Raw genomic sequence first — 57,671 nt, 5'->3', positions numbered from 1 at the left:
CGACGTCGGGCACCTTCATCGTGCCGTTGGTGCCGGCAAGTCCCATGTTCAGCAGATGCACGTTGTCGAGCTCGTTGAGCGCGAGGGTGCCGCCGAGCGCATGGCACAGCGTGCGCTGCGGCTCGAACGCGTAGACGCGGCCGCCGCGCGGGCGCAATCGGTGGGCGATCGGCACGCACACGAGCCCGGCATTCGCGCCGCCGTCCACGGCGATCGCATCGTCCGGCAATTGATCGATCACGCTCAGGATCGCGTCGAGCTCGCCCTGGATGTGCGGCCGCCCGGTCTTGATCAGCGCCTCGGCCTGGAACGCGCAATGCCGGTTGATGACGAACGGGCCGTGAATCGAATCGATCACGACGAAATTGCGGACGGCCTGGTTCATGGCGCGGTAGTGTGGACGAATGAGGTCAGCCGAGCGCGCGGTCGGCGAACAACTGCCGGATCTGCGCGGAATACGCGTGGACGTTGTGGTCGGCGAGCGCGTCGACCTGGTGCAGGCAGCGGCGGGCCGCGGCCGCGTAGTCGTCGAGCCGCGCGTCGTGCGTCTGCGCGGCGGTCGCGATCGCACGCGCCGCGTCGAAGATCTCGAAGTCCGGGTAGTAGTAGCCGACGTCGCGCAGGAACGGCGAGTTGTGCACGAGCGGATAGTTGCCGTACAGCGCGTCGTACAGCAGGTAGTTCAGGCCGTTTTCCCAGTGATGGGACACGACGATGTCGGTGTGATGCGCGGCCCACGCGACGAACGGCGCGCGCACGTCGGCGGTCGCCTTGCCGTCGCGCACCATTTCGAGCCCGAGCGCGAGATGCTTGAAGGCGACGTTTTCCTTCTTGTCGAACGTGTTGGTCATGAACACGTGCTCGACGAGCTCCGGATGCTCGACGTAGCACGCGTTCGCGGCAAGCATCGGCACGATCGAACTCTTCACGACGTTCAGGTTCGGTTCGAAGAACGCGATGCGCTTCGCGGTGCCGTGGTTGCGGTAGCCGAAGCGTGCCTTTAGTTCAGGATCGGCGTCGAGGCTGCGTTCGATGAAATACGGCGACCAGATGTGCGGCAGCTCGATCACCGGCGCGCGATAGACGGCCTGGAAATACGCGGCGCACGTATGCATGTGCTGCGGGTTGGTCCAGATCTCGTCGAACTGCACGCGGTTCGGGTTCGGCCGCCACTGGTTCTTCTCGAAGTTGATCGTCTCGACCGCGATCACGTAGTCGTTGCCGAAGCGGTACGACACGCACTTGCCGCCGCGCCGGCGCACGGCGTCCGTGTGGGTCGAATCGATGAACGCGTTCATCTCGATCAGCAGGTCGGTCTGGTGGACGACGCTCGACAGCGGCCGCAGCGCGTCGCCGAACGCGTCCATCATCAGCGCTTGCGGATAGTCGGTGATGCCGTCGTCGTGCGCGAGCCAGACCTCGCCGATCAGCGGCGAGCGCTTCAGCAGCATGTACAGGTACACGCAGTGCTGGTTCGCGCCGTTGTACCAGATCGACTGGGTCGCGTCGCGCTGCACGTTCATCGTTATCGCGACATTGAGTTTCATCGGGGCGGCTCCGTGGGGCGCGCGGCTTATTGCGCGAAATTCTGCGATTGGCGCGGGACGTAGCCCGTCAGGTGCCAGCGGCCGTCGTCTTCGAGGCGGAAGCTCAGCTTCTCGAACACGGTCGCGCCGCTCGTGAGCGTCGTCGCAAAGTCGAGGTTCGCGTAGAGCCCGTCGGGCATCGCCGCGGCATTCGTGTAGCGAATGCGCGTGATCTGCGCCCAGCCGCGACGGCTGACCGCACCGAGCGACTGGCGGGCATGCTGCATGTCCGCCGCGAACTGGTCCTGCTTGATGCGCGCCTTCACGAACGCGGCGGCGTCGGTCCACACTGCGCCGTACTGACCGGCGTCGAGCTGCTTGAACACCGTATCCGAGTCGCGGAGCAGCGCGTCGGCCGATTCGCCCGACGATTGCGCATGCGCGCCGATCGCAATCGACGCGACGGCGCAGCCGATCAGCCATTTGGCGCGGGTGAGGGTCGTGCGTGTGCTCATGTCGGAGTCCGGAATGGGCGGCGCGTCACGCGTCGCGATAGAGGGTGGCGATCGCGTCCGTATAGGCGGCGACGTTCTCGGGGTTGTAGATGCTCACGGAACTGAGCACGTGCTTCGACTGCTCGCGGTACGCGTCGAGATTCGCATCGTGCTCGGCGAACGCCTTCAGCAGCGCGCGGCCGCCGGCCTGGCAGTCGAAGTCCGGATAGAAATACCCGGCCTTGCCGAGGAACGGCGAGTTGTGGATCAGCGGGTAGTCGCCGTACAGCAGCTCGTAATACAGGTAGTTCTGCGCGTTTTCCCACGTGTGCGATACCACCGCATCGCCGTACGCGGCCATGAACTCGTACACCGCGTAACGGCTTTCGAACGTCGTGATCCCGTGGTTCACGATGTCGAGGCTCTTCGCGAAGTGGACGAACGTCGCATGCTCCTTCAGGTGCAGCGTGTTGCACACGCGCACGAACTCGAGGAAATCGGGCTTCGCGCGATACGCTTCCTCGGCCACGAGCATCGGAATGACGCTCGTCTTCACCATGCAGATGTTCGGCTCGAACATCGTCACGCGCCAGCGCGGCTTGCCCGGCTGATAGCCGAACGACAGCCCGGCGCCGAGCGTCGCGCGCGCCTTGTCGAACAACATCGGGTGCCAGATGTGCGGGACGATCGTGACGGGTGCACGCAGGCCCGTCTGGTAATAGTGCAGGCACGAACGCTCGAATTCGGGAATCGTCCACACGGCGTCGTACGGCGCGCCCGAGAACAGAAAACCCGACGGCTTGTCGAACATCGCGCGTTCGATGTCGATCACGTAGTCGTTGCCCACGCGCATCGTGACGACCTTGCCGCCGCGCTCGCGGAACGCGCGCAGGTAGTCCGCGCCGAACTGCGCGCTCATTTCGATCAGCACGTCGCAGCGCTGCAGCGCTTCGTCCATCGACAGCAGCGGCACGTCCCATTCGCCGAGCATCATCTGCGGATCGGCGACCTGTTCGCCGCCGTTCACCATCACCGCTTCGGCGACGAGCGGCGACTGGCGCAACAGCAGGATCAGCAGCAGGCAGTTCTGGAAGATGCCGTTTTCCCACAGCGACTGGCCGGCGCCGCGCACGAACAGCGACACGCCGACGACGAGACGTTTGCCCTCGCCGGGCGCTTGACGGGCATTGGAGTCCGACATGCGTATTCTCCGGTTCAGGCGACCAGACGCGAGACGAACGCGTCGAGGTTCGCGGGGTTGTCGATCGAGACCGACTGCAGCAGCCGGCCGGCCTTCGTGCGGTAGTCGTCGAGGCGTTCGTCGTGATGCAGCCACGCGTCGAGCAGCGCGCGGCCGCCCGCGGCAGAATCGAAGTCCGGGTAGTAATAGCCGGCATCGCCGATCAGCGTCGAGTTGTGGATCAGCGGATAGCCGCCGTACAGCACGTCGTAATACAGGTAGTTCTGCCCGTTTTCCCAGTGGTGCGACACGACCGCATCCGCGTGGCGCGCCATGAAGCCCGGCAGGTCGAGGCGCGGCTCGAAGGTCGCCTTGTGCTGGCGCACGAGATCGAGGCTGTTCGCGAAGTGCACGAAGGTCGGGTGCGTCTTCATGTGCAACGAATTCACGACGAACATGTGTTGAACCGCGTCCGGACGCGCGCGATAGAACTCGTCGCACGCGAGCATCGGGTAATGGCAGGACTTGGCGACCGAGATGTTCGGCTCGAGCATCGCCAGTTGCCACGGGCGGCGGCCGGGCCGATAGCCGAACGTCGCGCCTTCGGCGGCGAGCGCGGCGATGCGACGCTCCAGGAAGTACGGCGACCAGATATGCGGCATCAGATGGACCGGCGCCCGCAGGATCGTCTGCAGCATCGGCGCGGCCGTCTTGTCGTATTGCGGCAGCAGCCACACTTCGTCGAACGGCGCGCCGTTGAAGACGTGGCCCGACGGCTTGCCGAAGATCGGGGTTTCGCACAGCCCCGCATAAACGTGCCCGCAGAAGAACGCGGCGATTTTCTTGCCGAGCGCCTTCATGTGCCGAAGCCATTCGACCGGCAACTGCGCGCCCATTTCGATCACGACGTCGAGTTCGTGCGTGACGTCGGAGGGCTTCACGAGCGGGATGTCGAGGCCGTCGAGTTCGAGGCCGGCCGGCAGCGCGCTGGCGTCGCCGCCGTTCAGGAAGTAGACGGGGCCGACGCGATCCGAGCGCTTGAGCATCATCGCGAGGAACGCGATGTTCTGGTGGATGCCGTTTTCCCAGATCGCCTGGCCGTCGCGCGCAAACAGCGAGATGCCGACGGCCGGCCGTTGCTTGCGGGTGCCGCCCGAGGCGGCTTCGTTGATGTCCGTCACCGGTTGGTTTCCTCTGCGGCGTCGTGCGTCAGGGCATCGCGTCGAGCGTCTGGCCTGGAAGCGGCGCGCCGTGGATTGTCATGGTTGCATGTGCACCGTGCGCCGCGCGGGCGAATCGGGCGACGTGGCTTGCCGGGCGGCAGCCGGATTCCGGCATGTCGACGGGCGCGCCTGGCACGGCGCGCGATTCGGGCTGATTCGGGCGGGCTGCCCCGGCGGCTGTCTGCGGCGATTGTGGCACGGAAACCGTCGTTTTTGGTGTCGCGTGACGAACTTTGACATACCCGCCGCCCAACGGAAACGGGCGCCGACGAAGCGGCGCCCGGCGTGTCCGGCGAAGGTCGGGGCCGGCCCGGCACGACGCTGGCGGCCTGCCGGGGCGGGGTGCCGCGCGCGGCGGCGGCCCGCTCAGTGCTGCAGGCGGATCTCGACGCGGCGGTTGCTGGCGCGGCCTTCCGGCGTCGCGTTGGACGCGACCGGATCGGCTTTGCCGCGGCCGGTGACCGTCAGCGCGTCGGTCTTCAGGCCGTGCGCCTTCAGGTAGGCCGCGACGGCTTCGGCGCGGCGCTTCGACAGCGCGAGATTGTAGTCGTCGCTGCCCACCGAATCCGTGAAGCCGGTGACGGTGACCTGCGAGTACGTGTGGTCTGCGCGCTCGTTCAGCAGCCGGTCGAGCGATTCGCGCGCGGTCGGGGCGAGCGTCGCGTGGTCGGTCGCGAACAGCGCGTCGCCCGACAGGTTCACCTGTTCGACGACGGCCGCCGCCGGCGCGGCGGCCGACGCCGCTTCGGCCGGCGCCGCGCCGCACTGGAACACGAGCGTCGCGGGATCGGATTTGTCGCGCAGCGCGCGGGCCGAGTCGACGGCGCGCACCGGCTCTTCGCCGCAAATCTTGCGGGCGGCCTTCATGCAGGTCTGCGGGCCCGACAGCAGGCCGTGGCAATCCACCTGGAAGGTCCGCACGCCGTCGCGCGGCTGCAGTTCGGAGGCGCTGAAGGTCGGGCCGGATGCGGTCGAGCACGCGGCGAGGGCCGTTGCGGAAAGTGCGAGCGCAAGAGCGAGTTTGTTCACGGTTACATCCTCAATGCTTGGGTTGACTGAAGCCCGCCACGGGGCGCGCGGCGGGCTCGTCCGGCCGTCGGGGCCGCCGCGGGCCGTCCGGCTGGCGAGCCGGACGGCCTGGCGGCGCGACGCGTTACTTCCACTGGTACAGCATGCCGGCGCCGATCACCTTCTGACCGCCGCTGAAGCCGCCGTTGACCGACGCCTTCAGGTTCTCCGTGATGCGCGCCTGCATGCTGACCGCCATCGCCTTCTGGCCGAGGAAGGTCGACGTGCCCACGCCCATCCCGAAGTTGGCGTCGCGATCGAGCTGCGGGATCGACGCCATCGCGCCGACGGCCGCGATACCCTGCTTCGCCATCTGGTCGGTCTGCTGCAGTTGCGAACCCAGCGAGTTGATCTGCGCCTGCTGGCCCGACAGTGCCGTCGACAGCGTCGTCTGCACCTGCGTCAACTGGTTCACGTTCACCGCGTCGGTGCCTTGCGTACCCGGCGCGACGTTGATGACCTGGCGCTGCTGCGTGTCGCTGCCGACCGATACGACGTTCTGGCGGTTGCTGTCGGTCGAATTCGCGCCGATCGCCACCGAGTTCGAGCCGGCAGTGACCTTCGGCGCATCGCTGCCCGTACCGTTCATGTCGGCCGCGATGCCGTTGTTGTTGGCGGCACGCGTCTGGTTGTTGTTGATCGTCGTCGACAGCTGGTTCAACGTGTTGTTGATGTTGTTCACGCCGGTCGACAGCGACGCCACGTTGCTGTTCGTCGTGCTCAGGCCGGTGGACAGCGAGCCGATGCCGGTCGAGGTCGACGTCGACAGCGAGTTGACGTTGCTGTTCGTCGTGCTCAGGCCCGTCGACAGCGAGTTGATCGCGGTCGAGGTCGATGTGGACAGCGACGCCACGTTGCTGTTCGTCGTGCTCAGGCCGGTGGACAGCGAGTTGATGCCCGTCGACAGCGACGCGACGTTCGACGCGGTCGACGTCGACAGCGCATTCACCGCGTTGTTCGTCGCGTTCAGCTGGCTGCCGTTGATCGCGTCCGTGCTCGTGTCGGAGATCCGGCCGGCGGCGACGTTCGTGATCTGGCGTTCCTGGCCCGGTGCGCCGACGCTCACCACGCCGACCGGCGAGTTGCCCGCGAAGAAGTACTGGACGCCGCCGATCGTGGCGCTCGACGTCGGGTTCGCGGTGCTCGTGACCGAGTTCGCGCCGAGTGCGATCGAGTTGGCGACGTTGGCCTGCGCGTTCGTGCCGAAGGCGAGTGCGTCGGCGGCCGTGGCCTTCGCGGCCGAGCCGTAGGCCTGCGCGCCGACGGCGCTGGCCGTGGCCTGGCTGCCGAGTGCGATCGTGTTGTCGGCGAGCGCCTGGTTCGAGCTGCCGAGGGCGAGCGCGCTCGCGCCGTTGGCCGTGTTCGCGTTGCCGAGCGCCACTGCGCCGTTGCCGGTCGCCGTGTCGTTCGCGCCCATCGCCACCGCGCCGGTACCCGTTGCGATGCTCGGGTCGCCGATCGCGACTGCGCCGTCGCCGCTTGCCGTGTTGCCGGAGCCGATCGACACCGCCTTGCCGCCCGATGCCGATGCGTTCTGGCCGATCGCGACCGCGCCTGCCGTCTGCGCGTTCGAACCGTCGCCGACTGCCACGCTGCTGTTGCCGGCCGCGCTGGCGTTCGTGCCGGCTGCCAGGGCGTTGACGCCCGTCGCGCCCGTGTTGTCGTAGTTGCCTTGCTGCGTGCCGTTGTCGTTGACGCTGTAGTAGTGCGTCTTCGCGGCATTGATCGCGGTCGAGGTCGAGGTCGACAGCGAAGCGACGTTGCTGTTCGTGGTGCTCAGGCCGGTGGACAGCGAGCCGATGCCGGTCGACGTCGACGTGGACAGCGACAGGATCGTGCTGTTCGTGTTGCTCAGGCCGGTGGACAGCGAGTTGATGCCGGTCGAGGTCGAGGTCGACAACGACGTGATCGAGCTGTTGGCCGACGACAGGCCGGTCGAGGTCGAGGTCGACAGCGAGCTGATCGAGCTGTTAGCCGACGACAGGCCGGTCGAGGTCGAGGTCGACAGCGAGCTGATCGAGCTGTTTGCCGACGAAAGACCGGTCGAAGTCGAGGTCGACAGCGAGCTGATCGAGCTGTTTGCCGACGAAAGACCGGTCGAGGTCGATGTGGACAGCGACGTGATCGAGCTATTAGCCGACGAGAGGCCGGTCGAAGTCGAGGTCGACAACGACGTGATCGAGCTGTTGGCCGACGAGAGGCCGGTCGAGGTCGAAGTCGACAGCGAATCGATCGAGCTGTTAGCCGAAGACAGACCGGTCGAAGTCGAGGTCGACAGCGACGTGATCGAGCTGTTGGCAGACGAAAGGCCGGTCGAAGTCGAAGTCGACAGCGAATCGATCGAGCTGTTAGCCGACGACAGGCCGGTCGACGTCGAGGTGGAAAGCGACGTGATCGAGCTGTTAGCCGACGAAAGACCCGTCGAGGTCGAGGTGGACAGCGACGTGATCGAGCTGTTAGCTGACGAAAGACCCGTCGAGGTCGAAGTCGACAACGACGTGATCGAGCTGTTGGCCGACGAGAGGCCGGTCGAAGTCGAGGTCGACAACGAAGTGATCGAGCTGTTAGCCGACGAAAGACCCGTCGAAGTCGACGTGGACAGCGACGTGATCGAACTGTTGGCAGACGAAAGACCCGTCGAGGTCGAGGTCGACAGCGACGTGATCGAGCTGTTGGCCGACGAGAGGCCGGTCGAGGTCGAGGTCGACAGCGAATCGATCGAGCTGTTAGCCGAAGACAGACCGGTCGAGGTCGAGGTCGACAGCGACGTGATGGAGCTATTGGCCGACGAGAGGCCAGTCGAGGTCGAGGTCGACAGCGAGGTGATGGAGCTGTTGGCCGACGACAGGCCGGTCGAGGTCGAGGTCGACAGCGACGTGATGGAGCTATTGGCCGACGAGAGGCCAGTCGAGGTCGAGGTCGACAGCGAGGTGATGGAGCTGTTGGCCGACGAAAGGCCGGTCGAGGTCGAAGTCGACAGCGAATCGATCGAGCTGTTAGCCGAAGACAGACCGGTCGAAGTCGAGGTCGACAGCGACGTGATCGAGCTGTTGGCCGACGAAAGGCCGGTCGAGGTCGAAGTCGACAGCGAATCGATCGAGCTGTTAGCCGACGAAAGACCCGTCGAGGTCGAGGTGGACAGCGACGTGATCGAGCTGTTGGCCGACGAAAGGCCGGTCGAAGTCGAAGTCGACAGCGAATCGATCGAGCTGTTAGCCGACGACAGGCCGGTCGACGTCGAGGTGGACAGCGACGTGATCGAGCTGTTGGCCGACGAAAGACCCGTGGAGGTCGAGGTCGACAGCGACGTGATCGAGCTGTTAGCCGAGGACAGACCGGTCGAAGTCGAGGTCGACAGCGATGTGATCGAGCTATTAGCCGACGAGAGGCCCGTCGAGGTCGAGGTCGACAGCGACGTGATCGAGCTGTTAGCCGACGACAGGCCCGTCGAGGTCGAAGTCGACAACGACGTGATCGAGCTGTTGGCCGACGAGAGGCCAGTCGAAGTCGACGTGGACAGAGAGTCGATCGAGCTGTTGGCCGACGACAGGCCCGTCGAGGTCGAAGTCGACAACGACGTGATCGAGCTGTTGGCCGACGAGAGGCCAGTCGAAGTCGACGTGGACAGAGAGTCGATCGAGCTGTTGGCCGACGAAAGACCCGTCGAGGTCGAAGTCGACAGCGAAGTGATCGAGCTGTTTGCCGACGAAAGACCCGTCGAGGTCGAGGTCGACAGCGACGTGATGGAGCTGTTTGCCGACGAAAGACCCGTCGAAGTCGACGTGGACAGAGAGTCAATCGAGCTGTTGGCCGACGAAAGACCCGTCGAGGTCGAAGTCGACAGAGACGTGATCGAGCTGTTTGCCGACGACAGACCGGTCGAGGTCGAGGTCGAGAGCGAAGTGATCGAGCTGTTAGCCGAGGACAGACCCGTCGAAGTCGAAGTCGACAACGAAGTGATCGAGCTGTTGGCCGACGACAGGCCGGTCGAGGTCGAAGTCGACAGCGAAGTGATCGAGCTGTTGGCCGACGAGAGGCCCGTCGAGGTCGAGGTCGACAGCGACGTGATCGAGCTGTTAGCCGACGAGAGGCCGGTCGAGGTCGAAGTCGAGAGCGACGTAATCGAGCTGTTGGCCGACGAAAGGCCCGTCGAAGTCGAAGTCGACAGCGACGTGATCGAGCTGTCAGCCGACGAGAGGCCGGTCGACGTCGAAGTCGACAGCGAGTCGATCGAGCTGTTAGCCGACGAGAGGCCCGTCGAAGTCGAAGTCGACAGCGAGGTGATGGAGCTGTTGGCCGACGACAGGCCGGTCGAGGTCGAAGTCGACAGCGAATCGATCGAGCTGTTGGCCGACGAGAGGCCGGTCGACGTCGAAGTCGACAGCGAGGTGATGGAGCTGTTTGCCGACGACAGGCCCGTCGACGTCGAGGTCGAGAGCGAAGTGATCGAGCTGTTAGCCGATGACAGACCCGTCGAGGTCGACGTGGACAGCGAAGTGATCGAGCTGTTAGCCGACGACAGACCGGTCGAAGTCGACGTGGACAGCGAGGTGATCGAGCTGTTAGCCGACGAGAGGCCCGTCGACGTCGAAGTCGACAGCGATGTGATCGAGCTATTGGCCGAAGAGAGGCCGGTCGAAGTCGAAGTCGACAGCGACGTGATCGAGCTGTTAGCCGACGACAGCCCCGTCGACGTCGACGTGGACAGCGACGAAATGGCGCTGGTCGCGGAACCAACTTGTTGGGCGACCGAGTAAAGCTGGCTGCCGTTGATCGCGTCGGTACTGGTCGGCGTTACCTGGCCGGCGGCGACATTGGTGATTTGTCGCTCCTTGCCCGCGCTGCCGACGCTGACGGTGCCGGCCGGCGTGGAGCCTTGGAATCCACCGAACGTAACGCCGTTTACAGTCGCGCTGCTCGTGCCGACGGCCGGGCCGGTCTTCGAATTGGCGCCGAGAGCCACGGAATTGCTGTCGCCGGCATTGGCGCCGTTGCCAATGGCAATCGAATCGTTGGCGCTGGCAACGGCGGCGGTGCCGATCGCGATGGCGTCGGTGCCGGACGCGGTGCTGTCGGCGCCGGTCGAGTTCGCGTGGAAATACTTGATGCCCTTGCTGTTGATGTTGTCGATCGCCGAGCCCACGCTGTTGGCCGTCGCCGTCGTGCCGTCGGCGTTGTACGTGGTGTACGCCGGCGCCGAGACTTTGCCGGTCGTCGGGTCGTACGTCGAGCCGCCGCCGAGTGCCGACGCCGTGCTGGTGCCGAGATTGTCCGCCTTGGTCGAAACCGTGCTCAAGCCGGTGGACAGCGAATTGATGCCGGTCGAAGTCGACGTGGACAACGAAGTGATCGAGCTGTTGGCCGACGACAGGCCGGTCGACGCGGACGTGGACAGCGAGTTAATGCCGGTCGAAGTCGACGTGGACAGCGAGGTGATCGAGCTGTTGGCCGACGACAGGCCCGTCGATGCGGACGTGGACAGCGAGTTGATACCGGTCGAAGTCGACGTGGACAACGAAGTGATCGAGCTGTTGGCCGACGACAGACCCGTCGATGCGGACGTGGACAGCGAGCTGATGCCGGTCGAAGTCGACGTGGACAGCGAAGTGATCGAGCTGTTGGCCGACGACAGGCCGGTCGATGCGGACGTGGACAGCGAGCTGATGCCGGTCGAAGCCGACGTGGACAGCGACGTAATCGAGCTGTTGGCCGACGACAGACCCGTCGATGCGGACGTGGACAGCGAGCTGATGCCGGTCGAAGTCGACGTGGACAGCGACGTGATCGAGCTATTGGCCGACGACAGGCCGGTCGACGCGGACGTGGACAGCGACGTAACCGAGCTCTTGGTCGAGCTGATACCGGTAGACAGCGAGTTGATGCCAGTCGAAGTCGACGTGGACAGCGACGTGATCGAGCTATTGGCCGACGACAGACCCGTCGATGCGGACGTAGACAGCGAATTGATGCCAGTCGAAGTCGAGGTGGACAGCGACGTGATCGAGCTGTTAGCCGACGACAGACCCGTCGACGCAGACGTGGACAGCGAGTTGATGCCAGTCGAAGTCGAGGTGGACAACGACGTGATCGAGCTATTGGCCGACGACAGCCCCGTCGATGCGGACGTAGACAGCGAATTGATGCCAGTCGAAGTCGAGGTGGACAACGACGTGATCGAGCTGTTGGCCGACGACAGACCCGTCGACGTGGACGTGGACAGCGAAGTAACCGAGCTGTTGACCGAGCTAATACCGGTAGACAGCGAATTGATGCCAGTCGAAGTCGAGGTGGACAACGACGTGATCGAGCTGTTGGCCGACGACAGACCCGTCGACGCCGATGTCGACAGGCTGGTGATGCTCGACGTCGTCGTGCTCGCCACCGCGTAGAGTTGGCTGCCGTTGATTGCGTCAGTGCTGGTACTGCTGACGAGCCCTGCCGCGACGTTCTGGATACGACGTTCCGAACCGACTTTGCCGACGCTGACAACACCGGCGGCCGATGACGATGCGGCAAAGGTGCCGAACGACTGACCGTTGATCGTGCTGCTGACGGTGCCGGTACCGCCGGTCGTACCGGATGCATTGCCACTTGCGGTGGACCCCGCGCCGATGGCGACCGAATTGGCGACGGTGGAGGTTGCGCCCGAACCCAGCGCAATCGAGCTGCCGCCCGAGGCAGTTGCGCCGTTGCCGAGCGCGATATCGTTCGCGGTGGTCAGCGAACCGCTGACCCCTGCGACGGCGTTCGTGCCTTGCGCGATGGAGTTGTTTCCGTAAGCCTTTGCGGTCGTGCCCAGCGCGACTGCGCTGTTCGCAGCCGACGTGGCGCCTGCGCCCAGCGCCATGCCGGCATCGATCACCGAGCTCGAATTGTCGACTGTTGCGCCTACGCCGAGTGCAACCCCACGCGTCGTGTTGTTCGACGTCTTTGCCGATGCGCCGACAGCGACACCGCTGTTTTGTTGCAAGTAGCCATTCTGGTCGGCCGTTGCGCCCGTACCCAGCGCGAAGCTTTGGCCGTAGCTTGTCGCACCGTTGCCGATCGCAATCGAGTTGATGTCCTGCGAACCGCCCGTGGTCTTCGCGCCCGTACCGATTGCGATCGAACCGTCCGCTGCCGTCGCGGCGTTGGCGCCCAGCGCCACGGAGCCGGTGCCGCCTGCCGATGCGTTGTAACCCAGTGCGGTACTCGATTGCCCCGAGGCCGTTGCCTGGAGGCCGTTGGCGGTTGCCTGCTGTGCGGCATAGGCGCCCATGCCGATAGCCACGGCCCCGTTGCCAGAGGCCGTTGTAAACGAGCCGAACAGGGTGACGCCGGTCAGGTTGTTGCCGTTCGCATTACAGCCGGCAACCGACGACCAGCCGCCGCTGCCGTCTTGAGGATTCGTGCCGGCAACGTACGTACGCACGCCGTCCGGTCCGGTAGCGGCGCTGAAGCCGCAATTGGCTCCGCCATTTCCCCCGCTGAACGAATAAGTACCTGCGTAGCTGGCCTGTGCAGCGCCCACCAGCAACAAGCTGACGAGCAACTTGACCGATGCCGAGCGTTTGCTCTTGCCCCGTGCAGAATCCAGTTCCGACGCGGCGACCCACGCGCCAAGGGCTTCGTTCCAGATCGAGCGGTATGTGCGGTTCATGTTCAGCTACCTCCAAATATGCACGCCACACACCGGTCTCTGTTGTTAGAGGAATACTCCGTGCGCTCGCGCAAATCTCAAAATTGATGGGCGGAGTTTATTGGAGGAGGATTTATAAGATTGCTAAAAAATGACAAATAGCGGGTTGGTAAAGTTAAAGGATGGTTAATAAGTCGTCTTTTGATGTATTGGGTTCGAATGTATTTGAAGGTTGTAAGAATGATAAATGAAGGATTCGAATCATCTGCTGCACCTCCAATGTTTCTCATAAAAATCAATGAGTTGCTGTCGATATGTGCGATGGATTACACATGGAAACGTCTCAAACGTAAGGCAAATGAAATAGCAAACGTTTGCGCGGCGATGGATCTTTTCATTGCTGTAATGTGTAGGGATGCGCTGCCCGCTAATTCAATTGTATTTTTATTAATTTGTTAATTTTATGTTTTTCGCGTAGTTTGATTTTGATTTATTTGATTAACTGCCAATCTCTTTAATTGGAAATCCCGACTGCCGGACTATGCTGATCTGCGCATCTCGTCCGCTGCGATGGTCCGCGCGGCGGGCGTTCCCGGCGGGTTGGCGCGTCGAAGTTGTAAAAAAGTGCTACGGCGTGATGAACTTGTTCACCATCATGCATTTTCGAATTTGTCTTATTGACTATTTCCGTCGTGGTGGTAATGCAGCGGTGTTCGCAGAGGGTACGAATCAATCAGGGAGGCGTGACCTGCTCCTGCTGCGGGCTTGCGGGGGAGGAGGTGTTAAAAACGCCGGCCGGGCGTCGGCGGCGACGTTCCCGAATCGTCAAATTTCGGGTGCGACAATGTGTCCGCGCGCCCCGAAACGTCGAAGAAAAAAGGGCGGGAATAAATGTGTCGGATGCGCGACATTCGGCAGCCGGATGCACGTCGGTGCGATCCTGCGCCGTGTCCGGTGGAGGCGCTTCGAGCGGGTGTCGGGCCCGCACAGCACAGGTAACGGGGTGCGCGCGATGCAAATACGACGAACGCGCACTACTGAAGTCCGAACCGAACGGGACACGCGGCGCGGGGCACGGAACAGACCGAATGCGTCGATCACTGCGTGTCGCGCCGCTGCACGCCCGGACGCGGGGCGATGCGATTGCCCGCGTCCGGATCGGGCCGGAATTCAGCCCGCCTCGCCGTTTCGATCGCCGATAACCTTGCCCGATCGCTCGACCTGACCACCGGCAACCGGGCAACCGGACGACCGCGGGCAACCGCGCGATTGCCCGCAGCGGCTGCGTTACTTCCTGAGAAACCGCAGCGCGAGCCGCGCCATCCGCGGCACGAACATCGGGCGCAGCAGGCGCTTGTCGTATCCGGCCATCCGCCGGTCGTTCTCCTCGAGACACAGCGCGATCAGTTCGCGCGGGTTCAGCGCGTCGCCGATGTCGGCGGTGCCGGTTGCCGGAAAATTCGCATCGCGCGCCGCGCCGTCGGCGTCGATGCCGCGCGCGATGCTCATGCGGTCGCGGATCAGGCACACCCATACGGCGGCGACGCGGGCGAAGAACCACGGCCGGCGCCACCACGGCATCGTGCGCCAGTACCACGCGTACCAGTTCACGAAGAACAGGATGTGGCGGCCTTCTTCCTGGATCACCGGTTCGAAGGTCTCGACGAGTTCGGGCGGGAAATAGCCGGAGCGCTGCGCGGAGCGGAACAGGCCGAATGCGAAGAAGCTGTCGATGCATTCGCTGAAGCCCGTCATCATCCACGACCATTCGGGATCGGTGGGCGCCGGGTAAGCCGGCTCGGGCGCGAGCCGGATACCGTACGCCTCGACGAGCTTCGACAGCACGACCTTGTGGCGCGCTTCCTCGTTGCCGTCCATCTCGAGCGCGCGGCGCAGCAGCGGATCGCCGATCGTGGCCGCATAGGTCGCCACGCGGATCGATGCGCGGCCTTCGGTCTGCACTGCGATGTCCCAGATCGGCAGCGACGTGAGCCGCCTGAGCTCGGCGGGCTTGAGCGCCGGCCAGTCGATCACCGCCGGCTTGTACGGGTTGTGTGTGTCGAGCAGCATGCGGCAGAACATCTGCTTGTGCGCATCGGAACCGATCCGGACCGGACCTTGCCTCTCGAAGGTCCAGTTGCGCATTGCGTGATCTGCGGCTGCGTGCTCTTCCTGCAGCGTGTCACTCATGGCTATTGTTATGCGATTACGGATCGAAAGATTCTTACATACCTTCCGTAAACGCGTATTTTCGAGCGGCGATGCGCAGGCCGGCCCCGCGTGCATCACGCGTGCGTGTCGACCCAGAGGCGACCCCAGCGGGACGCGTAGGCCAGCGCGTGTTCTTCCTCGAAGAAGAAATCGATTGCGTCGAACGACACGGAGCGCGGCGACGGGCCGCTGCTTGCCTTCTCAATCGTCAGGTTGGCGGCGAACAGCCCGTTCGGCAACCGGGCGGCAGCGGGGGCGACTTCATAACCCTTGTAGCGGATCGTACGGTTCATGGCGTGCGCGGAGAGAGTTCGGAGGTTCAGCGTACGAAAACCCGCCTGCGGCGTGAACCAATCTTTCGGCCAATGCAAATCACGCGGCGGGCCGAATCGTTATCGGCACGGGGTGCGGGAAAAGACGATCGAGGAGAAGCGTCGACGTGCGCGGCGCATGGCCGCTCGGATGTGCGCCGCCCGCGCCGGCGAAGCGGGTCGGCCGGGCGCGGGCGGTGGAAGGCGGGAGACTTACTGGTTGGCGATCTTCAGCACGGGCGCGAGCGCATCGACCGATGCCGCATGCGATGCCGCACGGTGCGACGCGAACGCGAGCGCGAACTCGGCCGCTTGCGAGCCGACCGTTTCGAGCTGGGCGACGACCTTCGGATCCGAGCAGCTGTCGGCGCCGTCGAAGCGCGTTTCGAGCGTGTTCACGGTTGCGCCGAACGGCGTCGGCCAGCCTCGCAGCGCGTGCACGATCGAACGCAGCGACGTCAGCACGGTGCCGGCCGCCTGCCAGCCGTAGGCGGTGACGATCAGGCCGACCGCGCGCCCGTCGAGGTACGGACGATCGTCCGCGCGCAGTTCTTCCAGCGTGTCGAGCGCGTTCTTCACGAGGCCGGAAACGCCGCCGTGATAGCCGGGCGTCGCGATGATGATCGCGTCGGCTTCGCGTACGGCGTCGATCAGTTCGCGCTGCGCGTCGGTCAGCGTTTTATGTTCGGGGGCGTAGTGCGGCAGCGTATGCAGGAACGGGCCGTCGAACAGGCGCGTACGTGCGCCGGCGGCCTGCGCGCCGCGCAATGCGAACGACAGCGCGCGTTCGGTGGACGACGCTGCCCGGGTGGTCCCGCCAATGCCGACGACGAACGGGCGGCGGTGCTGATCGAATGCAGTCAAGGGGCGCTCCTTGGGGATGGCTTGCCCGGCTAAGCACAGGCTTAAAACCAGATGGTAACGACCCCGACGCCACTCTGAAAACGACTTTTCGTTCTATCGATATGCCGCGCGGCAGGGGCAATCGTGTGCGCGCCCGCCCAGATCGATAGCAGAAATGCTTGGTTGGGACGGCGGGCCGCGGTCGATAAGATGGGCCCGTCTCCTCCATGATGTCTCTACTGACATGGGTTGGCCCCGCCGCGCGGATGCAGGCGGGGCTTTTTTTCGTCCCGTTCCGGAAAAGGGGGCGCGATGTACCGGGCCGTGGCCCGTTACGCGAACACCGGCCGGAAAAAGCTGCGCTCGTAGCTGACGATGCAGCGCGTTTCCTCCGCGTAGCGGAATGCCGCCTGACAGGCCGGATCGTCCATCGACCGTTCGCGGTAGCGCTCGTATTCGGCGAGGCTCGGGAACGAGAACATCGCGAGCGCGATGTTGTTCGCCCCTTCGGACGGCAGGAAATAGCCGTGATGCGTGCCGCCGAACCGCTCGACGAGCGGAATCCACATCTTGCCGTAGGTTTCGAACTGGTCGAGCTTGTACGGATCGACGACGTAGCGAAGGTAGCAGGTGATCATGAGCGCGCCCGGGGCAAGGAGGAATCCGCGAGTCTGGCGGGCGTCGCCGCATGTGTCAACGGCGCACGCCGGCGAGCGATGCCGTCGCGCGATGCGTTGCTTGCGCGGGCAACGAACGGCATTCCGTCACGCGTTCGCCACGACGCGCGCAGCGTTGCCGCACGCACCGCCGCCACCGTTTCTTCCGCTCGCCAACTGCCCGACTTTTACGACATTTTTTCTTGCGAGGGCGGTCGGCGCGCTCCTAGACTTCGGGCATCCCAACCACGGAGCATGGCGATGTCGATACCCTGGAACGCAACTGCCGAACGCACACCTGCCGCGCCGCCTGTCGCGTGCGCCGATCGGGTGATCGTGCGGCGTTTCGATCCGGCTTTGGACAGCTATGCGCAACTCACGCCGATGCTGCATCGCGCGTTCGCGCGGCTCGGCGCGATGGGGCTCAACTGCACGTGCGTCGACCAGGATGTCGACGTCACGCGCCGTCGCGCGGAAGCGGGCGAGTGCTATGTCGCCGTGTGCGGCGGGCGCGTGATCGGCACGGCCACGCTGTATGCGACCGATCCGTCGTCGGCATGCTCGCTGTACCGGCGCGAAGGCGTCGCGAGCGTGCGGCAGGTGGCGGTGGACCCGGCTTGCCAGAGCCGCGGGATCGGCGCGTTGCTGCTCGCGTTCGCCGAGCAATGGGCCGCATTGCGCGGCTATACGCTGCTCGCGCTCGATACGCCGCATCCCGCGTCGCACCTGCTCGCGTTCTACGGCGCGCAGGGTTTCGACGTCGTCGACGTGATGCGCTTCGACGGCAAGTGCTACGACAGCGCGATTCTCTGCAAGCGGCCCGTCGCGCACGTCGTGCGTCGCGTGTCGACGGCGTCGCGCATGGCCGCACGCGTGGCGGCCGTGCGTCGTCTTGTGCACGCGTTGCCGTCGCGTGCGGCTGCGATGGCCCGACGCGACCGGCACGTGCGGCGTGGCGCGGGCTGGGCGGCGCGACGCGCGGCCGGTGCCGCGAGCTGCCGCTCGTCGCCGTGGCGGCCGCGTCAGCACGGACGCTACACGTTCGGCTGACCGCCGCGCGCCGTCTTTTCCTGTTTTGCCGCGCAAACGTCGCGTGAGCGGAGTGTGGCGCTCCCGCTCGTGTCAGGCCCTCGAGACACCCCCGCCGCATCGCGGCGAAACCGATGTTTACGCGCTTTTTATGCTGCCGCGCGGCGTGCTCGTGTCATTGCCGTTCATTGCGCTGATCGACATCGTGCCGCAGGCCTGCGAACGGGCCCGGGCATGACCGCGCGGCGTTACTCGTCGCGGCCGTGCGTAGCGCCGCCGCCTTTCGCGACGCGCCATGCGATCGTGCCGAGCACGCCGACCGCGACGACGAGCGCCGCCCACAGCACGTAGCGGCGCGGGGCGTCCGTGTCGGCGGCCGGTGCCGGCGCGACCGCCGAAACCGGCAACGCCGCGCCGACGCGCGCGGGCCGCACTTCGGGCGCCATGCCGACCAGCAACGCATCGCGGCTCGCGGCCGACGACCCGAGCGACGCGGCGCCGACGCCGAGCGTAAACGGCGGCGTGCCGCGTGCGACGAAGGTCAGCGCGGCCGGATGCCAGCCGATCGAGACGGCCGGCTGGCCGCCGCCGAATCCGCCGTTGCGCATGTCGACGACGATCCGCCACGCGCGATCCGTATTCGCCGCGAACTCGAGCGGCGGATTGCGCTGCTCGCCGGCCTTGCCGTGCAACCGGAACAGCACGGCAGCCGCGACGTCTCGCCACGGCGCCTGCGCGTCGGCGCGGCTCTGCAGCGTCGCGCGCGCGACGGTGTTCGGCTGCGGCAGGTCGATGCGCACGCGGTCGACCGGATACGCGCCGTCGGTGTCGAACAGGTATTCGCCGGGCGTGCCGCCCGCCCGCACGCGTACGGCGTCGCGCCATTGGCGCGGCACGGACGCGGTATCGGTCCCGAGCGCATCGCGCGGGTGCGTTTCGACGTCGATCGATGCGATCGCGGGCGCACCGTCGAGCCAGTCGAGCCGCAGATAGCGCGGCGCCGCGCCGTCGAGCGCGATGCGTTCCTGCACCAGCATGTCGTCGCCGTGGCCGACCTTCAGCAGTTGCGTGCTGCCGAGTGCGCGCCAGTTGCGCAGGTCGTCGCTGGCTTCGACGGCGACACGCCCCTGGTAGCTGTCGTCGCCCACGTGCACGAGCAGCGCGTCGATGTTGCCATCCGCATGCGAGAGGTCGACGAGATCCGCGCCATGCTTCGCGCGCGCCGGTGCGGCGACGCCCGCGCGCAGCGCGCCGTCCGGGCCGACCGTCACGCCGAGCGGTGCGTTGCCGTCGTCGGCGCGCGCGGGCGGCAGCGCAAACCAGTGCACCGGCGTGCGGTGCGGCGGCACGGCGGGTGCGGCCGCGGCGGGTGCATCGAGCGAATACGGCACCGGCTCGCCCGCGCCGTTGAAGATGCGCACGTCGCCGAGATCGTCGCGCCGGCTCGCCGCATAGACGGGCTGCGGCACGGTGAGCTGGTAATACGCGGCGGCGCCGTCGAGGTCGAGCGAGAAGCGCTGCGCGACGCGCCCGGCCTCCGGCGCGCCGTCGGCCGCGGCGAACGACGCGAGCACGCTCAGTCCGAGCAGGGCGGCGAATCGTTTCATGCGGCGTCGTCCCGTGGCGCGGCGGCCTTCGGCGGCAGCGGCGAGAAGTAGCCGATCAACAGCAGCAGCACGCCGATGCCGATGAACGACACGATGCGCTCGATGCCGGTCACGTGCGACAGGTCGAACAGGAACAGCTTGACGACCGTGAGCGCGAGCAGCGCGGCGCCGACGAACCACAGCGGGCGCAGCCCGCGGCGCGTGGCCCAGATCGTGATCGCGAGCGCGCAGAGCGTCCAGTACACGGACACCGACGCCTGCACGAGCGTCGATTCCGCCATCGCGCCGAGTGCGTACGGCACGCCGGCCCAGTGATGCAGCGTGCGCAGCAGGATCGCGTTCAGCCACAGGAACGCGGTCGCCCCCGCTGCGCTCAGCAGTTCGACGCGGTACTGGCCGAACGACCAGCCGAGCTTGCGCGCGCGCACGAACCACGACGCGGCGAGCGCATAGACGACCGCGAGCACGAGGTCGAGCGGGTTGAAGAGCGGCACGCGCGCCCAGCTGCCGCCGTCCTGCGTGAAGTTCGCGTAGAAGGTCCACACCCACATCACGACGATCAGCGGCAGCGACGCGAGCGCGCACACACGGGCGATGCCGTCGCGACGCGTCAGCCACATCCCGGCGAACGCGAACAGGCTCCAGCCGACCATGAACACTTGCTGGATGCCGAACGACGACAGCACGGTGTCGATGTCGTAACCCGTATGGAAACGGTGATGCAGCGTGCGCAGCAGCAGCGCGTTGAACCACAGGAACACGGTTGCGATCGCCACGTAGTCGACGATGCGCGGATGCCACGCGATGCCGAGCGTGCGCAGGCGGCGCAGCCATACGGCGAATGCGACAAACACCAGGAACTGCGCGATGTCGAGCGGATTGAGCAGCGGCAGCCAGAAGAGCGGCGCCGCGTTGCCGTCGCTGATCACGCTGGCGACGCTCCACAGCCACAGCAGTGCGGCGAGCGGTGCCGCGCCCCACACCTGGTACGCGCGCGGAAACGCCGCGACGGGCCAGCGCAGGCGCGAGCCGGGGCCGGACACCAGCAGGAGCAGCGCGCCGAAGCCGTAGGCCCACGCGCTCCAGCTCCATGCGCCTTCGGGCACGTACGCGCGCAGGCGCCAGAAGCCTTCGAGCGACAGCAGCCCGCACACTGTCCAGAACGTCAGCGTGTGCAGCGGAGCGACGATGCCCGCGGCGACGGATGGCACTGGGCCGGGCGCGGTGCCTGTCGCGGGTTCGACGGTCGCCGGCCCGCGCGACTGGCGCCACAGCAGCGCAAGCGCCGCGCCGACCGCGACGGGCCACGCGAACGCGCCCATTCCCGACAGCGGCGCCTCATGCGCATCGAACGCGCGCAGCGCGAGCAGCGCCAGCACCGGCGTCAGCGCGAGCGCGGGCCATTCGGCGAGCGGCCACGCGAGCCGGCGGCGCGCGACGTGCGCGAGCCACGCGGTGCCGGCCGCGAACAGCGCGGTCGTATCGACGACGAAGCGATCGGCATGCAGGTCGACGTGACGGCTCGCGTAGACGAGGATCTCGTGCAGCCCGCCGCTGACCCACCACAGCAGCCCCCACGCGGCCGCGGCGGCGCCGATTTCGGGCATCCACGCATGCCACGCGCGCGCTTCGCCGCGCCCGTGCAGCCACCAGCCGGTGAACAGGCCGGCGAGCGCGATCAGCAGCATCGCGATGTACGGGCTGTTGAGCACGGGCAGCGCGGTGGTGTCGGCCCGCCCGAGCAGGCTCGTGAAGAACGCACCGGCCGCGGCAACCTGCATCAGCAGCCCGAAGCCGAAGCGCAGCATGCGCTTCTCGCGCACGCCGAGCCACACGACGGCCGCGCCTTCGATCGCCCACGCGGCGCTCGTCGTCGGGCCCGAGAACGCGAGCGGCACGGCCAGCGTCGCGAAGATCACCGCGAGCGCGAGCGTGGATTCGAACAGCAGCGCGAGGCGGTCGCGGCGCCGCGCGAGCCAGGCGGTGACCGCGACGTAGAACGCCGACAGCGCGACCGCGCTCCACGCGAGCCCGAACGGCACGTCCTTCACGAGCGACGCCTGTAGCGCGGTCGCGACGATCGGCGTGCCGAACACGAGCGTGCCGTCCACGTAGTGCCGCAGCGCGAGCTCGCGCTTCACCGCGTACAGCAGTGCGATGCCGACATACATCAGGAAGAACAGGATCAGGAACGGCTCGGTGCTCGCGAACAGCGCGGGGCGGTAGGCCGTCACGCCCCACGCCGAACCGATCGTGAACGTGAACACGAAGCCGAGCAGGTTCAGCGGACGCCACGCCTTGAACCACGCGATCGCGAAGATACCTGCGTTCAGCAGTGCGTAGTAGCTGAACAGCGCGACGTGGTTGCCCTGGCCGGTCGACAGCAGCACCGGTGCGAGAAAGCCGCCCGCGCTGCCCATGAACGCGAGCGGCAGTGCGTTCTGCCGCACCGCGAGGAACGCGCTCAGCGCGCACACGGCCACCATCAGCGGAAACGCGGCGCCGACGGGCAGCAGCGCGTAGAGCTTGGTCGCGGCGAAGATCGTCAGGTACAGGATGCCGACGCCACCGCCCTGCAGCACGAGCCCGTACGCGGCGCGGCGCGCGCGCACGCGCCAGCCGACCGCAAGCAGCGCGGCCGCGGCGAGCGCGGTGCCCGCGAGGCGGAATTCGATCGGCAGCATATTGTTGTCGGCCGCGTACTTGAGCAGGAACGCGACACCGAAGAACAGCACGACGATCCCGACGCGCACGACCGTGTTGCCGCCGAGCAGCCAGTCGCGCGCGGCGCGGAACGCGCGCTCGGCGATGCCGGGTTCGCGCGGTTGGGGCGGTGCGGGCGGGATCGACGGTGCGGCCGGTGTTTCGCTTGCACGGGGCGTCGTGGCCGGCGCCGGTGCGGCGGCGCGAACCGGTGCGGAAGAGGGCGCCGATACGGATGCGGATGCGGATGCGGATGCGGATGCGGATGCGGATGCGGATGCGGATGCGTCCGCGCGTGCGGCTGCCGGCTGGGCCGGCGGGCGCGGCGGCAGCGCAGCCGACGGCGGGACAGGGGCGAATGGCGTGGCGGATGCGGATGCAGTTGCGGTGCCCGCGGGTGTGGGCGCGGTCGCGCCGGGGGTGGCCGAGCCGGCGTGCGCGCCGGCAAGCTGGCCGCGCAGCGACGCGACTTCACGCGTCAGCGTCTCGACGGTCGCTTCGAGGCGCGCGACGCGCTCGGCCAGCGGAACCGGCGGCGGTGCAGGCGGCGCCTGCATCGCGAACGTGCCGGGTGTCGCGCCCTTGGCTTTGCGCTTGCGCTGTTGCAGCGTGTTGTCGAGGCAGAACCCGATCGCGGCGCCGAGCACTGCGCCGTTGATGGCGGAGAAGTCCCCGATCAATGCGGCAATCCCGCCCACGATGAAGCCGATTGCGGTAAAAGCCCAGTTCATCTCGCCTTGCTCCCTCTCTCGTATCGTTATCGGCCTGCGACCGGATGTTTGCCGATCGAGGCGGTGTCGGCATGGCCGGCAGGCGAACCGGCATGCGCTGCTGACAGCGGGGGCCGCGTGGCGGCCTGCGTCGCGATCAGCCTGTTGGCGGGGAATGTATCACAGCGGCCATCGTGGATTTTCCGGGTTGACGCGGTATCGCGGCATGCGCCGTCCGGTGTCGCCACGCGGTTCTTTCTGCACGATCATGCTTTTTACCGGTGCATGCGACGCGCATTCGTCAGAGCAGAGCGACGCGCGAACGGACGTGAAATTGTCGTAAAGCGACGCGCGCCCGATGCGAATCGGCGCACCGCGCGGCGCGATATGCGTCGCGCTGCTGCGCACAAGTCCGGTGCGCGATGCCCGCCGTTGCTGGCCGTGCGCGTATTGCGCCGCCGCAATCGGGTGCCGACCCGTGCTGCGGGCCGCCGGGCGGGGCCGGCGACCGTGTCGTATTTGCGCAAGCGTTTGTCGTAATTCGTCGGCAGGTCGGGGTTTTTTCTGGCAACTATGTAGGCACGCTATGCAAGTGCGAGTCCCCGCTACACGAGGAGAAGGTTTCGATGGATGCCCCCAAGGTCGTGGTCGAAGGTCTGTGCAAGGTGTTTGGAAGTAATCCGCGGCAGGCGCTCGACATGCTCGCCGCCGGCGCGACGAAGGACGATGTGCTCAAGCGCACCGGCCAGGTCGTCGGCGTGCACAACGTCTCCTTCGATGTGCAGGAAGGCGAAATTTTCGTGCTGATGGGCCTGTCCGGCTCCGGCAAGTCCACGCTGATCCGCCTCGTGAACCGGCTGGTCGATCCGAGCGCCGGCAAGGTGATGATCGACGGGCTCGATGTCGCGTCGGCACGCCGCTCGGCGCTGACCGCGCTGCGCCGCAAGGACATGAGCATGGTGTTCCAGTCGTTTGCGCTGATGCCGCATCGCACCGTGGTGTCGAATGCCGCGTTCGGGCTGGAAGTCGCGGGCATGGGCAAGAAGGAGCGCGAGCGCCGTGCGATGGAAGTGCTCGAGCAGGTCGGCCTCGCGCCGTTCTCGCACAAGCTGCCGTCCGAGCTGTCGGGCGGCATGCAGCAGCGCGTCGGCCTGGCCCGCGCGCTGGCCGTGAACCCGTCGCTGATGATCATGGACGAGGCGTTCTCCGCGCTCGACCCGCTCAAGCGCCGCGAAATGCAGGACGTGCTGCTGCAACTGCAGAAGGAGCAGCGCCGCACGATCATGTTCGTGTCGCACGATCTCGAGGAAGCGCTGCGCATCGGCAACCGCATCGCGATCATGGAAGGCGGCCGGCTCGTGCAGGTCGGCACGCCGCAGGACATCATCGCGAACCCGGCCGACGATTACGTGCGCGCATTCTTCGACGGCATCGACACCAGCCGCTACCTCACGGCCGGCGACCTGATGCAGACGGGCGCCGTGCCGCTCGTGTCGAAGTGCGATGCCGCGAACGTCGCGGCGACGCTCAACGGCAGCGCCGAATACGCGTTCGTGCTCGACGCCGAACGCAAGATCCGCGGCTTCGTCACGCGGGACGCGCTCGGTCAGGCCACGCCGTCGGTGCGGCCGATCGAAAGCATCCGGCGCGACGCGTCGCTCGAACATGTCGTCGCGCGCGTGGTCGCGAGCCCGAATGCACTGCCGGTCGTCGACGACGACGGCTGCTACTGCGGCTCGGTCGATCGTGCGCTCATCCTGAAGGCCATCACGCGTTCGCGAGGTTCCCATGTCTGAAATGATTCCGCTCGGTACCTGGGTCGACCAGTCCGTTCACTATCTGCTCGACCACGACGCAAAGACGTTCGACGCGATCGGCCAGGCGATCGAAGGGCTCGCGGCATTCGTCGAGCACGGCCTGCAGGCGATCCCGATGTGGATGATGATGGCCATCTTCATCGGCGTCGGGCTGTGGCGGGTGGGCTGGCGCTTTGCGCTGTTCACCACCGCGTCGCTGCTGCTGATCTTCGCCACCGGCTTCTGGGACCAGACGGTCATCACGCTCGGCCTCACGCTGTCGTCGACGATCATCAGCCTCGTGCTCGGCATTCCGCTCGGCATCTGGGCCGCGAAGAGCAAGTGGGTTGCCGCGATCGTGCGCCCGATCCTCGACCTGATGCAGACGATGCCGGCCTTCGTCTACCTGATTCCGGCCGCGATGCTGTTCGGTCTCGGCCGCGTGCCGGGGATCCTGTCGACGGTGATCTTCGCGATGCCGCCCGCGGTGCGCCTGACGAGCCTCGGTATCCGCCACGTGAACCGCGAGATCGTCGAAGCCGGCCAGGCATTCGGCTGCACGCCGTGGCAATTGCTGTACAAGGTGCAGTTTCCGAACGCGCTGCCGTCGATCATGCAGGGCGTGAACCAGACGATCATGATGGCGCTGTCGATGGTGATCATCGCGTCGATGGTCGGCGCGGGCGGTCTCGGCAACGACGTGCTCGCCAGTATCCAGCGCCTCGACATCGGTCTCGGTTTCGAAAGCGGCCTGTCGGTCGTGCTGCTCGCGATCATTCTCGACCGCATCACCGAGAGCTTCGGCCGCGCGCCGGGCACCGTGAAGGCGCCGCTGTTCTCGGGCCTCAAGCAGCTGTTTCGCGTGAAAGCCGCACACGCACAAGCGTGACCTCCGGCGGCCGGCACCGCCGGCCGCTCACCCTGAATATTTGATAACGGCCTCCGCGGTTCGCGCCGCGGGGCTAGCCCCCTGCAACCTCCTCGCCAGGAGACCGATGTGACGTCCGCCGTCGCCGTGGCGCCCGCCGCCTGCGTTTCACCGGTTTCGTCTCTTGCCCATTTCGGCTTCCTGACGCTGCCGAACTTTTCGATGATCGCGTTCTCGAGCGCCGTCGAAGTGCTTCGGATGGCGAACTACGTCGGGCGAGCCGATCACTACCAGTGGTCGATCTACTCGCTCGACGGCAGTCCGGTGCACGCCAGCAACGGCATCGCGGTACGGCCCACGCAGGCGCTCGACTACACGAACCTGCCCGACGTGATGATCGTGTGCGGCGGTATCCGCATCCGCGACGTGGTCGACGAAGGCGCGCGCGATACGCTCGCGGCCCTCGCCGAACGCGGGCTGCCGCTCGGCGGTATCTGCACCGGTGCGTACGCGCTGATGTCGAGCGGGCTGCTCGACGGCTATCGCTGCACCGTGCACTGGGAGAACCTGTCCGCGCTGCATGCCGAGTTTCCGCAGGTCGGGTTCGCCGACGAGCTGTTCGTCGTCGACCGCGACCGGCTGACCTGCACCGGCGGCACCGCGCCGCTCGACCTGATGCTGAACCTCGTCGGCATGCGTTTCGGCCAGCAGCTGGCCGCGCAGGTGTCCGAGCAGTTCATCCTGGAGCGCATCCGCAGTTCGACCGATACGCAGCCGATTCCGGTCGATGCGCGGGTCGGCTTCTCGCGCGCCGAGCTGATCGAGGTCGTGCGGCTGATGGAGGCGAACATCGAGGAGCCGCTGTCGCTGGAGGAACTCGCGCGGCTCGTGCGGCTGTCGCAGCGGCATCTGCAGCGCATGTTCAAGGTGTACCTGAACGTGTCGCCGACCCACTATTACCTGACGCTGCGCCTGAAACGCGCACGCGACCTGCTGCGCACGACCGACGCGTCGATCGCGCGCGTGACGACCGTCTGCGGCTTTCATTCGCCATGCCATTTCAGCAAGGCCTATCGCGCGCAGTTCGGCCATGCGCCGAGCTACGAGCGCCGGCTGCCGGGGCGCTGAACCGGGGCGACGATTCGGTCCGCGACGCCGCCGGGATCGCGGCGCGCGGCTTCAATAAACGATCCCGCATTCAAGCAAACGACATCACTTTGAGGAGAAGCAAGATGAAGCGCCTATTGATCGCAGCGGTGTGCGGGGTCGGGATAACCGCGCCGATGTCGGCCGTGTATGCGGCCGATCCGCCCGTATGCAAGAACGTGCGCTTCGCGGATGTCGGCTGGTCCGACATCGCGGCGACCACCGGCCTCGCATCGACGATGCTGCAGGGGCTCGGCTACAACCCGACGAAGACGATCGCATCGGTGCCGATCACGTTCGCGGGGATCAAGAGCAAGCAGATCGACGTGTTCCTCGGCTACTGGTCGCCGACGATGGACCCGATCATCCAGCCGTTCACGAAGGCCGGCACGATCAAGGTGCTCGCGACGCCGAACCTGACCGGCGCGAAATACACGCTCGCGGTGCCCGACTACGTGTACCAGGGCGGCCTGAAGTCGTTCGCGGACATCCAGAAATACGCGGACAAGCTCAACGGCAAGATCTACGGGATCGAGCCGGGCAATGACGGCAACCTGCTGATCAAGAAGATGATCGACGGCAACCAGTTCGGCCTCGGGAAGTTCAAGATGGTCGAGTCGAGCGAAGCCGGGATGCTGGTCGAGGTGAATCGCGCGATCCGCGACAAGCAGTGGATCGTGTTCCTCGGCTGGGAACCGCATCCGATGAACGTGCAGATGAAGATCGACTACCTGAGCGGCGGCGACGCCGTGTTCGGTCCGAACTACGGCGAAGCGAAGGTGCTGACCGCGACGCCGCCCGATTATTCGCAGCGCTGCCCGAACGTCGCGAAGTTCGTGTCGAACCTGCAGTTCACGACGTCGATCGAGAACCACGTGATGATGCCGATCATGAACAAGGAAGACCCGAACAAGGCGGCGGCCGAGTGGCTGAAGGCGAACCCGCAGGCGCTCGACAAGTGGCTCGCCGGCGTGACGACGCTCGACGGCAAGCCGGGGCTGCCGGCGGTGAAGGCGTATCTCGGCGTGCATTGAGCGACGGGCACGGGGCTTCACGGTCCTGACCGGGAGCCCGGCGCGTCGTCGAGCCGGTGGAAGCGGGGCGCACGTCCTGCCTCCACCGGCTTTTTGCATTCGGCTTCACGCGCGGCGCGATGGCAAGAGGACGATGCGCTAGACTGCTCGATCCCGATCGAGGAGGCGGCGATGATCCGCAACACGCGTGATGTATCCGGATGGCGACACGAACACGGCAGGTGGCTGAACGGCATGTCCATGCGTGCCGACGCGGGCCGCAGCCGGATGACGCGGCATCCCGACGGTCGTTTCGCATGAAGCGCATCGAGCAAGTGGTGCTCGCCGCCGATCTCGCGGGCACGGTGGTGTTCGCGATCGAGGGCGCGAATGCGGCGATCGGCGCCGGACTCGACCTGTTCGGGGTCATGGTGTTGTCGCTCGTCGTCGCGCTCGGCGGCGGCGTGATCCGCGACCTGCTGATCGGCGCACGGCCGCCGAGCGCCGTGAGCGACTGGCGCTATCCGGCGCTCGCGTTCGCTTCCGGGTTGTTCGCGTTCGTGTTTCACGAGCGGGTCGCCGCGTTTTCTCCGTCGCTGCTCACGACGCTCGATGCGGCCGGCCTCGCGTTGTTCGCGGTCGCGGGCGCGGTGAAGGCGCTCGAATTCCGGGTTCACCCGTTCATCGCGACGCTGATGGGCGCCGTGACCGGCTGCGGCGGCGGTGTCGTGCGCGACATCCTGCTCGCGCGGGTGCCGGCGGTCCTGGTCACGGATATTTATGCGAGCGCGGCGCTGCTCGGCGCGGTGTGCGTCGTGTCGTGCCGGCGGCTCGGTTGTCCGCCGGTCGTCGCGGCCGTGCTGGGCGGTGTTGCGTGCTTTGCGCTGCGGATGGCGGCGGTGCGCTTCGGCTGGCAATTGCCGAAAATCACCACCGGCGCGTGAGCGCTCGGCTCACGGTTCCTTCGTCGCCGCCGGTACGTCGAACACCCGATCGAACGCCCACTGGAACACGAACGCATAGCAGAAGAAGAACGCAAACAGCCCGATGTCGACGACGAACGCGTCGAGCCACGAGATGTCGAGCCACCACGATACGACCGGCACGAGGATGAAGATCAGCCCGCCTTCGAATCCGGTCGCGTGCAGGATGCGTCGCCCGAGCGTGCGCGTCGGCCGCCGGCGCGACGCTTCCCAGCGCTCGAACAGCGCGTTGAAAAGCATGTTCCACAGCAGCGCGATCGCCGACATCGTTGCCGACAGAGCGCCCGAATAGACGAGGTCCTGCTTGAAGATCGCCGCGATCGCGGGCGAGATGCACGAAATCGCGATCGCTTCGTAGAGCACCGCCTGCGTGATCCTGCGCGGTAGGCCTTGCACGTAGTTGCTCCGGTTGACCGTCACGCGCCGCGGCACCGTGCCGCGACGTCCCGCAAGGCTATGCGCGTTGCACGTCCGCTTCAATTCACCTAATCTCACCCCGATTGATTCCAATTCAACCCGGCCCGATCCGGCCCGCGAGGCCCCCGTGTTCTCGAAAATTCCCCTGACCGCATTGCGTGTATTCGAGTCGGCGGCGCGCCTCGGCGCATTCAAGGCTGCAGCGGATGAACTGTCCGTGACGCCGGCCGCCGTGTCGCATCAGATCAAGTCGCTCGAAAGCCGGCTCGGCGTGCTGCTGTTCGAGCGCGGGGCGAGCGGCGTGCGGCTCACGGACGAAGGCGAGCGCCTGTTTCGCACGAGTCACGATGCGCTGCTCGCGTTGAGCAGCGGACTCGATGCGGTGCGGCCGGAGACGCCCGAAGACCGCACGCTCGTGCTGACCACCACGCCCGCGTTTGCCGCGATGTGGCTGATTCCGCGTCTCGGCCGGTTTCGTCGCATCGATCCGCAACTGCACATCAAGGTCGAAACGGGCAACACGCTCGCCGATCTCGAACGCGATGCGCGGATCGATCTCGCGATTCGCGCGACGTCGCGCACGTTTCCGGCGCTGCACGAGATTGCGTTGATCGACGAGTATTTCGGCGCGTATGCGGCCGCCGGGTTCGATGCGCATCGCACGGACGAGCCGCTCGACCTGATCGAGACCGTGTGGGATACGCCGCTGCCGGTGTCGGTCGACTGGGCGTCGTGGTGCCGTGCGGCCGGCCGCGAAGCGTGGCTCGAACGCGCGGTGTTTCGCCATTACGACGACGAGCATTACGCGTTGCAGGCGGTGCTGCACGGGCAGGGCATCGCGCTGCTCAGCTCGGTGCTGGCCGCCGAGCATGTCGCGCACGGGGCATTGGCGCCGATCGAGCCGGCGGTGCGGATCGAAGGCGCGCGCTTCGTCGCGCTGTGCCGGCCGGGACGGGAGCGGGAGCCGCAGGTCAGGGCGTTTCTGGACTGGCTCGCGGCGGAGATTGCGCAGACGCGGGACGCGGTGGGGCGGATGGGGGAGTCGGACATCGAGCGGTAACGGGCGGGCTGTGCGCCCCGCTCCGAAATCGCCATCCCGGAGCGGGGAAACCGGCCCCACCGCGTGCGCTCACCCGAACCTGACGCAATAAACCGGAGGCAAATGCGCAGACACCAACTGCCAGTTCTCGCCGCCGTCATCGGACGTCCATAACCCGCCAGTGGTCGATCCCATCGCGAGGCGCGTGCCGGTGTCGTCGATCGCGAGCCCGTGCCGATACACGAGGTCGTACGCCGGCGCACTCGGCAACCCGTTCGAGAACTGCTCGAAGCTGCGCCCGCCGTCGCGCGTGCGCGCGACGACGAAGCGGCCATCCACCGGAATCCGGCACGCATCCTTCACGGCCGGCACGAACCACGCCGTATCCGGCTCGCGCGGGTGCACGGCCACCGCGAAACCGAAGCTCGAAGGCTGCGCCTCGATGCGCCGCCAGTGTTCGGCGCCGTCGGTCGAACGGAAGATCGCGCAGTGATGCTGCGTCCACAGCACGTCAGGGTTCGCCGCGCACTGCACGACGCGGTGCGGGTCCTGCGCGTTGGGCTCGCCGCGCCGTTCGGGCGGCATGTAGTCGGCTTCCATTCCGTCGGCGGTCACCCGCCACGTCGCGCCGCCGTCGGCGGTCTGCCAGACGCCGCCGCACGAGATGCCGATCGTCACGTGCCGGCTGTCGCGCGGATCGACCATCACCGAATGAATGCCCGGCGCATCGTAGCCGCCGCCGCCCCATTCGGTGCGTTCGGGGCGGTCCCACAATGTGCGGTTCAGTACCCATGAGTCGCCGTGGTCGTCGGAGCGGAACAGCCCGCCGGGAATTGTGCCTGCCCACAGCGCGCCCGGCTCGTCGGCGCCGCCGGCTTCGAGCGACCAGATCTGCTGAAGCGTCCACGGCGGCTGCGGCGGGGCGGGGGGCTCGTCGTCCGCGTCGCCCTTGCCCACGTGCGCGCCGGCGCCGCCAGGCGGTTCGTCGGCAGGCTGCGGCGGATAGACGGGAACCGCGCATTCTTCCCAATCGACGGCGCCCGCTCGCCTGCGGTGCAGCTTCACGCCGAAATGGCCGAGGTTGAGCGCCGCATAGAGCGTGCCGTCGCGCGGGTCGGCGAGCGCCATGCTGACGGGCTCGCCGATGAAATGCGGTTCACCGGGCGTCCAGCCGCCGCTACCGTCGGGTTGCATGACGAACAAGCCCTTGCGGGTCGCGACGAGCAGTCGATCGTTCATGTGCGATGTCTCCTGATGGTCCGCCTTGGCGCGATAGCGCTTGTTATCGGGGCTGCGCCCGTGCATGGGTCCCTTTATCCGCCCGTCAGCGCCTGGACGACATACACGCGGCTCGCGTCGCCGAGCGCATCGGACAGGCGCTGCCGGTCGCGGATCGGCTGGCCGTCGATGAAGACCGACAGGTGTTTTCGCAGCGCGCCCTGGTCGTCGAGGATGTAGCCGCGCAGTCGCGGCTGCTCGCTGAAAATGGTGTCGAATGCTTCGCAGACCGAACTCGCATCGACTTCGCGTTCGGGCGTTTCGACATGCCGCTGGATCGATGCGGCGAAGAAGAGATGCGCCATGACGGGCAGATCGGAAGAGGGGCGAAGGGACGGTCTGTAGTTTACGCGATCCCGCCGGGCGTTTCAGGGCCGCGTCACATGCCGGCGGCAGGCTGTCGGCGATATAGCGGGGTCGAAAGACAGCGGCCCGGACAACGCGATCGCCATGCCCGGTCGACAGGATTCGGTGAATCGGCAACAATCGTGCCGCGATCGTGGCGGCACGCGTCAGGCAGTTGTACTACGCATACTTGTCGCCAACCGTCTCCCTGACGGGGTGCGTGTCGTACACGATGACCATGCGCTCGACGAGCCCGCTTTCGTCGAATTCGAACACGTCGACACATTCGAACTGCACCGCCGAGCCGTCGTTAAGCCCCCAGTCGTACACGAAGTAACCCGTTGCCCGTCGTGTGCCGGTCGCGCTGACGCAGATGTCGATCAGGGTGATCCGGCTTTGTCCGGATGCGGCAACGACCTTGTCGAAGAACGGTTTCGGCTGCATCCAGCCGAGAAACGGAGAAAAAATCCGTGCATCCGGCGTGAACAGCGCGCAGATCGACGCGACGTCGCCGCGCTCGAGCGCCTTCAGGTAGGTGTCGACCTGCTGCGTGTATAGTGCCTCCGACGACGAGACCATGCTCTTTCTCCGCTGATTGTTGACGAGCCGGGACGCAGTAGCCGCTGCGAATCCGATGCAACCACGATAGCGATGCAGCGATGACCGAACAATCGAAAAATCCGCAACCCGGGCATGCGGCCCGTGCATACCCGCTTGCCGAACTCACGCGAGCGCTGCCGCCGTTGACGGCGTTCCAGGCATTCGTCGCCGCCGCCGAACTGGGCAGCTTCAGCCGGGCCGCCGATCATCTGTGCAGGACCCAGGGTGCGGTGAGCCGTCAGGTGCAGCAACTGGAAGTGCATTACGGGTGCGCGCTGTTCGTGCGTCATGCGTCGGGGCTGGCGCTGACCGCGGAAGGCGGCGCGTTGCTGACGGTGGCCGTCGACGTCCTGACGCAACTGGCACGCCACGCGGAAGTTCATGGCGGCGTCGCGCCGGTTCTCACGCTGCGGTTGCCGTCCACCTTCGCGATCCGCTGGCTGCTGCCGCGTCTTCCCGCGATCCATCGCGCACTCCAGCCGACCGAACTGCGGATCCAGACGTCGGCGGACGACACGCCGGATTTCGCCGGAACCGACGTCGACGCGATCGTCGTGCGCGGGGCCGGGCACTGGGCCGGCATGGTGTCGGTTCCGCTGTTTGCGGAGCGGCTGACGCCGATGTGTACCGGCACGCTGGCCGCTTCATTGAAATCGTTCGCCGACCTTGCGCGGGCCACGTTGCTTCATCCCGCCCGCGGGCATGACGAGTGGCGCTGCTGGCTCGCTGCGGTCGGCGCGACGCAGGTCGATCCGGAAACCGGGCTGGTACTGGACACGCTCGAGTTGACGCTCACGGCCGCGGAGCAGGGGCACGGCGTGGCGATCGGCGACCCGCGCATGGCCCGGGACCGGCTCGTGGCCGGGACGCTGGTGGCTCCCTTTGGCGACGTCGTGGACAACGGTCTCGGCTATTTTCTCGTGTACCCGTCGCCGCGCGCGACGCAACCCAGGATTCGCGCGCTGACGTCGATCCTGACGGAACTCGCGCAGGACGATTCGCCGCGCACCGCGTGACGGGCATCCGTGCCGGTCACACGCGCTAGACCGGAATCGACCGCCCGCGCATCCGGATCCCGATCCGCACGATACCGATCACCACATTCGACAGCCACGTGAGCCAGCGCGGCATCCCGCGCCGGCGGATATCGAGCAGCAGCACGATCCGCACCGCGTCGCTGTCGTTCCACACCTCGTGCGTGAACGTGTCGTCCCACAGCAGGAAGCGTCCTTCCTCGAGCCGGTATTCGTGGCCGTCGACCTTCAGCACGGCGGCCGGCGTGCCGTCCGCGCGCGTCGGCATCGACAGCACGAGATAGCCGCGCAGGATGCCGCGAAACGGGCCGCGATGCGGCGGAATGTGCTTGCCGGGCGCGAGGAACGACAGCGATGCGGACAGCACGTCCGGCGACGTCGCGACGATCGACGCGACGGTCGGGCAGCGCGACAGGTTGCGCGGGAACGGCTGGCCGTACGCCTGCATGATGAACATCCGCCAGTCGCGCGCGTCGTTGGCCGAGATGTCGTACTGCTCGCGCATGATTTCGTGAAAGCGCGGGATGCGCGGCATGTCGCGCGCCACCGCGAATGCCTCTGCCCGGATGTCGGCCCACGCGCGGACGAAACGCTCGGCATCGGGAAACGCGGCCGTATCGAGCACGGCGCCGCTGTCGATATGGCGGTCGTATAGCGTGCGCAACAGGCCGGCTGCATAGTCGTAAGCGACGGACATGGTCGATCGAAGGGCGATCCGTAAAGGTGTCGTCAGTCTGCACGAAGCGCGGCGCGCGCTGCGTTACGTCAGGTTACGCCGGCTGACGAAAGAATGACAGTTTCATGAACGTTCGTCGCAGGCGCTTCCGGCACCGGAGAAGCCGCGTGATCCGGGCTGCGCGACGCGCGGGAATAAACGCACACGCTCCGGCGTCATACGGGTGTAGCACATCGTCTCGTTGACTTCTCGAGGAGTGGAACATGCATACGCATTGGCTGGTGGCCGCCGCCGTGGCGGCGATTTCTCTCGCGGGTATCGCGACTCAAGCGTCGGCCCAGGAACTGACACGCGCGCAGGTCAGGCAGGAACTGATCGACGCTGAAAACAACGGGCTGCGCTTCGTGACCGATACGTCGTATCCGGACGTGAGCCCGCTGTTTCAGCAGCAGGTCGAACGGATGCCCGGGCATCGGGCCAGCACGGCGGTCGGCAGCGATCCGGCCACGTCATCCGAAGCGGGCAAGCCGGCGACGATGTCGCCGCGTCAGGGTGCCGCCGCGTGCGTCGGCCCCGCGAGTTTCTGCACGATTTATTTCGGGAGCTGACGCAGCCGCCTGCATCCGCGGGTCAGGCATTCAAGGTTTTCGACAAGGTTGATCGATGCGTAACATTGAAGGAGTTCATGATGAAAACATATATCGTAGTCCTGACGATGATCGGAGCGATCGTCTGTCAGTCGGCATTCGCACAAACGGCTGCGCCGCTGACGCGTGCGCAGGTTCGCGACGAATTGATGCGTCTGGAAGCGGCCGGGTACGACCCGGCGAAGGGAGACGAAGGCGAGTATCCGGCGGACATCCAGGCGGCGGAAGCGAAGCTGGCCGAGCAGGACCGGGCCCGAACGGCGGCGGCCGCCGCGCTTGCGCCGGCGGCCGGCATGCCGGCGCCGACCGGCAACTAGGTGCCGACATGGTCTTGTGTGACTTCAGTCCGCCGTGTTCGCGGCACGGCAGTCCCGCAGCCGTTCGTCACGCGCGGCGCGGCAGAGGGGCGCCGGCTGCGCTGCCTGTCATCGCGCGCCGTTTCGCACGGCGCCGCGATCATCTCGTCAGCCGCGCGCGACAGGCGGGCAGGCCGGTCGTGCGATGAACCGGAACGAAGACGGTATCGGCCTCGGCGGCAACACGGTTCATGTGCGCGGTGGCATACCGCGCCGCCAGCGTGGCGATCACCAGGGCAGCATGCGCTGCACGACCTGATCGCGCAGCACGAAGCGGTGCGCCAGTGCGGCTGCGACGTGCAGGCAAATGGCGCCGAACAGCACCCAGGCGAGGATGCCGTGCACGCCGCCCATCGCGTGGCCGAATCCGGAGCCGGCCGCCGACAGCGCGGGCAACGGCACGATGCCGAGTAGCGTCACGCCCCAGGCGCGCGACGACGCGTTGATCCAGCCGAGCAGCGGCACCCCGATCAGCAGCGCGTAGAGCGCGAAATGCGTGACGCCCGACAGTGCGCGCATCGCGCGCGGCAGGTCGCTCGCGGGCGGGCGATGCGTCGCGCGCCACAGCACGCGGCAAGCCATCGCGGCGAGCAGCGCGGTCCCTACGAGGAGGTGCGCGGCGATCAGGCCGATGGGCTGCGTATCGCGGTGCACGTCGGGCATCGTCCAGCCGATCGCAAATTGCGCAACGACCAGCGCGACGATCAGCCAGTGAAGAAAGCGCGCAACGGCGTCATAGCGGGCGGGCGTGGACATGCGGACTCCTGACGTACGACGGGGACGATATCGATCGGGCGAATTCTACGGATGCTTCCTTAACGAAACGTTAAGCGCGCGGCATCGCACGCGACGACCGGTCGTCGGGTGTGCCGGCCGGCACCGAGCCGCCCGCGTCCGCCGACGGCAGCGTGATCGCGACGCCGAGGCCCCGGCCGCCGATGCCGGCCCCGAATTGCACGGTGCCGCCGAAGTACTGGGTGATGCGCGTGACGATCGACAGCCCGAGTCCGCTGCCGGGCGACTGCGCGCCGCTGCCGCGATAGAAACGGTCGCCGAGCCGCTCGTGCTCGCCGGGCGCGACGCCCGGGCCGTCGTCGCGCACGACGATGCGTTGCCGCCCGCCGTCGTCATGCACCGCGAGTTCGATGCGGCCGCCCGCGCGGCTGTACTTGACGGCGTTGTCGACGAGGTTGTCGAGCAGGATGCCGATCAGGATCGGATCGGCATCGATCGCCCGGCCGGATACGTGGCCGGCCACGACGTCGATGGCCTTGTCCGAAGCCTTGTGGAGATGGCGATCGATCGCGGCGTCGACGAGTTCGCGAACGACGACGGCGCGCGTCGGAATGCGTTCGTATTCGTCGAGTCGAGCGAGCAGCAGCAACTGTTCGGCGAGCCGCGCGCTGCGGTCGACACCTTGAACGACCCGCTGCATCGCCAGTTGCGTGCGAGCCGGATCGTCGGACGCGATCGCGACCTGGGCCTGGACCTTGATCGCGGCCAGCGGCGTCTTGAGTTCGTGCGCGGCGTCGGACGTGAACGCGCGTTCGCGCACGATCGATTGCCGCAGCCTGGCCAGCAGGCGGTCGATCGCGTCGACCAGCGTGCGCACCTCGTCCGGCACGGTCGCGATGGCGAGCGGTTCGAGCGATCGCGCGTCGCGCGCGCCGATCAGCGTCGAAAGCGTTTTCAACGGCGCGAGACCGCGCCCGATCAGGTACCAGAGGAGGAGCGCCAGCACCGGGAGCGCGACGATCAGCGGCAGGACGATGCCGCGTGCGATGCCGGTCGCCAGATCGCTGCGCGTATTGGCGATCTCCATCACGCGTATCCAGCGCCCCGACGCATTGTCGCGCAATGTGTGCGTACGCCACGGCGCATCGTGAATGACGATCGTCTCAGGGGCGCCGCGCGGGTTGCGGATATCCGGCAACGCGGCCGCTTCGGCCGGAAGGCTCGATGCGACCACGTTGCCTCGGGCGTCGCGTACCTCGAACAGGATGTCGCGGGGCAGGCGATCGCCATCGCTTTCAGGGCTGGGTCTCGCGCTGCCGCGATCCAGTTCGACGCGTGCGTCCGGCGGAAAACGGGCGAGGCGGCCGAGGTCGGCGGCCGACAGATCGACCAGGAGCGACGCATATTCGACGAGGCGGGCGTCTTCCCATTCGCCGATCTCGCGCGTCGCATAGCGGAAGCCGCCGAATACGGCGACGAGCCACACGACGGTCACGCAGCCGAGCGCCATCGATGAAACGCGGCGCCGTATCGAGCGGGAGATCATGCGAGGTCGACCACGTAGCCGATGCCGCGGACGGTGCGGATCAGTTCCGCGCCGAGCTTCTTGCGCAGGTTCGAGACATGGACCTCGATCGCATTGCTTTCGATGCCTTCCTGCCAGCCGTACAGCGTGTCTTCGAGGCGCGCGCGCGACTGCGGCGCGCCCGGGTGGCTGACGAGCTGAACCAGGATCGCCCACTCGCGCGAGGTCAGCGCGATACGCGATGCATCGCGCGTCACCGTGTGGGCGGTCAGGTCGATCGTGATGTCGCGCCACACGATTTCATCACCGGCGCGACCTTGCGAACGGCGCACGAGCGCACGACAACGGGCAAGCACCTCGGTCAGCTCGAACGGTTTCGCGAGATAGTCGTCCGCGCCGTCGTCGAGGCCGCGAACGCGGTCGGCCACGGTGCCGCGCGCGGTCAGCACCAGCACGGGGACCGTATCGCCCGCGTCTCGCAACGCACGCAGCAGTTCGGTGCCCGATTTTCCCGGCAGACCGAGATCGAGCACGACGAGCGCGAAGCGCGTCGTCGCGAGCGCCGCGGCGGCCGCGTGACCGTCGCGCAACCAGTCGACGTGATAGCCGGCCTGACTCAGGCTGATCTCGAGACCGCTGCCGATCAGGTCGTCGTCTTCAACAAGGAGGAGTCGCATGGTCGATTCGGGGGGCGGATGCCTGCGATTGTACGAGTGCAACCGTGCATGCGTGCAACGGATTGTAATGGTGCAGCATCCGGCTTTCCGCGATTCTGAAGAACGCTTAAGGTTTGCCTCCGGCAATCCCGCTACCATCGGCCACACCGTTTCTCGGGTGTCATCCGTTCCCAGGATCCCGAACCGGGTCACGCATGTCCGGCACATGCCGCGCGTGCTTGCCCGTCAATCCGCGGCCCTTTCGATCGATCTCCGATCGATGCGTGTCGTCCGTACGGGAGGTTCATTCTCCATGGCATCTTCGACGATCGGGCGATGGCGTGCCCACCTGCTGATCGCCGCACTGGCCGGCATGTTCATTCAGTGTTTCGTGCTGGTGTCGTTGCTCGCAGGCCGCATACCCGAAGCATTTTTTACCACGACGACGTTTCGCGTCTGGACCGTCATCGCGGTCGCCACCGCGATCCTTTCAGCCCGCAAGCTTGCCGATACGGCGTTTCGGGCCGCCGTCGCATGCGGCTACGTGCGTGTGACCGGAATCGATCGCCGCACGGTAGTTGTGTCATCTGATTGCGCGTACCGTCGCCTGGTCGTTCTTCACATCCGGCTGCACGGGAATCGATACGGCGGCGCGCACGGGTGAGCCCGCGTGCGCGCGGCTGCGCCGGGGTGTCGTGGTCGTACGGGTCACCACTGGGGAGAAGCATGGTTTTGCTGCATGTGCTGCACGCGCTGGCCGGCGCAATGTCGATCGTCTGCGGGCTGGGCGTGTTGCTGGGCATTGCCTATACGGTCACGGCCAGCGTGCTGGTCGGCCGGTTCTTTTCCCGGGCGGCGGCCCGGCCGCGCGCGTATCCGGGCGTCACCGTCGCGAAGCCGCTGCACGGTGACGAGTGGCAACTCGTACAGCATCTCGAAAGCTTCTTCGTGCAGAATTATCCGGGCCCCGTCCAGCACCTGTTCGGCGTGCACGATGCGGCCGACAAGGCGCTTGCCGCCGTCGAGACGCTGCGCGCGCGCTACCCGGACGCGAACGTCAAGGTTGTCGCCGATGCGCGGCTGTACGGGCCGAACCGCAAGATCGCGAATCTCGTGAACATGCTCGAACACGCGGAGTATTCGGTGCTCTGTCTCGCCGACAGCGACGTGCTGGTCGAGCGCGATTATCTGTGTGCCGTCGTCGGCGCGCTACAGCAGCCGGATGTCGGCATCGTGACGAGCGTGTATCGCGGCATCGCATCGCCGGGCTTCTGGTCCGGTGTCGCGGTCGCGATGACGAACTACCATTTCCTGCCGGGCGTGATCACCGGGCTCTTCATCGGGCGTGCGCGGCCGTGCTTTGGCCAGACGATCGCGATCACGCGCGCAACGCTCGACCGCATCGGCGGCCTGACGCGTTTCGCGCATCACCTGGCCGAGGATCACGCGCTGGGCGAAGCGGTGCGGCAGGTAGGCGCGCAGGTCGTCATCCCGCCGTTCGTCGTCGGGCATGCGTGTGTCGAGGAGACGTTCGCGAAGCTCTACGCACACGAGTTGCGCTGGAGCTGCACGATCCGCGCGGCGGACCGGCTCGGTCACGCGGGCTCGGTGCTGATGCACCCGGTGCCGCTCGCGCTGCTGGCGCTGGCGTTCTCCGGCGGCACGGCTGCCGCGTGCTGGCTGGCGGTGGCGGCGCTCGTCGCGCGCACGCTGCTGATGCTGAGAACGAGCCGCGCGACCGGCGCGGGCCTGCGCGGCGCGATCTGGCTGCCGTTCGTCGATCTCCTGCAGTTCTTCGTGTTCGTGTCGAGTTTCTTCTCGTCGCACGTCGTGTGGCGCGGCACGCGCTTTCGCGTCGACCGGGAAGGCCTGCTGTCGTCGGCGAGCGAATCATGACGATGCAGACGAACCCCGGCGCCGATGCAGCGGAGCGGAACGCCGCGCGGGGCGACGCGCGGCTTCGCCATGTGGGGCAGGTGGCGGCGCTGGGCGGGCTGGCGCTCGCCGTGTGGCTGATCTGGCGCGAACATCCACTGGACATCCTGCATCGGCTGCAGATCGCCGGCGCGGGGCTGCTGCTCGCGGCGCTGGCGCACATCCTGCCGATGCTCGCGAATGCATGGGACTGGCGGATGCTGATCCGCAGCCCGCGCCGGCCGTCGTTCGCGACGATGCTGAAGCTCGTGTGGATTCGCGAATCGATCAACGGATTGTTGCCGGTCGCGCGGATCGGCGGCGAGATCGTATCGTTCGGCCTGTTGCGGCAGGCGGGCGTGCGGCCGGCGACCGTGGTGGCGAGCCTCGTCGCCGACATGCAGCTGACGCTGATCAGCCAACTGGTGTTCGCGCTGGTCGCGATCGGCTACGTGCTCGAGCACGTGTCGTCCGATGCCGCGCGGGTGGCCGGCAACCTCGCGATCGGCATGGCCGCGCTGGTGCCGGTGCTGCTGCTGTTCGCGCTGGTGCAGCACGCGCGGCCGTTCGAGCGCGCGATGCGCGTGCTCAACCGTGTCACGAGCGGCAAGGTGGTGGCGCTCGTCGGCGAATCGGCGCGCACCGATCAGTCGATCCGGATGATCTGGAGAAAGACCGGCATCGTCGTGCGTTATCTCGTGATCTGGCAGACGCTTCAGTTCGTGGGCTACGCGCTGGAAATCTGGCTCGCATTGTACTTCCTCGGCGCGGAGCCGACCTTCGCGCAGGCGCTCGCGATCGAGGCGCTGATCCAGCTCGTGAGCAGCATCGCGTTCCTGATGCCGGGCGGCCTCGGCGTGCAGGAGGGCGGGTTCGTGCTGATCGGCGGACTGCTCGGGTTCGACCCGCCGACTTGTCTCGCACTGGCCGGCGCCCGCCGCGTGCGCGACCTGCTGTTCTATCTGCCGGGCTTGCTCGCATGGCAGTGGGCGGCCGGTTCGACGCATCGGCCGGGCGGCACGAAACGCGCGTCGTTGCCCATCGGGGAATCCGCCCGGCCGCATTGATGCGACCGGGCGCCCATGCCGCCCACGCGCGGCGGGCGGCGCGGGAATCAGCGCCGTTCGTCCGCGATGTGGCTGCGGATCACGTCCGCGAACGACGTGTCGCCCTTCAGCCCGAGCGCTTCCGCGCGCGACGTATCCCAGCGGCCCGGCCAGCTGCCGACGATCTTCTCGACGCGCTCGTCGGGCACATGGCGGATCAGTTTTACGACGTCGTCGCCGGCAACTTCACGCAGCGCGGCGATCATCTCGTCGACCGACACCGACAGGCCGGGCAGATTGATCACCCGTTTGCTGCCGAGCTTCGCACCGTCGATCTCGCAGCCGGCGACGAGCGCGTCGATCGCGCCGCGCGGCGACAGCAGCCACAGCCGCGTCGAACCCGGCACCGGGCACACGCTTTCCTCGCCGTTCAGCGGCTCGCGGATGATGCCGCTCGCGAACGACGACGCGGCCGCGTTCGGCCGGCCCGGCCGCACGCTGATCGTCGGCAGGCGCAGCACGCGGCCGTCGACGAAGCCGCGCCGCGCGTAGTCGCACAGCAGCAGTTCGGCGATCGCCTTCTCCGCGCCGTACGACGATTGCGGATTCAGCGCGGTATCGTCCTGCACGACGTCGGGCAGCGCGCCGCCATACACCGCGACCGAGCTCGTGAACACGACGCGCGGCTGGTGGTCGCAGGCGCGGCACACTTCGAGCAACGTGCGCGACGCATCGAGGTTGATCCGCATGCCGAGATCGAAATCGGCTTCGGCCTGCCCGCTGACGATCGCCGCGAGGTGGAAGATCGCGCCGGTCTGCGTGTCGATCGCGCTGTCGAGCACCGTGCGATCGGCGATGTCGCCGACGATCGACGTCACGCGTGCGTCGCCGAAATCGCTGCCCGCGACGACGTCGAGCAGCACCAGCTCGTCGATCTTCTCGCTGCGGCCGCCGGGGCCGGTCAGTTCGCCGCGCTCGAGCAGCTTGCGCGCGAGACGCTGGCCGAGGAAGCCGGCGCCGCCGGTGATCAGTACTTTCATGTTCTTCACCCTCAGAGGAATACGGGAATTACAGGTACGGCCTGAGCCAGCCGAGCCCTTCGGACGTGCCGGCTTTCGGCCGGTATTCGCAACCGATCCAGCCGTCGTAGCCGAGCGCATCGATCAGCGCGAACAGATACGGGTAGTTGAGTTCGCCGACGTCCGGCTCGTGGCGCTCGGGCACGCCCGCGATCTGGATATGGCCGATGCCCGCGAAATCGCGCTTGAGCTTCATCGCGAGATCGCCTTCGACGATCTGGCAGTGATAGCAGTCGAACTGCACCTTCAGGTTCGGCGCGCCGACTTCCGCGCAGATCGCCTGCGCGTCGTCCTGTCGGCTCAGGAAATAACCGGGCATGTCGCGCTGGTTGATCGGCTCGATCAGGATCGTGATGCCGTGCGCGGCGGCGGCCTGGGCGGCATGCCGCAGGTTCGCCAGGTAGGTGTCGCGATGGCGCGCGCGGTCGGCGCCCGGCGGCACCATGCCGGCCATCACGTGCAGCTTCCGGTTGCCGAGCACGCGCGCATAATCGAGCGCCTGGTCGATGCCGTGCCGGAACTCGTCCTCGCGGCCCGGCAGCGACGCGGTGCCGCGTTCGCCAGCGGCCCAGTCGCCGGGCGGCGCGTTGAACAGCGCCTGTTCGAGATTGTGTGCGTCGAGGCGCGCGCGGATGTCCTCGGCGGCGAAGTCGTACGGGAACAGGTACTCGACGGCCTTGAAGCCGTCGTAGGCGGCAGCGGCGAAGCGTTCGAGAAACGCATGCTCGGTATACATCATCGAGAGGTTGGCGGCGAAGCGTGGCATGGCAGCGGGTCCTGTGAATGAATGGGGCGGGGCGTCGGGCGCCCCGCGTCGAATGGCGGCGCGTCAGCGGTTCACGAGTTTCGCGGGCGTGAGCCACACGGCGAGCGCGCCGATCACGAGCATCGCCGCGAGCACGTACATCCCGGATGCGGTGCTGTGCGTGACGTCCTTCAGGTAGCCGATCACGTATGGGCTCGCGAAACCGGCGAGATTGCCGACCGAGTTGATGATCGCGATCCCGGCCGCGGCCGCGGAGCCGGCGAGGAACGCGGTCGGCAGCGACCAGAACAGCGGCGCGCAGGTCAGCACGCCGCCTGCCGCGAGCGACAGGAACACGATCGACACCGCCGTATTGTGCGAGTACGACGCGGCGACCGCAAACCCGAGCGCGCCCATCAGCGCCGGCACGATCAGGTGCCAGCGGCGTTCGCGGCGCTTGTCCGCGCTGTGGCCGAACAGGTTCATCACGACGATCGCGACAAGGAACGGAATCGCGGACAACAAGCCGATCTGCAGCGTATCGGTGATCCCGGTCGATTTGACGAGCGTCGGCATCCAGAACGTGAGACCGTACTGGCCGGTGACGAACGCGAAGTAGATCAGCGACATCCACCACATGCGCGGGTCGGCGAATACGGCCTTCAGCGAATGGCCGTGCTTCTGCTGCTCCTGCGGCTGCGCGGCGATTTCGTCTTCGAGCAGTTGCTTCTCGCGCTCGTCGAGCCACTTCGCGCTGCGGATGCTGTTGTCGAGATACAGGATCGTCGCGATGCCGACGAGCACGGCCGGCACGGCTTCGATCATGAACATCCATTGCCAGCCGTGGAAGCCCGAGCCGCCGTGAAAGCGCTCCATGATCCAGCCCGACAGCGGGTTGCCGAAGATGCCCGATACCGGAATCGCGGACATGAACACCGCGATGATCTTCGCGCGGCGATGCGACGGGAACCAGTACGTGAGATACAGGATCACGCCCGGATAGAAGCCGGCTTCCGCGAGGCCGAGCAGGAAGCGCAGCACGTAGAACTGCGTCGGCGTCTGCACGAACGCGAACAGGCCGGACAGCAGGCCCCACGTGATCATGATCCGCGCGATCCAGATGCGCGCGCCGATGCGGTGCATCAGCATGTTGCTTGGCAGTTCGAACAGAAAATAGCCCAGAAAGAAAATGCCGGCGCCGAGCCCGAACACGGTTTCGCTGAACGCGAGATCCTGCGACATCTGCAGCTTCGCGAAGCCGACGTTCACGCGGTCGAGATACGCGACCACGTAGCAGAGCATCAGGAACGGCACGATGCGCCAGAACACTTTCTTGTAGGTGCGGTCGAGTTCGGCCGAATGGGCGGGCGCGGCGGGCGAGCGGCCAGCGGCCGCGTCGAGAGCAGTCATCGTCGTCTCCAGGATGTTGTCTGCCGGCGGCGCGCGCGCCGCCGGATCATGTGTGTGTGCTGACGGAACGGCCCGCGCACACGGCGGGCAGGAAAATCGTTGCGCGGCGCGTCGTTACCAGCGCGCGCCGAAGCTGGCACGCAGTTCGTCGAGCGCCGCGTCGTCGAGCGGTCCGGGTTTCGGGTGGGTCATCAGCCACAGCCGTGCCGTTTCCTCGAGTTCTTCGAGCGCATACGACGCGTGCGATACCGACGGCCCCCACATCACCGGGCCGAGGCGCTCGAGCAGCACGCCGCGCACCTGGTCGGCGAGCGCCGCGACTTCGGCCGCGACGGCCGGGTCGCCCGGGCGGCGGTAGCGGATCAGCGGAACGTGGCCGACCTTCATCACGTAGTACGGCGTGATCGGCGGCAGCACGTCGGTGTCGCGCCACACGCCCGCGAGCGTCAGTGCGACGAGATGCGTCGAATGCGTATGGACGACGCCGTTCGCCTCCGCGTTGCGTGCGTAGATGCCGCGATGCAGCGCGAGCGTTTTCGACGGCTTGCCGCCCGACACGGGCTGGCCGTCCGTGCCGACCTTCGCGATGTCGTTCGGGTCGAGCCGGCCGAGGCACGCGTCGGTCGGCGTGATCAGCCAGCCGTCGGGCAGGCGCGCGCTGATGTTGCCCGCGCTGCCCACCGCATGGCCGCGCGCATACAGGCTCGCGCCGACCACGCAGATTTCCTCGCGCAGTTTGGCTTCGCTGCTCATCGTGCGGCTCCGTCGAGCGCGCGCAGCGCCTTGTCGAAAAAGTCCGTGGTGCCGAAGTTGCCGGACTTCAGCGCGAGGCCGAGCGGCTGCGCGTCGCTGGTCCCGCTTCCTTCGGGCGTGGCGGTGGCCGGCACGCCCGGATCGATCTGCGCGCCGATCTGCAGCGACTTCACGTCGAGCGCCTGCACGACCGCGCCGGACGTCTCGCCGCCGGCGACGACGAACTTGCGCACGCCGAGATCGCGCAGGCCGCGCGCGATCGCCGCGAGCGTGGCTTCGACGAGATGGCCGGCCGCGTCGACGCCGAGCGCCTGCTGCACGGCCTTCACTTCGTCGGGCGTGGCCGTCGCGTAGATCAGCACCGGCTGCGGCAGGTGCGAGCGCGCGAACGCGAGCGCCTGGTCGACGACGGGTTCGCCGCGCGCCGCCGCGAGCGGATCGATGCGAAAGCTCGGCCGCGTCGTGCGCCATGCGGCGACCTGCGCGTTGGTGGCCTTCGATGCGCTGCCGGCGAGCACGGCCGACAGGCCTTCGATGCGCGGCAGCGACGCCGCGTCGTCGCGCTCGGGCAATTGCTCCGCGCGGCGGAAATTCGCGGGCAGGCCGAGCGCGATGCCCGAGCCGCCGGTGACGAGCGGCAGGCCCGCGCACGCTTCGCCGAGCACGTAGAGATCGCGGTCCGACAACGCATCGGCGATCGCGAAGCGCACGCCTTCCGCGCGCAACTGGTCGATCCGCGTGCGCACGGCGGCCGCGCCCAGCGCGATCGTGTCGTAGCGGATCAGGCCGACCGGCGACTTCGTCTGCCGCTGCAGCACGCGTACGAGGTTCGCGTCCCGCATCGGCGTGAGCGGATGGTTTTCCATCCCCGATTCGTTCAGCAGCACGTCGCCGACGAACAGGTGGCCGCGATAGATCGTGCGGCCGTTCTCGGGGAAGGCCGGACACGCGATCGTGAAGTCGCCGCCGGCCGCATCGAGCAGCGCATCGGCGACGGGCCCGATGTTGCCCGCGTCGGTCGAATCGAACGTCGAGCAATACTTGAAGAAGAACTGCCGGCAGCCCTGCGCGCGCAGCCACGCGTACGCGGCGAGCGATTGCGCGACGGCGTCGGCAGCAGGGATCGTGCGCGACTTCAGCGCGACGACGATCGCGTCGGCATCGAGCGCCGCGTCGGCCGCGGCGCCGTCGGCGGGCACGCCGATCGTCTGCACGGTGCGCATGCCGCTCTTCACGAGCATGTTCGCGAGATCGGTCGCGCCGGTGAAATCGTCGGCGATGCAGCCGAGCAGGGGACGGGAAGCGGAAGCGGTCATGGCGGGTACGTCGTTCGAATCAGCGGGCGGGCGGCAGCGTGATGCCGGGGAAAGTCTTGATCACGGCGGAATCGTCCTCGCCGCCGTGACCGGCGCTCGATGCGCTCATGAACATCTGGTGCGCGGTGGCCGACAGCGGCAGCGGGAACTTGCTGCGGCGCGCGGTATCGAGCACGAGGCCGAGATCCTTCACGAAGATGTCGACGGCCGACAGCGGCGTGTAGTCGCCGTTCAGGATGTGCGGCACGCGGTTCTCGAACATCCACGAGTTGCCGGCGCTGTGCGTGATCACGTCGTACAGCGCGTCGGCGTCCACGCCTTCGCGCAGGCCGAGCGCCATCGCCTCGGCCGCCGCAGCGATGTGTACGCCGGCCAGCAGCTGGTTGATGATCTTCACTTTCGAGCCGATGCCGTGCGCGTCGCCGAGGCGATAGACCTTGCCGGCGATCGCCGCGAGCACGTCCTCGCAGCCCGCGTATGCGGCCGCCGGCCCCGACGTCATCATCGTCATCTCGCCGGCGGCCGCGCGCGCGGCGCCGCCGGACACCGGCGCATCGAGCATCTGCAGGCCGGCGGCCTCGATGCGTGCGCCGAGCGCGACCGCGAATTCGGGCGCGACGGTCGCGCTCGCGATCACGACGCCGCCCGGCTTCATCGCCGCGACCGCGCCGTGTTCGCCGAACAGCACCGTTTCGGTTTGCGCGGCGTTGACGACGAGCGTGACGACGACGTCGCACTGCGCGCCGAGTTCGGCCGGGCTCGCGCACGCGATGCCGCCTTCCGCGGCGAACGCCTGCAGCACGGTGTCGCGCACGTCGCATGCATGGACGCGCAGGCCGGCGCGCAGCAGCGAGCGGGCGACGCCGAGGCCCATCGCGCCGAGGCCGATGACTCCAACATTTCGTGACATGGTCAACCTTGATCGATTCGGGAGTGGGGCGGCGCTGTGGCCGCCGGTTTCAGCAGATGCCGGCTTCCGCGAGACGGCGGGCGGCGTTGTACATGTGCGTGCGTGCCGCGTTGCGCGCGGCCATCGGGTCGCGGGCGCGGATCGCGTCGGCGATCGCTGCGTGCTCGTCGCGCACCTGGCGCGAGAAGTCCTCGCGCGTCGCTTCGTTGCGCCGCGTGACCTTCACGCCGGCTTCGAGATACTGGTTCAGGAACTGCAGCGTCTTCAGGAAATACGGGTTGCCGGTGACGGCTGCGATCGTGCGGTGGAACGCGACGTCTTCCGCGACGCCGTCGCGGCCTTCGGCCACTGCATCGTCGATCCTGCGCAGTGCGTCGTCGATGTCGGCCATGTCTTCGTCGGTGTGATGCAGCGCCGCTTCGGCCGCGACCTCGGCCTCGATCGCGCGGCGCACCGCGAGCAGGTGCGGCAGCGACGTGGCTTCGACGGCTTCCGCGTAATCGATCCGCAGCGGCCGGATCGCGCCGTGCTGGTTCACGAACACGCCGCTACCCTGGCGCGGCTCCACCACGCCTTCGTTCTTCAGCCGCGAGATCGCCTCGCGGATCACGGTGCGGCTCACGCCGAATTCCTGCGCGAGCACCGCTTCGGTCGGCAGCTTGCCGGTGGCCGAGAAACTGCCGGCTTCGATCTGCTTGAGCAGTTGCTGTGCGACGTGGTCGCTCATCGCACGGGCGGGAATCTTCTCGAACATGACGCTCAGGTTTGTAAGGTGATGTGGTCATCATACAAATTTGGGCGTGCGTCAGCATCCGGGATAACCCTCGGTCAACAGCGGCGAACGTCGGTTAACTTGACTGGAACCGGTTCCAATTGCCGGTATTGCTCGGCGTTGAAGTCGTGACCAGGCGGATGTGTTTGACGACGGGACGGGGGAGACGACGCCCGTGGCGTCGCGGGGCGCGCGCCGGCGTGGCCTGCGCTTACATCGGGTGCGGCGGCCGCGCGAGCCCTCAGTCGACGATGTCCTCGGTCGCGCCGGCCGCCGCCGTATCGGCTGCCGCGTCCGTCTCGGCCGCGCCGCCGCGCTCCCGATACGTCGCCGGCGGCACGCCGAACTGCTTGCGGAATTCGCGCCCGAGGTGCGACGCGTCGGCGAACCCGCAGCTCGATGCGATATCGGCGACCGTGCGGTCCGAGCTCGTCAGCAGCCACGCGGCCGTGCGCAGCCGCACCTGCTTCGCGAACACCTGCGGGCTCTTGCCCGTTTCCGCCTTGAACAGCCGTTCGAGCTGCCGCGTCGAAAGATCGAGCTTGCTCGCGAGCTCGTCGAGCGACAGCGCGCGCCCGACATGCTGTTCCATCAGGAGAATCGCGCGCTTGACCTTCGGATGCGTCGCGGGTTCGAGCCCCGGCGGGTGGGGCTGCGGCGCGTTGCCCTTCTGCATCTCGCCGACGAGCAGGATGCGCAGCGCCTTCTGCACGGTCGCGTGGTCGAAATGGCGCAGCAGGATCGCGGCGGCGACGTCGATCGATGCGCGGCCGCCCGAACACGTGATGCGGCGCCGGTCGATCACGAACAGCCGGTCGGCGATCAGCAGGTCGGGATCGGCGTTCGGAAAGCGCTCGATGAAATCCCAGTAGTGAAACCAGCTCACGCAGGTGCGGTAGCCGTCGAGCACGTTCGCGCGCATCAGCGTGAACACGCCGGTGCAGATGCCGACGAGCGTCGCGCCGCCGGCCGCCGCGCGGCGGATGAAGTCGAGCGTCTCGGGGCCGGCCTGCGGCCCCGAATGCAGCAACCCGCCGACCACCACCACGTAGTCGAACGGCTCGGCCGCGTCGAACGTCTCCCACGGCGTGATCTGGATCCCGCAGCTCGCGCGCACCGGCGCGAGGGTTTCGCCGATCACGCTCCACGCGCAGCGCACGGGCTTGCTGTAGTCGCCGTCGTCGGCCGACAGCCGGAGCATGTCGACGAAGCCCGAGAAGGCCGTCAGCGTGAAGTTCGGCAGCAGCACGATGCCGAAGCGGATGCGCCGCGGGGCGGGTTCTGCGAGGGGGGAAGCGGGTACGTCGGTTGTCATCGCGGCCAATCTCTTCACGCCGGGCGGGCGGTCTCACTCAGTCTGTTGATGCAGGTCATGCGGATACGGCAGCCGGGCACGGCCGGGCGGTGCGGTCAGGGGCCGTTCCCGGCGGGAACAAGCCCTGAGCCAGCGTCGCCGATCGGGTCGCGCCCGACTTGTGGTTTTCCGTCGCGAACCATCGCCAAAGCGTACTTCCGGGCCGGCCGGCGCGGGGTTTGGCGGCGGTATCCCACGCCGATGCCGTTTTTGTTCTATCGGCCGATTTTACGCTTTGATGTACTGGCGCCAACGTCATTTCACGTGTGTCTCATCCAGAGGAAGCCAGATGAACGTCAGCGTCTTCGACCTGTTCAAGATCGGCATCGGCCCGTCCAGTTCGCATACGGTCGGCCCGATGATCGCCGCGTGCCGCTTCGCGTCGCACGTGGAGGACGCGAACCTGCTCGGTTTCGTGCGCCGCGTGCGGGTCGAACTATACGGCTCGCTCGGCGCGACCGGCAAGGGGCACGGCACCGACAAGGCCGTGCTGCTCGGCCTCGAGGGCCACCTGCCCGACACAATCGATCCGGACCTGATCGAGCCGCGTCTCGCCGCGATTCGCGCGGAGAAATCGCTGTCGCTGCTCGGCAAGCAGACGGTCCGCTTCGAGGAAAAGGAGCATATCGGCTTCTATCGCAAGCTGATGAGCGGCACGAGCATCGTGCACCCGAACGGGATGCGCTTCCAGGCATTCGACGAGCACGGCCAGCTGCTCGTCGAGAAAGAGTATTACTCGGTCGGCGGCGGCTTCGTCGTAAACCGCGACGGCGACCGCGTGAACGGCGTGCGCGCGGCGGTCGAGGTGCCGTATCCGTTCCGCACCGGCGACGACCTGATGCGTCAGTGCCGCGAACACGGGCTGTCGATCGCCGAGCTGATGATGCGCAACGAATGCGCGCTGCGCCCCGCCGACGAAGTGCGCGCCGGGCTGCTCGCGATCTGGCGCACGATGGCCGCCTGCGTCGAGCGCGGCTGCAAGGTCGAGGGCGACCTGCCGGGCCCGATGCGCGTGAAGCGCCGCGCGGCCGAGCTGAACGCCCGCCTGCGCGCGCGCTCGGAAGAATCGCTGCGCGACCCGCTGTCGATGCTCGACTGGGTCAACCTGTATGCGATGGCCGTGAACGAAGAGAACGCGGCCGGCGGGCGCGTCGTCACCGCGCCGACCAACGGCGCGGCCGGCGTGATTCCCGCGGTGCTGCACTACTACGTGAAGTTCGTGCCGGGCTCGAACGAAGCCGGCATCGTCGAATTCCTGATGACGGCCGCGGCGATCGGGATCATCTACAAGGAAACCGCGTCGATCTCGGGCGCGGAAGTCGGCTGCCAGGGCGAAGTGGGCGTCGCGTGCTCGATGGCCGCCGCCGCGCTCGCCGCGGTGATGGGCGGCACGCCCGACCAGGTCGAGAACGCGGCCGAGATCGGCATGGAGCACAACCTCGGAATGACCTGCGACCCGGTCGGCGGGCTCGTGCAGATCCCGTGCATCGAGCGCAACGCGATGGGCGCGATCAAGGCGTTGAACGCGTCGCGCATGGCGCTCAAGGGGAACGGCCAGCACTACGTGTCGCTCGATTCGGTCATCAAGACGATGCGCGAGACGGGCGCCGACATGAAGACGAAATACAAGGAAACGTCGCGCGGCGGTCTGGCCGTGAACGTCATCGAATGCTAACGAAGGATCACTAACATGAGCCGCTACTCGATATTCAGCCTGTTCCGCAACGGCCTCTCGTATCACGAGAACTGGGAAAAGCAGTGGAAGAGCCCGGAACCGAAGAAGGAATACGACGTCGTGATCGTCGGCGGCGGCGGCCACGGCCTCGCGACCGCCTACTATCTCGCGAAGGAACACGGCATCACGAACGTCGCGATTCTCGAGAAGGGCTGGATCGGCGGCGGCAACACCGCGCGCAACACGACGATCGTGCGCTCGAACTATCTGTGGGATGAATCGGCCGCGCTGTACGAGAAGGCGATGAAGCTGTGGGAAGGGCTGTCGCAGGATCTGAACTACAACGTGATGTTCAGCCAGCGCGGCGTGATGAACCTGGCCCACACGCTGCAGGACGTGCGCGACACCGAGCGCCGCGTGAACGCGAACCGGCTCAACGGCGTCGACGCCGAATTCCTGACGCCCGCGCAGATCAAGGAAATCGAGCCGACCATCAACCTGAACAGCCGCTACCCGGTGCTCGGCGCATCGATCCAGCGCCGTGCGGGTGTCGCGCGCCACGACGCGGTGGCGTGGGGCTTCGCGCGCGGCGCCGACCGCGCCGGCGTCGACATCATCCAGAACTGCCAGGTGACGGGCATTCGCCGCGAAGGCGGCGCGGTGGTCGGCGTCGATACGGTGAAGGGTTTCATCAAGGCGAAGAAGGTCGCGGTGGTCGCGGCCGGCAACACGACGACGCTCGCCGACATGGCCGGCGTGCGCCTGCCGATCGAAAGCCACCCGCTGCAGGCGCTGGTGTCCGAGCCGATCAAGCCGGTCGTCAACTCGGTGATCATGTCGAACGCGGTGCACGCGTACATCAGCCAGTCCGACAAGGGCGACCTCGTGATCGGCGCCGGCATCGACCAGTACACGGGCTTCGGCCAGCGCGGCAGCTTCCACATCATCGAAAGCACGCTGCAGGCGATCGTCGAGATGTTCCCGGTGTTCTCGCGCGTGCGGATGAACCGCCAGTGGGGCGGCATCGTCGACGTGTCGCCGGACGCATGCCCGATCATCACCAAGACCGACGTGAAGGGCCTCTATTTCAACTGCGGCTGGGGCACCGGCGGCTTCAAGGCGACGCCCGGCTCGGGCTGGGTGTTCGCGCACACGATCGCCCGCGACGAACCGCATCCGCTGAACGCGCCGTTCGCGCTCGACCGTTTCTATACGGGCCACCTGATCGACGAGCACGGCGCTGCCGCCGTCGCGCACTGAACGAGGAGAAAAACATGTTGCTGATCGAATGTCCGTGGTGCGGGCCGCGCGCCGAATCCGAGTTCTCGTGCGGCGGTGAAGCCGACATCGTGCGCCCGGTGAACAACGAGAACATGACCGACCGCGAATGGGGCGAGTACGTGTTCATGCGCGAGAACAAGCGCGGGCTGCACAAGGAGCAATGGCTGCATGCGCAGGGCTGCCGCCGCTGGTTCAAGGCGACGCGCGACACGGTGACCTACGATATCAAGGGCTACGAAAAGTTCGGCGGTGAAGCTGCCGCCAACGCACACGAAGAGGGCACGAGCAAATGAGCCAGAAAGACCGCCTCGGCACCGGTGGCCGCATCAATCGCGCGATTCCGTTGACGTTCACGTTCAACGGCCGCACGTATCAGGGCTTCCAGGGCGACACGCTCGCGTCCGCGCTGCTCGCGAACGGCGTGCACTTCGTCGCGCGCAGCTTCAAGTACCACCGCCCGCGCGGGATCGTGACGGCGGACGTCGCGGAACCGAACGCCGTCGTGCAGCTCGAATCGGGCCCGTACACGGTGCCGAACGCGCGCGCGACCGAGATCGAGCTGTACCAGGGGCTCGTCGCCACCAGCGTGAACGCCGAGCCGACGCTCGAGAACGACAAGTACGCGATCAACCAGAAGTTCTCGCGCTTCCTGCCGGCCGGCTTCTACTACAAGACGTTCATGTGGCCGCGCAAGATGTGGCCGAAGTACGAAGAGAAGATCCGCGAGGCGGCGGGGCTCGGCAAGGCGCCCGAGGCGCTCGACGCCGATCGCTACGACAAATGCTACGCGCACTGCGACGTGCTCGTCGTCGGCGGCGGCCCGTCGGGTCTCGCGGCCGCGCATGCGGCCGCCACGGCCGGCGCGCGCGTGATCCTCGTCGACGACCAGCGCGAACTCGGCGGCAGCCTGCTGTCGTGCCGCGCGGAGATCGATGCGAAGCCGGCGCTGCAGTGGGTCGAGAAGATCGAGGCCGAACTGCGCAAGCTGCCCGACGTGACGATCCTGTCGCGCAGCACGGCGTTCGGCTACCAGGACCACAACCTCGTGACGGTCACGCAGCGCCTGACCGATCACCTGCCGGTGTCGATGCGCAAGGGCACGCGCGAGCTGCTGTGGAAGGTGCGCGCGAAGCAGGTGATCCTCGCGACCGGCGCGCACGAGCGCCCGATCGTGTTCGGCAACAACGACCTGCCGGGCGTGATGCTCGCGGGCGCCGTGTCGACCTACGTGCATCGCTTCGGCGTGCTGCCGGGCCGCAACGCGGTCGTGTTCACGAACAACGACCGCGCGTATCAGGCCGCGCTCGACCTGAAGGCATGCGGCGCGAAAGTGACGGTCGTCGATTCGCGCGCCTCGTCGAACGGCGCGCTGCCGGCCGCCGCGAAGCGGCAGGGCGTGACGGTGATGAGCGGAGCCGTCGTCACGAGCGCATCGGGCAAGTGGCGCGTATCGTCGGTCGACGTCGCGTCCCACTCGAACGGCCAGGTGGGCGGCAAGCTGCAGACGCTGCCGTGCGACCTCGTCGCGATGTCGGGCGGCTTCAGCCCGGTGCTGCACCTGTTCGCGCAGTCGGGCGGCAAGGCGTGCTGGAACGACGAGAAGGCATGCTTCCTGCCGGGCAAGCCCTTGCAGGCGGAAGCGAGCGTCGGCGCGGCGGCCGGCGAATTCGGCCTGGCGCGCGCGCTGCGGCTCGCGGTCGATGCGGGCGTGGAAGCCGCGAAGGCGGCGGGCTTCACGGCCGCGCAGCGCGCGGTCGCGCCGCAGGTTGCCGAAGCCGTCGAAGGCGCACTGCAGCCGTTGTGGCTCGTCGGCAGCCGCGAGGCCGCGGCGCGCGGGCCGAAGCAGTTCGTCGATTTCCAGAACGACGTGTCGGCGGCCGACATCCTGCTGGCCGCGCGCGAAGGCTTCGAGTCGGTCGAGCACGTGAAGCGCTATACGGCGATGGGCTTCGGCACCGACCAGGGCAAGCTCGGCAACATCAACGGGATGGCGATTCTCGCGGGCGCGCTCGGCAAGACGATTCCGGAAACGGGCACGACGACGTTCCGCCCGAACTACACGCCCGTGTCGTTCGGCACGTTCGCGGGCCGCGAGCTGGGCGATTTCCTCGACCCGATCCGCAAGACCTGCGTGCACGAGTGGCACGTCGAGCACGGCGCGCTGTTCGAGGACGTCGGCAACTGGAAGCGGCCGTGGTACTTCCCGAAGAACGGCGAGGATCTCCATGCGGCCGTGAAGCGCGAATGCCTGGCGGTGCGCAACAGCGTCGGCATCCTCGACGCGTCGACGCTCGGCAAGATCGACATCCAGGGCCCGGACGCGGTGAAGCTGCTGAACTGGATGTACACGAACCCGTGGAACAAGCTCGAAGTGGGCAAGTGCCGCTACGGGCTGATGCTCGACGAGAACGGCATGGTGTTCGACGACGGCGTGACGGTGCGCCTCGCCGACCAGCATTTCATGATGACGACCACGACGGGCGGCGCGGCGCGCGTGCTGACGTGGCTCGAACGCTGGCTGCAGACCGAGTGGCCGGACATGAAGGTGCGGCTGTCGTCGGTCACCGATCACTGGGCGACGTTCGCGGTGGTCGGCCCGAAGAGCCGCAAGGTCGTGCAGAAGGTGTGCCAGGACATCGACTTCGGCAACGACGCGTTCCCGTTCATGAGCTACCGCAACGGCACCGTCGCGGGCGCGAAGGCGCGCGTGATGCGGATCAGCTTCTCGGGCGAACTGGCCTATGAAGTGAACGTGCCGGCGAATGCGGGCCGCGCGGTGTGGGAAGCGCTGATGGCGGCCGGCGCCGAGTTCGACATCACGCCGTACGGCACCGAGACGATGCACGTGCTGCGCGCGGAGAAGGGCTACATCATCGTCGGCCAGGATACCGACGGCTCGATCACGCCGTACGACCTCGGAATGGGCGGGCTGGTCGCGAAGTCGAAGGACTTCCTCGGCAAGCGTTCGCTCACGCGCTCGGATACCGCGAAGGAAGGCCGCAAGCAGTTCGTCGGTCTGCTGACCGAAGACGAACAGTTCGTGCTGCCGGAAGGCGCGCAGATCGTCGCGAAGGACACGCAGGTGTCGGCGGTCGATCCGACGCCGATGATCGGCCACGTGACGTCGAGCTACTACAGCCCGATCCTGAAGCGCTCGATCGCGCTCGCGGTGGTGAAGGGCGGCCTGAACAAGATGGGCGAGAGCGTCGTGATTCCGCTGGCCGACGGCAAGCGCATCACCGCGAAGATCTCGAGCCCGGTTTTCTACGATACCGAAGGGGTGCGCCAGCATGTGGAATGAAACCAGAAACCAGACGCAGGTGGCGGGCGCGGGCGGCGTCGCGCTCGAGTCGCCGTTCGTCGGCGCGGCCGACGTGCTGAAGCCGCACCAGGCGCGCGCATCGAAGAAGTTCACGCTGCGCGAGCGGCCGTTCCTCGATCTCGTCAACGTGCGCGGCGAGTTGAGCGATCCGGCGTTCGTTGCCGCGTTCGAGCGCGTGGTCGGCTGCCGGCCGCCCGCGCAGCCGAACACGGTCGCGCGCGGCGCCGAGTACGACGTGCTGTGGCTCGGCCCCGACGAGTGGCTCGTGCGCTCGAACGGGCCCGTGCAGGCCGGCGTGCTCGAAGCGCAGCTCGCGGAGGCCGTGCAGGGTTCGTATGCGGCGGCCGTCGACGTCGGCAGCGGCTATACCGTCGTCGAGATCAGCGGCGAACGCGTGCGCGACGTGCTCGCCCGCGGCTGCCCGCTCGATCTCCATCCGCGCGCATTCAAGCCGGGCCAGTGCGCGCAGTCGCACTACTTCAAGTCGTCGATCGTGCTGATTCCGACCGGCGACGACGCGTTCGAGATCGTCGTGCGCCGCAGCTTCGCCGACTACTTCGTGCGCATCATGCTCGACGCGGCCGCGCCGCTCGCATCATGAAGCCGTTCGACGAGCCGTTCGTGGCGATCGACACGCCGCGCCTGCGCGGGCGCGGCTGGAGCGTGTTCGTCGACGAACTGAAGGTACCCGCGCGGATCGGCATTCATGCGCACGAGCATGAAGCGCCGCAGCCGATCGTGATCGATGCGCGGCTCGGCTATCGCTGCGAGCCGAGCGAGCAGGGCGAGTGGATCGATTACGACGGTTATTGCGCGCGCGTGGCCGCGTTCCTGTCGCACAAACCGCATACGCGGCTGCTGGAGACGCTCGTCGCCGATATCGCGGTGCTGTCGTTCCGCGAATGGCCGGCGCTGGAATCGCTGACGCTGTCGGTGTACAAGCCGAAGATCCGGCCGGGGACGAAGCGCGTCGGCGTGTCGCTCGACTGGACGCGCGGGGATTATTTGCGGTGGACGGGGGCGGCGGGGCAGTTTTGATGGGGAAAGGGCCAATCGTTCCGATATTTACGTAACGATGCCGCCGGCGCGCGTTCGGCGGCGCTTTTGTTCCTGGTATCCCGGAATTATGGCTCGTACGCTGCCTCGCCCGATCCGCTTGCACCGGATCTTGCGGCGTTGGGGGCGCTCGTCCGCAACCGGCGGGCGCAGAACCGGATGCGGATCGATGACGCGGCCGATATGCTCGGCGTCTCCAAGGACGTGCTGTCGCGTCTCGAAAACGGCCGGTCAGTGAGCGTCGACAAATTGTTCAAGGTGCTCGATGGACTAGGCCTCAATGTGCTCGTCGTGCCGAAACGCGACGTGCCGGTGGCACGCAAGGCGCTGCGTGAGTCGGCCGAGCCGTCCGATCCGACCGTGTCGCGGGAGGGTGCCTGACGGTTCATCGCCTGCGCATCGCGCCGATGGTGCCCAAGGTGACCACCGCGCTGCTTTGACGTCGAGCGTTCCGCGGGCGGTCGCCGCGGCACCCGTTCCAGCGTGCCGCGGCTTTCGCCCCGAGCGGTCGCGTCAAGCCGCGGCCGCCCCATCCAGCGTCGGATAGTCCACATATCCGCGCGCATCGCCGCCGAAGAACGTTTCGCGCTGCGCGTCGTTCATCGGCGCGCCCGTCTTCAGCCGCGTCACGAAATCCGGATTCGCGAGCACCATCTGCCCGTACGCTTCGAGATCGGCGAGCCCCGTCTTCAAGTCCGCGCCGATCGCGTCGCGCGCGCGGCCCGGGCGGTTCAGGATCAGCATG

50 protein-coding genes (2 of these 50 running past the window's edge) are annotated in these 57,671 nt (G+C 67.1%); 20 read left to right on the top strand and 30 right to left on the bottom strand.

The annotated features are described in order from the left end of the window. The 11 genes from WJ16_RS30675 to WJ16_RS30610 form a co-directional block, all read right to left on the bottom strand. On the bottom strand, positions 1–385 hold the 5' end (the start) of the coding sequence (locus tag WJ16_RS30675) for an FkbM family methyltransferase (protein ID WP_069260714.1). The gene continues 1,595 nt to the left of window position 1, outside the view; the window shows 385 of its 1,980 coding nt (coding positions 1–385); it begins with the start codon at positions 383–385; its stop codon lies beyond the left edge, outside the window. 25 nt (positions 386–410) lie between these two features. Then, the gene (locus WJ16_RS30670; protein ID WP_069260713.1) at positions 411–1,547 is read right to left on the bottom strand and encodes a DUF2827 family protein; all 1,137 of its coding nucleotides are present in this window, start codon (positions 1,545–1,547) and stop codon (positions 411–413) included. A 26-nt stretch (positions 1,548–1,573) separates the two neighbouring features. Further along, a complete protein-coding gene (locus WJ16_RS30665) occupies positions 1,574–2,041 on the bottom strand; it encodes a DUF4019 domain-containing protein (protein ID WP_069260712.1) in 468 nt (155 codons plus the stop codon). Between the two features lie 25 nt (positions 2,042–2,066). Next, positions 2,067–3,221 (bottom strand): DUF2827 domain-containing protein, encoded by a 1,155-nt coding sequence (locus WJ16_RS30660; protein WP_069260711.1) that lies wholly within the window; start codon positions 3,219–3,221, stop codon positions 2,067–2,069. Between the two features lie 14 nt (positions 3,222–3,235). Next, entirely contained in the window at positions 3,236–4,381 is a 1,146-nt protein-coding gene (locus tag WJ16_RS30655) for a DUF2827 domain-containing protein (RefSeq protein ID WP_069260710.1), read from the bottom strand. A gap of 408 nt (positions 4,382–4,789) precedes the next feature. Continuing rightward, positions 4,790–5,452: an OmpA family protein gene (locus tag WJ16_RS30650; protein WP_069260709.1), complete on the bottom strand. Its 663-nt coding sequence runs from the start codon at positions 5,450–5,452 to the stop codon at positions 4,790–4,792. 124 nt (positions 5,453–5,576) lie between these two features. Continuing rightward, positions 5,577–13,130 carry an ESPR-type extended signal peptide-containing protein gene (locus WJ16_RS35155; RefSeq protein ID WP_076606059.1) on the bottom strand — a complete coding sequence of 2,518 codons (7,554 nt, stop codon included), beginning with the start codon at positions 13,128–13,130 and terminating at the stop codon, positions 5,577–5,579. A gap of 1,266 nt (positions 13,131–14,396) precedes the next feature. Beyond that, positions 14,397–15,299, bottom strand: a complete 903-nt coding sequence (locus WJ16_RS30625; protein WP_069260706.1) for an aminomethyltransferase — start codon at positions 15,297–15,299, stop codon at positions 14,397–14,399. Positions 15,300–15,394: 95 nt separating this feature from the next. After that, the gene (locus tag WJ16_RS30620) at positions 15,395–15,613 is read right to left on the bottom strand and encodes a transcriptional regulator (RefSeq protein ID WP_069261235.1); all 219 of its coding nucleotides are present in this window, start codon (positions 15,611–15,613) and stop codon (positions 15,395–15,397) included. A 231-nt stretch (positions 15,614–15,844) separates the two neighbouring features. Then, positions 15,845–16,495 (bottom strand): NADPH-dependent FMN reductase, encoded by a 651-nt coding sequence (locus WJ16_RS30615; protein ID WP_069260705.1) that lies wholly within the window; start codon positions 16,493–16,495, stop codon positions 15,845–15,847. A gap of 311 nt (positions 16,496–16,806) precedes the next feature. Continuing rightward, on the bottom strand, positions 16,807–17,112 hold the full coding sequence (locus WJ16_RS30610) for an NIPSNAP family protein (protein ID WP_069260704.1): 306 nt from the start codon (positions 17,110–17,112) through the stop codon (positions 16,807–16,809). Positions 17,113–17,391: 279 nt separating this feature from the next. Here WJ16_RS30610 and WJ16_RS30605 point away from each other — a divergent pair, with 279 nt between their 5' ends. Further along, positions 17,392–18,180: a GNAT family N-acetyltransferase gene (locus tag WJ16_RS30605; RefSeq protein WP_069261234.1), complete on the top strand. Its 789-nt coding sequence runs from the start codon at positions 17,392–17,394 to the stop codon at positions 18,178–18,180. 227 nt (positions 18,181–18,407) lie between these two features. Here the strand turns inward: WJ16_RS30605 and WJ16_RS30600 are convergent, their stop codons facing one another. Further along, positions 18,408–19,766, bottom strand: a complete 1,359-nt coding sequence (locus tag WJ16_RS30600; RefSeq protein WP_069260703.1) for a DUF3999 domain-containing protein — start codon at positions 19,764–19,766, stop codon at positions 18,408–18,410. After that, positions 19,763–23,200, bottom strand: coding sequence for a DUF2339 domain-containing protein (locus WJ16_RS30595; protein WP_069260702.1), 3,438 nt, complete (start codon positions 23,198–23,200; stop codon positions 19,763–19,765). Before WJ16_RS30595 ends, WJ16_RS30600 begins: the two co-directional genes overlap by 4 nt. A gap of 605 nt (positions 23,201–23,805) precedes the next feature. Between WJ16_RS30595 and WJ16_RS30585 the strand changes: the two genes are divergently transcribed. The 5 genes from WJ16_RS30585 (at position 23,806) to WJ16_RS30565 (ending at position 28,946) form a co-directional block, all read left to right on the top strand. Further along, complete coding sequence (locus WJ16_RS30585) at positions 23,806–24,975, top strand: quaternary amine ABC transporter ATP-binding protein (protein WP_069260700.1); 1,170 nt, start codon at positions 23,806–23,808, stop codon at positions 24,973–24,975. Next, positions 24,968–25,864: a choline ABC transporter permease subunit gene (gene choW, locus WJ16_RS30580; RefSeq protein ID WP_069260699.1), complete on the top strand. Its 897-nt coding sequence runs from the start codon at positions 24,968–24,970 to the stop codon at positions 25,862–25,864. Before WJ16_RS30585 ends, choW begins: the two co-directional genes overlap by 8 nt. A gap of 108 nt (positions 25,865–25,972) precedes the next feature. After that, positions 25,973–26,971, top strand: a complete 999-nt coding sequence (locus WJ16_RS30575) for a GlxA family transcriptional regulator (protein ID WP_011354068.1) — start codon at positions 25,973–25,975, stop codon at positions 26,969–26,971. Between the two features lie 104 nt (positions 26,972–27,075). Continuing rightward, positions 27,076–28,023 (top strand): choline ABC transporter substrate-binding protein, encoded by a 948-nt coding sequence (locus WJ16_RS30570; protein WP_069260698.1) that lies wholly within the window; start codon positions 27,076–27,078, stop codon positions 28,021–28,023. A 296-nt stretch (positions 28,024–28,319) separates the two neighbouring features. Beyond that, positions 28,320–28,946 (top strand): trimeric intracellular cation channel family protein, encoded by a 627-nt coding sequence (locus WJ16_RS30565; RefSeq protein ID WP_069260697.1) that lies wholly within the window; start codon positions 28,320–28,322, stop codon positions 28,944–28,946. Between the two features lie 9 nt (positions 28,947–28,955). Here WJ16_RS30565 and WJ16_RS30560 read toward each other — a convergent pair whose 3' ends face one another. Then, positions 28,956–29,381: a PACE efflux transporter gene (locus WJ16_RS30560; RefSeq protein WP_069261233.1), complete on the bottom strand. Its 426-nt coding sequence runs from the start codon at positions 29,379–29,381 to the stop codon at positions 28,956–28,958. Between the two features lie 148 nt (positions 29,382–29,529). Between WJ16_RS30560 and WJ16_RS30555 the strand changes: the two genes are divergently transcribed. Further along, a complete protein-coding gene (locus WJ16_RS30555) occupies positions 29,530–30,462 on the top strand; it encodes a LysR substrate-binding domain-containing protein (protein WP_069260696.1) in 933 nt (310 codons plus the stop codon). Between the two features lie 69 nt (positions 30,463–30,531). Here WJ16_RS30555 and WJ16_RS30550 read toward each other — a convergent pair whose 3' ends face one another. The 3 genes from WJ16_RS30550 to WJ16_RS30540 form a co-directional block, all read right to left on the bottom strand. Further along, positions 30,532–31,680 carry a WD40/YVTN/BNR-like repeat-containing protein gene (locus tag WJ16_RS30550; RefSeq protein WP_069261232.1) on the bottom strand — a complete coding sequence of 383 codons (1,149 nt, stop codon included), beginning with the start codon at positions 31,678–31,680 and terminating at the stop codon, positions 30,532–30,534. A gap of 74 nt (positions 31,681–31,754) precedes the next feature. Continuing rightward, positions 31,755–32,024 carry a ubiquitin family protein gene (locus tag WJ16_RS30545; protein WP_069260695.1) on the bottom strand — a complete coding sequence of 90 codons (270 nt, stop codon included), beginning with the start codon at positions 32,022–32,024 and terminating at the stop codon, positions 31,755–31,757. 220 nt (positions 32,025–32,244) lie between these two features. Next, entirely contained in the window at positions 32,245–32,643 is a 399-nt protein-coding gene (locus tag WJ16_RS30540) for a nuclear transport factor 2 family protein (RefSeq protein ID WP_069260694.1), read from the bottom strand. An 80-nt stretch (positions 32,644–32,723) separates the two neighbouring features. Here WJ16_RS30540 and WJ16_RS30535 point away from each other — a divergent pair, with 80 nt between their 5' ends. Next, on the top strand, positions 32,724–33,680 hold the full coding sequence (locus tag WJ16_RS30535) for a LysR substrate-binding domain-containing protein (RefSeq protein ID WP_069260693.1): 957 nt from the start codon (positions 32,724–32,726) through the stop codon (positions 33,678–33,680). Between the two features lie 25 nt (positions 33,681–33,705). On the opposite strand, the gene WJ16_RS30530 is transcribed toward WJ16_RS30535, so the two are convergent. Continuing rightward, the gene (locus WJ16_RS30530) at positions 33,706–34,395 is read right to left on the bottom strand and encodes an aspartyl/asparaginyl beta-hydroxylase domain-containing protein (protein WP_069260692.1); all 690 of its coding nucleotides are present in this window, start codon (positions 34,393–34,395) and stop codon (positions 33,706–33,708) included. A gap of 242 nt (positions 34,396–34,637) precedes the next feature. Between WJ16_RS30530 and WJ16_RS30525 the strand changes: the two genes are divergently transcribed. Continuing rightward, the gene (locus WJ16_RS30525) at positions 34,638–34,982 is read left to right on the top strand and encodes a DUF4148 domain-containing protein (protein WP_069260691.1); all 345 of its coding nucleotides are present in this window, start codon (positions 34,638–34,640) and stop codon (positions 34,980–34,982) included. Positions 34,983–35,062: 80 nt separating this feature from the next. After that, a complete protein-coding gene (locus WJ16_RS30520) occupies positions 35,063–35,338 on the top strand; it encodes a DUF4148 domain-containing protein (protein WP_069261231.1) in 276 nt (91 codons plus the stop codon). Between the two features lie 267 nt (positions 35,339–35,605). Here the strand turns inward: WJ16_RS30520 and WJ16_RS30515 are convergent, their stop codons facing one another. The 3 genes from WJ16_RS30515 to WJ16_RS30505 form a co-directional block, all read right to left on the bottom strand. After that, positions 35,606–36,133, bottom strand: a complete 528-nt coding sequence (locus WJ16_RS30515; protein ID WP_069260690.1) for a cytochrome b — start codon at positions 36,131–36,133, stop codon at positions 35,606–35,608. A 70-nt stretch (positions 36,134–36,203) separates the two neighbouring features. Continuing rightward, positions 36,204–37,658 (bottom strand): ATP-binding protein, encoded by a 1,455-nt coding sequence (locus WJ16_RS30510; RefSeq protein WP_069260689.1) that lies wholly within the window; start codon positions 37,656–37,658, stop codon positions 36,204–36,206. Then, positions 37,655–38,314, bottom strand: coding sequence for a response regulator (locus WJ16_RS30505; RefSeq protein ID WP_069260688.1), 660 nt, complete (start codon positions 38,312–38,314; stop codon positions 37,655–37,657). The genes WJ16_RS30510 and WJ16_RS30505 overlap by 4 nt, the downstream gene beginning before the upstream one ends. A 67-nt stretch (positions 38,315–38,381) precedes the next feature. Between WJ16_RS30505 and WJ16_RS35150 the strand changes: the two genes are divergently transcribed. The 3 genes from WJ16_RS35150 (at position 38,382) to WJ16_RS30490 (ending at position 41,274) form a co-directional block, all read left to right on the top strand. Continuing rightward, on the top strand, positions 38,382–38,957 hold the full coding sequence (locus tag WJ16_RS35150; RefSeq protein WP_157126883.1) for a hypothetical protein: 576 nt from the start codon (positions 38,382–38,384) through the stop codon (positions 38,955–38,957). A 62-nt stretch (positions 38,958–39,019) separates the two neighbouring features. Next, positions 39,020–40,189: a bacteriohopanetetrol glucosamine biosynthesis glycosyltransferase HpnI gene (gene hpnI, locus WJ16_RS30495; RefSeq protein WP_084636136.1), complete on the top strand. Its 1,170-nt coding sequence runs from the start codon at positions 39,020–39,022 to the stop codon at positions 40,187–40,189. After that, complete coding sequence (locus WJ16_RS30490) at positions 40,186–41,274, top strand: lysylphosphatidylglycerol synthase domain-containing protein (protein WP_069260686.1); 1,089 nt, start codon at positions 40,186–40,188, stop codon at positions 41,272–41,274. Before hpnI ends, WJ16_RS30490 begins: the two co-directional genes overlap by 4 nt. Positions 41,275–41,321: 47 nt before the next feature. On the opposite strand, the gene denD is transcribed toward WJ16_RS30490, so the two are convergent. From denD to WJ16_RS30450, 8 genes are all read right to left on the bottom strand, one after another. After that, entirely contained in the window at positions 41,322–42,293 is a 972-nt protein-coding gene (gene denD, locus WJ16_RS30485) for a D-erythronate dehydrogenase (RefSeq protein WP_069260685.1), read from the bottom strand. A 28-nt stretch (positions 42,294–42,321) separates the two neighbouring features. Further along, on the bottom strand, positions 42,322–43,098 hold the full coding sequence (otnI, locus tag WJ16_RS30480) for a 2-oxo-tetronate isomerase (RefSeq protein ID WP_069260684.1): 777 nt from the start codon (positions 43,096–43,098) through the stop codon (positions 42,322–42,324). Positions 43,099–43,161: 63 nt separating this feature from the next. Further along, on the bottom strand, positions 43,162–44,487 hold the full coding sequence (locus tag WJ16_RS30475) for an MFS transporter (RefSeq protein WP_069260683.1): 1,326 nt from the start codon (positions 44,485–44,487) through the stop codon (positions 43,162–43,164). Positions 44,488–44,601: 114 nt separating this feature from the next. Then, entirely contained in the window at positions 44,602–45,240 is a 639-nt protein-coding gene (otnC, locus tag WJ16_RS30470; protein WP_069260682.1) for a 3-oxo-tetronate 4-phosphate decarboxylase, read from the bottom strand. After that, on the bottom strand, positions 45,237–46,556 hold the full coding sequence (otnK, locus tag WJ16_RS30465; RefSeq protein WP_069260681.1) for a 3-oxo-tetronate kinase: 1,320 nt from the start codon (positions 46,554–46,556) through the stop codon (positions 45,237–45,239). The genes otnC and otnK overlap by 4 nt, the downstream gene beginning before the upstream one ends. 19 nt (positions 46,557–46,575) lie before the next feature. After that, positions 46,576–47,466 (bottom strand): L-threonate dehydrogenase, encoded by an 891-nt coding sequence (ltnD, locus tag WJ16_RS30460; RefSeq protein WP_069260680.1) that lies wholly within the window; start codon positions 47,464–47,466, stop codon positions 46,576–46,578. Positions 47,467–47,515: 49 nt separating this feature from the next. Further along, positions 47,516–48,220 carry a FadR/GntR family transcriptional regulator gene (locus WJ16_RS30455; RefSeq protein WP_069260679.1) on the bottom strand — a complete coding sequence of 235 codons (705 nt, stop codon included), beginning with the start codon at positions 48,218–48,220 and terminating at the stop codon, positions 47,516–47,518. A gap of 259 nt (positions 48,221–48,479) precedes the next feature. Then, positions 48,480–49,553: a GlxA family transcriptional regulator gene (locus tag WJ16_RS30450; protein WP_069260678.1), complete on the bottom strand. Its 1,074-nt coding sequence runs from the start codon at positions 49,551–49,553 to the stop codon at positions 48,480–48,482. Between the two features lie 328 nt (positions 49,554–49,881). Here WJ16_RS30450 and WJ16_RS30445 point away from each other — a divergent pair, with 328 nt between their 5' ends. From WJ16_RS30445 to WJ16_RS30415, 7 genes are all read left to right on the top strand, one after another. Beyond that, entirely contained in the window at positions 49,882–51,267 is a 1,386-nt protein-coding gene (locus WJ16_RS30445) for an L-serine ammonia-lyase (RefSeq protein WP_069260677.1), read from the top strand. A 15-nt stretch (positions 51,268–51,282) separates the two neighbouring features. Then, positions 51,283–52,527 (top strand): sarcosine oxidase subunit beta family protein, encoded by a 1,245-nt coding sequence (locus WJ16_RS30440; RefSeq protein WP_006480591.1) that lies wholly within the window; start codon positions 51,283–51,285, stop codon positions 52,525–52,527. 14 nt (positions 52,528–52,541) lie between these two features. Next, a complete protein-coding gene (locus WJ16_RS30435) occupies positions 52,542–52,841 on the top strand; it encodes a sarcosine oxidase subunit delta (protein ID WP_069260676.1) in 300 nt (99 codons plus the stop codon). Beyond that, positions 52,838–55,849 carry a sarcosine oxidase subunit alpha family protein gene (locus WJ16_RS30430; protein ID WP_069260675.1) on the top strand — a complete coding sequence of 1,004 codons (3,012 nt, stop codon included), beginning with the start codon at positions 52,838–52,840 and terminating at the stop codon, positions 55,847–55,849. Before WJ16_RS30435 ends, WJ16_RS30430 begins: the two co-directional genes overlap by 4 nt. Beyond that, the gene (locus tag WJ16_RS30425) at positions 55,839–56,471 is read left to right on the top strand and encodes a sarcosine oxidase subunit gamma (RefSeq protein WP_069260674.1); all 633 of its coding nucleotides are present in this window, start codon (positions 55,839–55,841) and stop codon (positions 56,469–56,471) included. The genes WJ16_RS30430 and WJ16_RS30425 overlap by 11 nt, the downstream gene beginning before the upstream one ends. Then, positions 56,468–56,908, top strand: a complete 441-nt coding sequence (locus tag WJ16_RS30420) for a dihydroneopterin aldolase (RefSeq protein WP_069260673.1) — start codon at positions 56,468–56,470, stop codon at positions 56,906–56,908. Before WJ16_RS30425 ends, WJ16_RS30420 begins: the two co-directional genes overlap by 4 nt. 72 nt (positions 56,909–56,980) lie before the next feature. Continuing rightward, entirely contained in the window at positions 56,981–57,307 is a 327-nt protein-coding gene (locus WJ16_RS30415) for a helix-turn-helix domain-containing protein (RefSeq protein ID WP_069261229.1), read from the top strand. Between the two features lie 132 nt (positions 57,308–57,439). On the opposite strand, the gene WJ16_RS30410 is transcribed toward WJ16_RS30415, so the two are convergent. Further along, positions 57,440–57,671, bottom strand: the 3' portion of a protein-coding gene (locus WJ16_RS30410; protein ID WP_069261228.1) for an alkene reductase. 842 nt of this gene lie beyond the right edge of the window; 232 of the gene's 1,074 nt are visible here — the last part of the coding sequence; its start codon lies off the right edge, out of view; it ends in the stop codon at positions 57,440–57,442.

It is taken from the genome of Burkholderia metallica (assembly GCF_001718555.1).
GTDB classification, from domain to species: domain Bacteria; phylum Pseudomonadota; class Gammaproteobacteria; order Burkholderiales; family Burkholderiaceae; genus Burkholderia; species Burkholderia metallica.
The sequence above is the reverse complement of the archived record's forward strand: the minus strand, read 5'-3'. Positions and strand labels throughout refer to the sequence as shown.

Excerpts from the sequence above, each read along its gene's own strand:
- WJ16_RS30670 (WP_069260713.1), bottom strand. The coding sequence starts at position 1,547 with ATGAAACTCAATGTCGCGATAACGATGAACGTGCAGCGCGACGCGACC.
- WJ16_RS30665 (WP_069260712.1), bottom strand. The coding sequence starts at position 2,041 with ATGAGCACACGCACGACCCTCACCCGCGCCAAATGGCTGATCGGCTGC.
- WJ16_RS30660 (WP_069260711.1), bottom strand. The coding sequence starts at position 3,221 with ATGTCGGACTCCAATGCCCGTCAAGCGCCCGGCGAGGGCAAACGTCTC.
- WJ16_RS35155 (WP_076606059.1), bottom strand. The coding sequence starts at position 13,130 with ATGAACCGCACATACCGCTCGATCTGGAACGAAGCCCTTGGCGCGTGG.
- WJ16_RS30625 (WP_069260706.1), bottom strand. The coding sequence starts at position 15,299 with ATGAGTGACACGCTGCAGGAAGAGCACGCAGCCGCAGATCACGCAATG.
- WJ16_RS30620 (WP_069261235.1), bottom strand. The coding sequence starts at position 15,613 with ATGAACCGTACGATCCGCTACAAGGGTTATGAAGTCGCCCCCGCTGCC.
- WJ16_RS30610 (WP_069260704.1), bottom strand. The coding sequence starts at position 17,112 with ATGATCACCTGCTACCTTCGCTACGTCGTCGATCCGTACAAGCTCGAC.
- WJ16_RS30605 (WP_069261234.1), top strand. The coding sequence starts at position 17,392 with ATGTCGATACCCTGGAACGCAACTGCCGAACGCACACCTGCCGCGCCG.
- WJ16_RS30600 (WP_069260703.1), bottom strand. The coding sequence starts at position 19,766 with ATGAAACGATTCGCCGCCCTGCTCGGACTGAGCGTGCTCGCGTCGTTC.
- WJ16_RS30595 (WP_069260702.1), bottom strand. The coding sequence starts at position 23,200 with ATGAACTGGGCTTTTACCGCAATCGGCTTCATCGTGGGCGGGATTGCC.
- WJ16_RS30585 (WP_069260700.1), top strand. The coding sequence starts at position 23,806 with ATGGATGCCCCCAAGGTCGTGGTCGAAGGTCTGTGCAAGGTGTTTGGA.
- choW (WP_069260699.1), top strand. The coding sequence starts at position 24,968 with ATGTCTGAAATGATTCCGCTCGGTACCTGGGTCGACCAGTCCGTTCAC.
- WJ16_RS30570 (WP_069260698.1), top strand. The coding sequence starts at position 27,076 with ATGAAGCGCCTATTGATCGCAGCGGTGTGCGGGGTCGGGATAACCGCG.
- WJ16_RS30565 (WP_069260697.1), top strand. The coding sequence starts at position 28,320 with ATGAAGCGCATCGAGCAAGTGGTGCTCGCCGCCGATCTCGCGGGCACG.
- WJ16_RS30550 (WP_069261232.1), bottom strand. The coding sequence starts at position 31,680 with ATGAACGATCGACTGCTCGTCGCGACCCGCAAGGGCTTGTTCGTCATG.
- WJ16_RS30545 (WP_069260695.1), bottom strand. The coding sequence starts at position 32,024 with ATGGCGCATCTCTTCTTCGCCGCATCGATCCAGCGGCATGTCGAAACG.
- WJ16_RS30540 (WP_069260694.1), bottom strand. The coding sequence starts at position 32,643 with ATGGTCTCGTCGTCGGAGGCACTATACACGCAGCAGGTCGACACCTAC.
- WJ16_RS30535 (WP_069260693.1), top strand. The coding sequence starts at position 32,724 with ATGACCGAACAATCGAAAAATCCGCAACCCGGGCATGCGGCCCGTGCA.
- WJ16_RS30530 (WP_069260692.1), bottom strand. The coding sequence starts at position 34,395 with ATGTCCGTCGCTTACGACTATGCAGCCGGCCTGTTGCGCACGCTATAC.
- WJ16_RS30525 (WP_069260691.1), top strand. The coding sequence starts at position 34,638 with ATGCATACGCATTGGCTGGTGGCCGCCGCCGTGGCGGCGATTTCTCTC.
- WJ16_RS30520 (WP_069261231.1), top strand. The coding sequence starts at position 35,063 with ATGAAAACATATATCGTAGTCCTGACGATGATCGGAGCGATCGTCTGT.
- WJ16_RS30515 (WP_069260690.1), bottom strand. The coding sequence starts at position 36,133 with ATGTCCACGCCCGCCCGCTATGACGCCGTTGCGCGCTTTCTTCACTGG.
- WJ16_RS30510 (WP_069260689.1), bottom strand. The coding sequence starts at position 37,658 with ATGATCTCCCGCTCGATACGGCGCCGCGTTTCATCGATGGCGCTCGGC.
- WJ16_RS30505 (WP_069260688.1), bottom strand. The coding sequence starts at position 38,314 with ATGCGACTCCTCCTTGTTGAAGACGACGACCTGATCGGCAGCGGTCTC.
- WJ16_RS35150 (WP_157126883.1), top strand. The coding sequence starts at position 38,382 with ATGGTGCAGCATCCGGCTTTCCGCGATTCTGAAGAACGCTTAAGGTTT.
- hpnI (WP_084636136.1), top strand. The coding sequence starts at position 39,020 with ATGGTTTTGCTGCATGTGCTGCACGCGCTGGCCGGCGCAATGTCGATC.
- WJ16_RS30490 (WP_069260686.1), top strand. The coding sequence starts at position 40,186 with ATGACGATGCAGACGAACCCCGGCGCCGATGCAGCGGAGCGGAACGCC.
- denD (WP_069260685.1), bottom strand. The coding sequence starts at position 42,293 with ATGAAAGTACTGATCACCGGCGGCGCCGGCTTCCTCGGCCAGCGTCTC.
- otnI (WP_069260684.1), bottom strand. The coding sequence starts at position 43,098 with ATGCCACGCTTCGCCGCCAACCTCTCGATGATGTATACCGAGCATGCG.
- WJ16_RS30475 (WP_069260683.1), bottom strand. The coding sequence starts at position 44,487 with ATGACTGCTCTCGACGCGGCCGCTGGCCGCTCGCCCGCCGCGCCCGCC.
- otnC (WP_069260682.1), bottom strand. The coding sequence starts at position 45,240 with ATGAGCAGCGAAGCCAAACTGCGCGAGGAAATCTGCGTGGTCGGCGCG.
- otnK (WP_069260681.1), bottom strand. The coding sequence starts at position 46,556 with ATGACCGCTTCCGCTTCCCGTCCCCTGCTCGGCTGCATCGCCGACGAT.
- ltnD (WP_069260680.1), bottom strand. The coding sequence starts at position 47,466 with ATGTCACGAAATGTTGGAGTCATCGGCCTCGGCGCGATGGGCCTCGGC.
- WJ16_RS30455 (WP_069260679.1), bottom strand. The coding sequence starts at position 48,220 with ATGTTCGAGAAGATTCCCGCCCGTGCGATGAGCGACCACGTCGCACAG.
- WJ16_RS30450 (WP_069260678.1), bottom strand. The coding sequence starts at position 49,553 with ATGACAACCGACGTACCCGCTTCCCCCCTCGCAGAACCCGCCCCGCGG.
- WJ16_RS30445 (WP_069260677.1), top strand. The coding sequence starts at position 49,882 with ATGAACGTCAGCGTCTTCGACCTGTTCAAGATCGGCATCGGCCCGTCC.
- WJ16_RS30440 (WP_006480591.1), top strand. The coding sequence starts at position 51,283 with ATGAGCCGCTACTCGATATTCAGCCTGTTCCGCAACGGCCTCTCGTAT.
- WJ16_RS30435 (WP_069260676.1), top strand. The coding sequence starts at position 52,542 with ATGTTGCTGATCGAATGTCCGTGGTGCGGGCCGCGCGCCGAATCCGAG.
- WJ16_RS30430 (WP_069260675.1), top strand. The coding sequence starts at position 52,838 with ATGAGCCAGAAAGACCGCCTCGGCACCGGTGGCCGCATCAATCGCGCG.
- WJ16_RS30425 (WP_069260674.1), top strand. The coding sequence starts at position 55,839 with ATGTGGAATGAAACCAGAAACCAGACGCAGGTGGCGGGCGCGGGCGGC.
- WJ16_RS30420 (WP_069260673.1), top strand. The coding sequence starts at position 56,468 with ATGAAGCCGTTCGACGAGCCGTTCGTGGCGATCGACACGCCGCGCCTG.